Origin of the sequence: Paraburkholderia sp. (assembly GCF_024281035.1) — a bacterium.
In the GTDB taxonomy this organism is placed as follows: domain Bacteria; phylum Pseudomonadota; class Gammaproteobacteria; order Burkholderiales; family Burkholderiaceae; genus Paraburkholderia.
On record NZ_JAMXLH010000050.1, the window covers coordinates 171077 to 225593 of the forward strand.

The following is a 54517-nucleotide window of genomic DNA, read 5'->3' on the forward strand; positions in this document are numbered from 1 at the left end:
ATTCGTGTCCTGGATATACGGATTGCTGAAGCGTTCGAGGACGATGTCGCGGTACTTCGCAAGATCGAGCGGACTCGGCGTGAGACACGGGATCACGTCCTCGCTCACGTATGCGCGTGCGAAGGCGCGGATGTCGGCGTCTTGCGTGCCCTGGTGGATGTAGTCGAGGCCAATCAGCGTGCCCGCCCACGCGACGCAGCTATGCGTGGCGTTGAGGATGCGGATCTTCGCTTCCTCGTAGGGCATCACCGATTCGACCAGTTCCGCGCCCGCGCGCTCCCATGCCGGGCGGCCCGCGCAGAAGTGATCCTCGATCACCCACTGGATGAACGCTTCGCCCATGACCGGGCAGGCGTCGTCGACGCCCGTCGCGGCTTTCACGCGCTCGCGCACGTCGGGCGTGGGGCGCGGCGTGATGCGGTCGACCATCGAGTCGGGGCAGGCCGTGTTCGCATCGAACCACGCGCGCAGGTCCGCCGCGCCGCGCCGTTCGAGAAATTCGCGCATGCCCGCCTGAAAACGCTTGCCGTTGCTGCGCAGGTTGTCGCACGACTGCAGCGTGACGGGGCCGCCGTTGCGCGCCATGCGCGCTTCGAGAAGCGCGGCGAGCGCGCCGTAGATCGTCGTGCGCGCGCCGTTCAGATCGGCGGCGAGATCGGGGTTCGCGGTGTCGAGGCGGTCGTGCTCGTCGAGGTAGTAGCCGCCTTCGGTGACCGTGAACGCGACGATCTTGCAGGCCGGATCGGCGCCTGTCTCGATCAGGCCCGCGAGATCGGCCGACCACGGCAGCACGCGCGTGATCGACCGGATCGTCTCGTAGTGGCGCTCGCCCTGCGGCGTGACCGTTTCGAGCGTGTAGACGCCGTGCTGGGCCGAGAGGGCGTTGAGCACCGCGTTCATGTCCGCGCGGATGTTGCCGACGACGAGCGACCAGGCCGGTTCGCCTGGCTCGCGCGAGAGGTTGACGCTGTGCAGATACCACGCCTGATGCGCGCGGTGAAACGAACCGGCACCGATGTGCAGGATCACGTTGGCGCCGCTGCGTTCGCTGTCCATGTTTGTCTCCTGAGAGGCGGGAGTGCGCGCCTTGCGTGCGCGTCTGTGATTGGGCCTGCTGCTCCTGATGGAGCAATTGCTCATGCAATGAACGAATGATCGTATTCAGCCAGGCGAAAGTCAAGACGGCTGCGGCAGGTTTCCGTGGCGCGGTGCGGCGAGGCAGCGAAGGTGTGGCGTGCGAGCGGGCGTGTCGCAGAGCATCGCGCGGTTGTTGTGACGCACAAGGGCGAGGCATTGCCCGGATGGCGCTGGCGGGCCGCCGATCGAATCCGGGGAAGTGGAGGGCGGGAGAAGCACCGGGCGTGATGTACGAATTGCACGAATGCACGAATGCACGAATCGCACGTGGCCCGGCAATACCGCGTTTGCAGCGGCGCGCTACGGCGCGTTCAGCCGGCGACGCTCGTCACGGCCGCAACGGCTTGCGCCGTCGCATCCGCCGCGCAGCAATCCACGACGATCCGCTCCGGCATCGCGCGCAGCCACGTGAGCTGGCGCTTGCAGAGCTGGCGCGTCGCGAACACGCCTTTGTCGCGCATGGTGTCGTAATCCGTTGCGCCGTCGAGGTATTCCCACGCCTGGCGGTAGCCCACGCAGCGCATCGAGGCGAGCCCCGGGTGCAGGTCGCCGCGCGCGCGCAGCGCCTTCACCTCGTCGATGAAGCCCGCGGCCAGCATGGCGTCGAAGCGCTGCGCGATGCGCGCGTGCAGCACGCTGCGGTCGGACGGTTCGAGCGCGACCGGCACGAAGCGGTAATGCGCTGCCGCGTCGGTGCGCGTGGCCGGGGCGGCGAGCAGCGCCGACATCGGCTGCCCGGTCAGCATGAATACTTCGAGCGCGCGCTGGATCCGCTGCGAATCGTTGGGCGCCAGGCGTGCGGCTGTTGCGGGATCGACCGCCGCGAGGCGCGCGTGGAGGGCGGGCCAGCCCTCGCGGGCGGCGTCGGCGTCGAGAGCGGCGCGGACTTCCTGGTCGGCGGGGGGCAGATCGTTCAGGCCCTGCGTGAGCGCGCGGTAGTAGAGCATCGTGCCGCCCACGAGCAGCGGCACGCGATTGCGCGCGACGATCTCGCCCGTCACGCGCAGCGCGTCGGCGCGGAAGTTGGCGGCGGAGTACGCATCGGCGGGATCGACGATGTCGATCAGATGATGGACCACGGCGGCGCGTTCGGCGGCGGACGGCTTGGCGGTGCCGATGTCCATGCTGCGATAGACGAGCGCCGAATCGACGCTGACGATCTCGACCTCGCGTCCGCGCGCCGCCGACTGCGCGGCGTACGCGAGCGCCGCCGCCGTCTTGCCCGACGCGGTCGGGCCGAGCAGGCAGGCGACGGGCAGGACGCGGTCGCCGGATGGGGCCTGAGGCACGTGCGGCATCATTGACCGCGCATGAAGAGGCGGTCGAGGTCGGCGAGCGTCAACTGGTACCACGTCGGGCGGCCATGATTGCACTGGTCGGCGCGCTCGGTGGCTTCCATCTGGCGCAGGAGCGCGTTCATCTCGTCGAGCGTCAGACGCCGGTTCGCACGCACCGCGTGATGGCACGCGAGCGTGCCGAGCATTTCGTGCTGCCGCTCGGTCAGCACGCGCGAGCCGCCAAACGCGTGCAGGTCCGCAAGCACGGCGCGCGCGAGTGCGGGCAGGTCGGCGTCCTTGAGCAGGGCGGGCACGGCGCGGATTGCGATCGACGTGGGCGAGAGCACGGCCAGATCGAAACCGAGCGCTTCGAGCGTGGCCTTTTCCTCTTCGACGGTGCCCGTTTCGACCGGGTCGGCGCTCATCGACAGCGGAATCAGGAGCGGCTGCACGGCGAGCGAGCGTTGCGCGAGCGCGGCTTTGAACTGCTCGTAGAGGATGCGTTCGTGTGCGGCATGCATGTCGACGATCACGAGGCCGCGCGCGTTTTGCGCGAGCACGTAGATGCCGTGGATCTGGCCGAGCGCGAAGCCGAGCGGTTGATCGTCGTGTGCGTCGAAGGTGTGCGGCTCGTGCGGTGCGGCGTCGGACGCGGAATCGTTGCTCTGGAGCACAGTCGAGCCCTGCGGCGTGCCCGCGCCGGTGTCCTTGCGCCCGAACAGCGCGTCGTAGAGCGCGAGCGGCTGTGCGACCGGCAGTGCGCCTTGCGTCATGCGCGACTGGCGCAGCCAGGTGTTCCCGCTGCCGCTTGCGCTGCTGGTTCCGCCTGATCCGGTGCCGAAGCCGGACGAGCGCGCGTTACCGCCTGCGCCGCTGCCGAAGCCCGTGCTCGACGCGGTTCCGCCGAAGCTGCTCGCCACCCGCGCGGTGCCGAATCCACCCGATGCACCCGATCCGCCAAATCCACCCGATCCGCCGAAACTGCCCGCCACGTTGCCCAGGCCCGGCGAATCCGCTGCCGTGCCACCCGCGCCGGGCGCGGGCCGTGGCTCGACGAGCGCGGCATGGCCGCCCAGCGTCGTGTCGGGCGACGCTCCCGCGTGCCGGGCGAGCGCGCGCTGCACGGCATGAAAGACGAACTGGTGAATCGAGCGCGAATCGCGGAACCGCACTTCGATCTTCGAGGGATGCACGTTGACGTCGACGGCCTCGGGCGGCAGGTCGAGGAACAGCACATACGACGGATAACGATCGCCGTGCAGCACGTCCTCATAGGCGGCGCGCACCGCGTGCGTGAGCAGCTTGTCGCGCACGAAGCGGCCGTTGACGAAGAAATACTGCTGGTCGGCGCGGTTGCGGCTCGCGGTCGGCAGCCCGGCGCAGCCGTAGACGGCGAGCGGCCCGGCGCGCTCGTCGAGCGGCAGATGCGCGGTGGCGAACGCCTCGCCGAGGATCTTCGAGACGCGCGTGGCCGGATCGCTCGCGTTCCAGTGCTCGACGGCGCGGCCGTTGTGCAGCACGGAAATCGCCACATCGGGCCGCGCGAGCGCCGAGCGGCGGATCATTTCGAGGCAATGGCCGAGTTCGGTCTGCTCGCTCTTCAGGAACTTGCGGCGCGCGGGCGTGTTGAAGTACAGCTCGCGCACCTCGATGGTCGTGCCGCGCCCGCCTGCTGCGGGGGCGAGCGTGCCCGTGTCCGCGTCGATCTTGACGGCGTGCGGCGCGTCGGCGGCGCGGCTCGTGATCGACATTTCCGCCACCGATGCGATCGAAGCCAGCGCCTCGCCGCGGAACCCGAGCGTCGCGACGCTTTCGAGTTCGGCGAGCGAGCGGATCTTGCTCGTGGCGTGGCGCATCAGCGCGAGCGGCAGTTCGCGCTCGGGGATGCCGCAGCCGTCGTCGGTGATGGAAATGCGCTTCACGCCGCCCTCGTCGAGCAGGATGCGCAACGTCGACGCGCCCGCGTCGAGTGCGTTCTCAAGCAGTTCCTTGACGACCGACGCAGGCCGCTCGACCACTTCGCCCGCGGCGATCTGGCTGATCAACTGGTCGGGGAGCGCCTGGATCGCGCGCGCGGGCTGTGCGCCCCGCGCCGTGCCTGCATGCGCGGTGGCTGGTGCGCTGGCTGCTGCGCTGGCGTCGTGCGACGGTGCGGGCGCGGCGCTGTCGTCGCGGGCCGGATTGGCGGCGTCGGAGGGATCGGAATACGAAGACATGCGCGCAATTATAGCGAGTCGGCGCTCGCCGCCCTGCGGCCCGCGCGGCGGTTTTCTCGCGAATTCTTCGTGATCGCCGGGCACTTTCGGTATGATTGCGCGGTCAATTTTACTTCCGGCACCGCCCGCACAAAGAGGGACACCTTTGGATACGCTGCTGCACTTCGTCACCCTTGTCCTGCACATCGACAAGTTCCTCGACACCTTCATCAGAGACTACGGCACGTGGGTCTACGCGGTGCTGTTCGTGATCGTGTTCAGCGAAACGGGCCTTGTCATTCTGCCGTTCCTGCCGGGCGATTCGCTGCTCTTCATCGGCGGCGCGTTTGCGGCGACCGGCAAGCTCGATCTGAGCGTCCTGATCGCGCTGCTCGTCACCGCCTCTGTCGTGGGCAACACCGTCAACTATCTGATCGGCCGCGCCATCGGGCCCAAAGTGTTCAACACGCATCTACCCGTAATCGAGCGCTTCCTCGACCGCGCCGCGCTGCAGAAAACGCACGACTTCTACGCGCGCCATGGCGGCAAGACCATCGTGCTTGCGCGCTTCATCCCGGTCGTGCGCACCTTTGCGCCGTTCGTTGCGGGCGTCTCGCAGATGGGCATGCGGCGCTTCCAGTTCTTCAATTTCGCGGGCGCGCTGCTGTGGGTGCTGCTGCTCGTGCTGCTCGGCTACTTCTTCGGCAACCTGCCGTTCATTCAGCAATACCTGAATGTGATCGTGCTGGTCGGCATTGCCGCCGCGGTCGTGCCGGTGGTCGTGGGCGGCGTGTGGAAGAAGCTGCGCAAGAACCCGCACGGCGACAACGTTCGCCGCACCAACGGCAATCGCTGATACGTCGCCAAGGTCGGCAAGGTCGGGACGGCGCAGGCCCAGCGCCAACAAAAACGGCATCGTCAGCCAGGCTGACGATGCCGTTTTGCTTTGATCCGTACATCAGGTGACCTGCGGCGACTTGAGGCTGCTCTCTTTCAGCGCAGTTTCAGCGCATTTTTCAGTTCACGCGGCGAATGATCGAGGGCGTCTCTGGCGTGGGATACCCGGCGTCGCGGAACGTCTCGACGATGGCGCGGTTCGTGTCGAAATAAACCTGCCAGTAACTGTCGTTGCTCGTGTAAGGCCGCACGCACAGCAGCGGCCCTTCGGGCGTGAACGACAGCACCTCGATGTCCGGTGCGGGGTCCTTCACCACATTCGGGATCCTTTCGATTGCGGCGCGCAGGCGCTTCATCGCGTCGACCGGATCGACGCCGTTGGCGATCTTCGCGGTGAGCTCGACGCGCCGCACGGAGGTGGCGCTGAAGTTCGAGATCGTGTCCGAAAAGATCTTGTTGTTGCCGACGATGTTCACGACGTTGTCGGGCGAGACGATCGTCGTGCCGAAGATGCCGAGTTCCTTCACCGTGCCCGTCACGCCGCCCGCGGTGACGAAATCGCCCACCTTGAACGGCCGCAGCACCTGCATGAACACGCCCGCCGCGAAGTGCGCGAGCAGGCCGCCCCAGGCCGTGCCGATCGCGAGGCCAAGGCCGGCGAGCAGCGCTGCGAACGAGGTCGTCTGCACTCCGAACACCTGGAGAATGGCGAGAATCAACAACAGGTTCAACAGTGCGGCGAGGATGGAGCTGAGGTAATGCGCGAGCGTGGCGTCGACGCGCTCGTTGCGCGCGAGCACCTTGCGCAGGAGGCCCGCGACGATATTGATGGCCCAGCGTCCGACGATCCACAGCACTATCGCTGCAAGGACCTTGGTCCCGAAGTCGATGCCCCGGGTCGTGATGAACGTGCGGATGGTGTCGAGATCCAAGATGCCCTCGCTTGAGTCGGTGGTTGAGTCGGTTTGATTCGATGGATTCTGCCGATACGACCGGGGGGCGAAGCTGGCGGGTGCGGGATGGCTGTCCTCGCAGCCGTCGCAGTCCTTCCTCGTGTTTCTGTCATTTCTGGCGGGTGGCGAGCGTTGCGGCATGGCCGGGCGGACGCCACCCCAGGGCGCACTGCCGTCGGCGCCGTACGAAAAAAGCCGGACACGCGATGCGCCGCGCGTGGCCTTTCGACGGTATCGTTTCGCCTGCAACACTCACATGACAACGAGGCCCGATCATGATACTGCCGAACACCGATTTGCATCTGATCACTGTGCAACTGGAGGATCTGAGGCCGACGCAGATCACCGTCGGTTACCGCGAAGTGGAAGTCAAGCGTGCGCACTGGACGTCGCTGGACAAGAAGGGCCGTGCGTCGGCCATCGATTCGCACTGGTTTCCGGCCGTGCTCGGGCCGAAAGAGCGCTACTACGTCGTCGACCATCACCACCTCGGCCTCGCGTGGCTCAAGGAGGGCGTGCAGACCGCGCGCGTCACCGTGCTCAAGGATCTGTCGTGGCTCGAACCGCTCCTCTTCTGGCGCATGATGGAACACAACCAGTGGGTGCATCCGTTCGACTCGACGGGCAACCGCCGCGATTTCGACGATCTGCCGAAGCAGTTGTCGGGACTCGCCGACGATCCTTACCGGAGCCTCGCGGGCGAACTGCGGACGGCAGGCGGATTCGCGAAGGATACGACGCCGTTCAGCGAGTTCCTGTGGGCCGACTATCTGCGCGTGAAGGTGCCCGAGGCGCACGTGCGCAAGGACTTCGACAAGGCGCTCGCCGATGCGCTCGCGCATGCCCACGATCCCGATGCGCGTTATCTGCCGGGCTGGTCGGGCGTCGTGCCCCCGGCTGCGGCGCCGGTGAAGGGATCGACGAAGTCATCGGGCAAGCGAAAGAATGCGTGATGCTTCGCGCGTGCCGCGCATGCTACGGCTGCGCGGCGCCGCGGTGTGCAGTGCATCGCATTGCATTGCATTGCAGCGCGTCGCCGCTTCACAGCGCCGATGGGCGATCACATCGCGTCGGGCGTCTGTCCTGCGGGCGGCGCACCGCTCGAGAGATAGTGGCTGAGCCAACGGCCTGCCGGCCCGGGGGCATCGTCGACGCGATGAATCAGCGAGATGTCGTAGCTCACCGAGCGCTGGTCGGCGAGTTCGATGCGCACGAGGCGTCCGGCTTCGATGTCGTCACGCACGAGATGCACCGGCATCGATCCCCAGCCCAGCCCGGCCAGCAGCAGCCGATGCTTCGCGCCTAGATCGCCGAGCTTCCATGCGCGATTGCTGTACACGCCGAAGCTCTGTCCTTCGGTGAGGCGGCTGCGGTCCGTGATCACGAGTTGCGTGTGCTCGCGCGCGTCGGAAATGCGCACCGGCTGGTCCGCCCGGGCTAACGGGTGGCAGGGCGCCGCCACGAACACGAGTTCGACCGTGGCGATCGACTTCGCCTCGATCACGTACGGCCAGTTGTTGTTTTGTCCGCTGATCCCGAACGCACAGTCGCCGTCGAGCACGAGCTTGAGCACGCCGCCAAGCGCTTCCATCGTGAGGTTCAGCGCGACCGTGGGAAACGCGTCCACGAAGGCCTGGAGCGCTTCGACGAGCCGTTGTGACGGAAACATCACGTCGACCGCCACCGAGACTTCGCCCTCCAGCCCGCGTTGCAGCCCGGCCGCCCGCGCGTTGAGCTGATGCATCAGCAGATCGAGGCGGCGCGCGTCGGCAAGAATCGCGCGGCCTGCGCTGGTCAGCTCGGGCTTGCGCTTGCCGCGCTCGAAGAGCGGCACGCCGAGCAGCGCCTCCAGATTCGCGATCGTATAGCTCACCACCGACTGCGCACGATCGAGCCGCCGCGCCGCCGCCGAGAAGCTGCCGGTTTCGGCGACGGCGATCAGCGCCCGAAGTTGTTCGATGCCTGGCGAGCGATCCATCGGGAATCTATCCAAAAAGTGGATGGTAATGATCCATTTTATCTAATTGTTTGAATAGATATCCCCTGGTACAGTGCGCATTCGCCGCACCCGGAGCCTTTTGCATGATGAATCAACCCCTTTCGCCTGGTTTGCCCGCTCGCCGCTACAGTGGCGTCGCGATTCTGTTGCACTGGCTGATTGCTGCGCTGATCGTCTGGGGTTTTGCGCTCGGCTGGGTGATGACCGACATCCCCGGCATCACGCCCACCAAGCTGCGCTACTTCTCCTGGCACAAGTGGATCGGCGTGACCGTGCTTGCGCTCGTGCTCGTGCGCATCCTGTGGCGTGCGACGCACACCGCGCCCGCACTGCCCACGTCCACGCCCGCGTGGGAGCGCCTCGCCGCGCATGCGGGGCACGGGGCGCTCTATGTGCTGATGCTCGCGATTCCCGTGACCGGGTATCTGTACAGCTCGGCGGCGGGCATTCCGGTCGTGTATTTCGGCGTCTGGCCGCTGCCCACGCTGATCGGCCCCGACAACGAGCTGAAGGAGGTGCTTCGCACGGTCCATGTCCTGCTCGATTACGCACTGCTCGCCGTTGTGGTGCTGCACGTGCTGGCGGTCGTCAAGCACCAGCACCTCGACCGCCAGAACATCCTCGCCCGCATGCTGCCGTTCGGCCGCGTGCGCGACTAACCCAACATCCCTGCAAAGCCCTTCACCAGCGAATCGACTGCCATGACCAAACGTCTCGTCCTTACCGCTTCCGTAGCCGCGCTTGCGGCGGCTTTCAGCATGAGCTTCATCGTGAACGCCAGCGCTGCGGAGCAAGCTTCCAAGACCACCGTTTCCGCGGTTTTCAAACAGATGAACGTGCCTGTGGAAGGCCGCTTCAACCGCTTCAACGCCGACGTGCGCTTCGATCCGGCCAACGTCGCCGCGGCGAGCGCGAAGATGGACATCGAGGTTGCGAGCTTCGACCTCGGTGCGCCCGAGTACAACAAGGAAGTCGCCGGTGAGTCGTGGTTCGACGCCGCGCGCTTCCCGCGCGCGACCTTCGTCTCCACGCGGATCTCGCCGTCCACGAATGGCGCGTATTCGGTGGCGGGCAAGCTCACGATCAAAGGCAAGACCACCGACGTCGTCGTGCCCGTCAAGTACAGCAAGAACGGCGCGAACCAGGTGTTCGACGGCACGCTGCCGATCAAGCGCCTCACGTACGGCATCGGCGCGGGCGAGTGGAAGGACACGTCCATCGTCGCCGACGACGTGCAGATCAAGTTTCATATCGTGACCGCTGCGCACTGATGCGCACTGGCGCTTCGTTACATCCCGCTTATCCGGCTTATCTCCGCTTATATCCGTTAATCCCCAACAGGAATCACGTCATGAAGACCACGCTTTTTGCAGCCGCCGCACTCGCCGCAGCCATCGCAACGCCCGCGTTCGCGGCGCCGACCACCTACAACCTGGACCCGTCGCATACCTACCCGAGCTTCGAGGCTGATCACTTCGGCGGCGTCTCGGTGTGGCGCGGCAAGTTCACGAAGTCCTCGGGCACGGTTGTGCTCGACCGTGCGGCGAAGACCGGCACGGTGGACGTGACGATCGACGCGACGTCGATCGACACGGGCGATGCAAAGCTTGACACGCATGTGCGCGGGGCCGAGTTCCTCAACACGGACAAGTATCCGACCGCAACGTACAAGGGCACCTCGATCCGCTTCGTAGGCGACAAGCCGGTGGAAGTGATCGGCTCGTTCACGCTGCACGGCGTGACGAAGCCGCTGAATCTGAAGATCGATTCGTTCAAGTGCTTCATCAACCCGATGCTCAAGCGCGAAGTGTGCGGCGCAGACGCAAAGGCCGAGTTCAACCGTGCCGACTACGGCGTGAACTGGGGTGACTCGTACGGCTTCAAGATGGCGACGACGCTGCAGATCCAGGTGGAAGGCGTCAAGGCCGATTAAGCCGATTAAGCCGATTAAGCCGACTACGCCGATTAAGCCGGCTGAGATCCGGCGACCGGGCGTTGCGCTGTCGTGAGACGGCGCTTCGTCTTGTTGTGAAGCGAGCCCGCGCAGATGCTATGCGCGGGCTTTTTTGCATTCAGCGGCGAAGCGGGGCAGGCGGGCGTAGTCGACGGGGCGGGATGTGAAGCGGGATGTGAAGCGCGATGTAAAGCGGGACGTACAGCGGGATGTGAGTCGGGAAAACCCCGAAATATTTGCGGGAATACGGGGGAATATCAAAAGGTGGGCGTAACATACATGTATGAAGTTTACATGTTTAAGGCCTTCCGGCTCCGGCGAGTGACAAACATTCCCCGTTGGCGGACGATCGTCAACCCAACTTAGACCAAAAAAAGACCATGTCACTCATTGCACACTTGAAAGACGAACACCAGGAAATTTTCGCACTGCTTGAAAAGTGCCAGACGCTGGGTATGACCGATGAGGGGAGAAAGAATCTGAGGCAGGCGCGCAACCTGGTTGTGTCGCATCTGGCTCGCGAAGACAGCAAGTTGTACCCGCAAATGCAGGCTCACGCGGAAACGAAGGACCTGGCGGTATCGTACGCATCGGAGATGAAGGACATTTCGAAAGAAACACTGTCGTTTTTCGATGCGCTTGAAAAGGGCGAATCCGGGATGGACTTCGCTCGCAAGATGGGCAGCACGATCGCGCATCTTCGCCAACGCATGACGCGCGAAGAGGTGCGCCTGTACACGGCTTTCGAGCGGCATTGCGCCGCCTGAGAGGCGAGGAAGATTCGAGGAAAAAGCACGGACGGGAATCAGGTGTTTATTGCGACGGAAATTAGCCAGTAATTATTCGTCATCCTGATTTAGGCGGAGCGTAAATGTCGTGTGGTGTGTGATTACGTGATGATGTTCTGCGCGCAGGTTCGCGACATCCCCACTCCGACGAATGACGCACCAGAACAGCACGTCACATGGCCGGCGACGCGGCCCCTCCTACCGCGTCGCCGGCCGCTCCTCAGAAGCGGTGGACGATACCCACGCCGACGGCAGTCTGGCTCGGTGACGACGACGGCGAGCTATTGAAGCCATCGCCGATCGTTGCCGTCGCGGTGACGATCTTGCCGTCGGACAGCGTTTTGCCGTTCGCGCGCTGGTACGCCTCGACCGCGTAGACGCCGGTACGCTTCGACAGCGAGTAGTACTGCGCCATCGTCACCTGTTGATACTGCGCAGCGCTCGAGACGCCGTTCGCACGTGTGGCGTGCGTATAGCTGTAGCCGCCTGCCAGGTCCAGCGACTTGATCGGACGGTAATGCAGTACCGTGCCCACCGTGTTGAAGATCGCCGTATCGCGGAACTTCGAGCCTGTGCCCGGGACGTACTGCACGTTCGAGTACTGCGCCGACACATCGAATGCGTCCGAGAAGCGATAACCGCCCGTCACAGCGATGCGCTGCTGCCCCTGCGCGGTCTTGTACCCATTGTTCAGTGCCGAGACGCCCAACTGCTCGGTGCCCCCGTTCCCGTTCTGGGTCGCGGAGTCTTTGCCCCACTCGCCGCCGCCGAGCGTTGAGTTGTTAATGCGTTGAAAGGCCGCGGCGAGCCCGACTGGCCCGTTCTTGTATTGGAGGCCCACGCTCCAGGTCGAGCCCGCGTTGAAGCGGCCCGGCACGCCGCCGAGCGCGTACGACGCGCCGAGCTTGAGGCCGGACACCGTGGGCGAAATATATACGAGCGAGTTGTTGGTGCGATAGGTGGTGTCGAGCCCATCGATGTCACCCGGATGCGCGCCGAAGTGGCCGGTCCGGTTGTTGATGGGGCTCCACGGCGACAGAAGCGTGTAATAGGCCGTGTACTGGCGGCCAGCCGTCAGCGTACCGTAGGTCGTGTTGGACAGACCCACCCACGCCTGCCGTGTGAACATCCCGCCGCCCTTCGCCCATTGAGAGGCGCCGTTTGTGCTGTCTGCCCCGGCCTCGAGCGTGAAAATCGCCTTGGTGCCGCCGCCGAGATCTTCGCTGCCTTTCAGGCCAAAGCGGCTACCCGACCACATGCCCGAGCGCATTTTCACCACCGAACGCCCGCCGGAAGTCGAGCCCCGAGAGGTCGAGCTGCTCTGCCAGAGAAGGCCGTTGTCGACGACCCCGTACAGCGTGACGTTGCTCTGCGCTTGCGCGCAAAGAACCGTGCCGCCGAGGACGCACGATGCAATTATGGTTTTCTTCATGTCAAGTAGTCCTTTTTAATTAACAAGGGTTTTTGCTGCGGTTAAGCCGGATTCCCCGTATCAGGCGAGCATGGTCAGCCAGCGCGCCGCGCGGACGAGCAGCACGTCCGCCGAAGCAAAAGTCTCGACGCCCGCGACCAGCGGAGCGCCGCAGGCCGCGAACACCGGCTTGCCCCATTGCAGGCCGAGCGCGATTTCGGACAGCGTGCCGAGCCCGCCGCCCACTGCCACGAGGCAAAGCGACGAGCGTGCGATGAGTGAGTTGCGTGTGATGCCGAGCCCGGTGGGCAGGGCGACGCTGAGGTAGCGATTCGCGCGTTGCGCGTCGTCCTCCGGCAGCAGCCCGATTGCGACGCCGCCCGCCCGATGCGCGCCGCGCGCGGCCGCTTCCATCACGCCGCCCTTGCCGCCGCCGACGATCGCAATCCCGGCCCGCGCGAGGGCATGGGCGATGGTTTCGGCGACGCGCGTTTGTTCTTCGGTTGCCACGCGCGGGCCAATTACGCCGACCGGCATCACGTGCCGGTTCGCACTGCGTTGACGCGCCGCGAGATCCGCAAGTGCGCCCTCTACGAGCGTTGCGCGTTCAGTCGTGCCGAGGTCTGACAATCCATTCCCCCATCGCTAGAACACAGGTGCAGAGCGCCGTCAGTACGATCGACAGGATGGCGGCCTGCGAGAAATCGGTTTGTCCGTCGGAAAACTTCAGGTACATGAGGAGCGGCAGGATATTGATCTGCGTACCGGCCAGTGCGACGGCGGTGCCGTAGGTGCCGAGTGCAATCGCCGCGACGAGGCTCCAGGCCGCCGCCACCGACGGCCACAGCTCGCGCCAGGCCACGTCGAACCAGGCGCGCCACGGCCGTGCGCCGAGCGTCACGGCCGCGTCGAGCGGCAGCCGGTCGAAGTTCGCGAAAGCCGGATAGAGCATCAGCGCGACACGCGGGATCAGGTAGTACGCGTACGCGATCACCAGCCCGAAGAGGGTGTAGATCGCGCCGCCGACGCGCGCCGGATCGGCACCGAGTTTCGCGAGCAGCATGGTCACGAAGCCGGCGCGACCGAACGCCAGGATGAAGCCGTAGGCGATCACGAGCCCCGAGAACGCGAGCGGCACGCCGAGCGCCGCGAGCGAGAGCCGCCGCTGCGCCGGCGACTGACCGGCGAGCGCGATTGCCAGGGCGATGCCGACCGCCGTCGATAGCGTGCTTGCGGCCGCCGCGAGTGCGATCGAGCGGACGATTGCGTCGGTCACCAGCGGATCGCCGAGCACCGCACCGAACGCCTCGCCGCCGTCGTCGAACGCGGCGACGACCAGCGCCGCGAGCGGCAGCGCAAACGCGACCGCGAACAGCGCGGCGGCGGGCGCCGCACCGAAGCGGCGCAACGGGCCAGCATCGCGGATATCGAGCATGGTGGACATTGAGCGTCGCGTCATCGGCGGCCGTGGCGGTCGTTGTGGTCGTCGCGGACTGTCATGCCGCTCAGTGGCCGAGCGTCGCCTGCGACCAGAGCTGGTCGACCTGCGCCTTTTTCGCCGCCGCCTTCGCAACATCGAGCAGACGCACCTGCGGCGCGTTCGGCATCTTCGCGGCGACCTCCGGCGTGAGCGTGACGCTGGGCACGGACGGCCTCACGTAGCCCTGTGCGAACAGTGCCTGCCCGGCGTCGCTCATCACATAGTTCAGCCAGAGCTGTCCGGCAGCCGGATTCGGCGCGTTCTTCACGAGGCTCATCGCGTACGGCGCGGACACGCTGCCGTCCTGCGGAATCACGACCTCGACCGCGTCGCCCATGCCGTCTTTGTACTTGGCCTTCAGGCCGTCGTTCTCGTAGCCGATCAGGACGGGAATCTCCCCCTTGACGAACTTCGCGTAGGGCGATGTGCCCTCGATGCGCAACACGTTGCCGGCCGTCTTCAGCTTGCCGAAGAATTCCGCACCCGGCTTCGGATCGTCGACGCTGCCGCCCATCGCGTAGGCCGCCGCGAACACGGCCACCTGGCCCTGTCCGGCCGAGCGCGGATCGAGGTAGACGACGCCATTGCGGTAATCGGGCTTGAGCAGATCGGACCAGCGTTGCGGCACCTCCTTCACGAGCTTCCGGTTGACGAGGAACGCGATATTCAGCGAATGCACGGTGAACCAGCGGCCCTCCGGATCGCGAAACACCGGCGGCAACTTGTCGAAGTTCACCGGCTTGAACGGCGCGACCACGTCCCTGGCCTTCGCATCGAGCGCGGAAGCGGCGAAGTAATAGGCCGTGTCGGCCTGCGGACGGCGGCGTGACTTGTCGAGCGCGACGACCGTCGCGGCGGAGCCGATGTCGTTATAGGTGATCTCGACCAGCGGATAACGCTTGCGGAAATCGGCGAACAGCGATTTCCAGTTGGCCCACTCGGGGCCCGTATCGAACGAAACGACCAGGCCTTCGTCGGCGGCCTTCTTGTAGAGCGCTTCCTCGCCGGGATAGAGCGGCGCTGACTGCGCAGCATGGGCGGGGCACGCGAGCAGCGCGCCGAGTGCAAGCGTGACGGTCTGTATGCGTTTGATCAGGGTGAGTTTCACTAGCATCGTAGTAGTCCTGAATGTGTGGCAGATGTTTACCGAAGCGAGCGAGCGTAGGAATTTAGTCGAGTCGGGTGGAACCGGAGTGGGCCGGGCGCGCGTTCATTCGCGCGGCGCGGCCGGCAGCACGCGTAGATGGCGCGGCTCGATCGCGATGCTGTGCGTCGCCACGACAGGGCCTTCGCCGAGCAGCGGCGTGGCCGTGCCGCTTGGGCCATTCGCGCCATTCGTGCCGGCCACAAGGAAGTCGTAGCGATGCGTCGAGCCGAAGTAGCGAACGATGCCGTGCGTGCCGTGGATCCGGTTTGCGCAGCCGTGCTGCGGATCGGCTTGCACGTGCTCGGGGCGCAGCAGTAAATCGACGGCGTCGCCCGGGCGATGCGCGCCCGTCGCGGCGCAAAGGGTCGTGAAGCCGACGTCGATGCGATCGGTGGCGACCACACGTCCGCTCAGAACTGTCGAATGGCCGATGAAGCGCGCGACGCGCACCGAAGCCGGAGCCTCGTACAGTTCGCGTGGCGTGCCGACCTGCAGCACGCGTCCTCCGTCGACGATTGCGACACGGTCGGCCATGCTCAACGCCTCGTCCTGATCGTGCGTGACGAACAGTGTGGTTGCGCCGCAATCGCGCTGCAGCGTGCAAATTTCGTCGCGCAGTTGATGGCGGATGCCCGCGTCGAGCGCCGCGAGCGGCTCGTCGAGCAGCAGGACGCGCGGCTCGATCACCAGCGCGCGGGCCAGTGCGACGCGCTGCTGCTGGCCGCCCGACAGGTGCGCCGGGCGCCGGTCCGCATGGCTCGCCAGGCCCACGCGGTCGAGCATCGCGAGCGCCTGGCGGCGTCGCTTGACGCTGTCCATGCCGCGCATCTTCAGGCCGTAGGCGACGTTGTCGGCCACGCTCAGGTGCGGAAACAGCGCGTATTGCTGAAAAACCACGCCGACGCCGCGCTGCCAGACCGGCTGGTCGGCCACGTCCTGCCCGCCGATCACGATGCGGCCGGTATGGCCGGTCAGCAATCCTGCCGTGAGGCGCAGCAGCGTGGATTTGCCCGAACCGCTCTGGCCGATCACGGCCAGCAGTTCGCCGGGGGCGGCCTTGAGGGAAATGTCAGTGACGCCGTGCGATGTACCCGGATACGTGTAGCTGACGGTGTCGAATTCGAGACTCATGATGTCATCACTTCAGTCGTTGGACGGTGGTGATCGAGACGAGCGTCGCGGCGACGGCGAGCACGAGCAGCACGACGCTCGCCGCACAGGCGAAGCCCGAGGCGCCGTAGAACGCCTGCAGCAGCACGACGGGATAGTTGCGGTAGCGGAAGCTCGCGATCAGGTTCGAGATCTGGAACTCGCCGATCGACAGCGCGGCGACCATCACGAGGCCCGCGAACAGGCTGTGGCGCAAATTCGGCAGCGTGATGGTGAAGAACTGGCGCAGCGGCGTTGCGCCGAGCGTGGCCGCGCAGGCTTCGAGCCTCGCGAGATCGAGATGGCGCAGGTCGGCGAGCAGTGTCTGGAGCAGGTACGGCAGCGTCAGCACCGCATGGGCGGCGATCATCAGCCACAGCGTGCCGAGCCACGGCAGTGCGTCGCCGCCGAACACGGCGATATAGCCGAAACCGAGCGTGAGCGCCGGCACGGCGATTGGCAGCAGCATGACGAGCCGCGCGGCGAGCCCGCGCCCGTCACGGGCACGGTGATGAAGCGCGTAGGCGAGCGGCACGCCTAACACGGCATTGAGCGCGCAGCAGGCCAGCGCGACGGTGAGGCTGACGCCGAACGCACGGCGAAAGCTCGTGTCGGTGGCGAGATCGGTGTACCAGTGCCCGGTGAAACCGGTTGGCAGCAACGTGTTGATCCAGCTCTGGCCGGTCGAGCCGATCAGGAGCAGTGCGATCGGCAACAGGAGGTAGAGCGCGAACAGGACGACGACGGCACGCACCAGCGCGCGGCCCGACGCTGGCGCGCGATAGCGGCGGCGAATGGGAAGATCGATGGCGCCGGCCGTGGAATGCATTGAAAATTCCCTGAACGAGCGGGTAAGACGGCGCGGAACCCGGATGACCCAGTCAACGGGTTTCGCGATGACGGGCGCCAGTGTGCTGTTGCGACATGGCGTCGTCATGAAAAAAACATACAAAGGGCGCATCGACCTTTGCGAATCAGGAATACTACGTAATGAAGCATGTGTATCCGAATCTGGCGGAACTGAGTGCGTTTATCAGTTCCGCTAAATATTTGAATTTCTCGTATGCGGCGCGCGAACTGGGACTCACGCCGAGCGCGGTCAGCCGCCAGATCGCCAGTCTGGAGGCGCGGTTCGGTGCGAAGCTGTTCGTGCGCGAGGGGCGCAACCTGTCGTTGACGCGCGCCGGGGAGGTCTATCAAGCGAGTGTGGCGGGGCCGTTCCGCGAGATCGGTAATGCCTCGCTCGCGCTTCTAAGCGTGCGCGACGACAACGACCTGCTCACCATCGCGAGCGTGCCGACCTTCACGAGCAAGTGGCTGGTGCCGCGGATGCCGTCGTTCCTTGCGGCGGTGCCGAACGTCACGCTGAGTTTCCGGCGCCATCTCGCGCACGGCGATCCTTTCCCGGCTGGACTCGATGCGGCGATCCGCTACGGCGATGGCCTCTGGGAAGGCGTGCGCAGCGATTATCTGGCCGGGCGCACCTTCGTGCCGGTCTGTTCACCCGGATTCGCGGCGCACCATACGCTGCGCACGCCGGACGACCTCGCGGCCGCACCGAGGCTCGTGCATGAACAGGCCGCAGCCGTCTGGTTCGAATGGTCGCAGACCTATGGCGTCACGCCCATGAACGCGTTCCTCGGGCCGCGATTCGAGCAGTATGCAGTGTTGATCCAGGCTGCGCAGGCCGGACTCGGCGTGGCGCTCATGCCGGAATTCCTCATAACCGCGCCGCTCGAGGCGGGTACGCTTGTCCAGCCTGTTGATGCGCCAGTCGATGTGGATAGCCACGCGCACTTTCTCTGCTACACGCCCGAGCGCTTCGATACGAGTACGGCGCTACGCCAGCTGCGTGCGTGGTTGCTTGAGGAGTGCGCGGCGCACGGTGGGGATGCGGTGGCAGCGAGCGCGCCGGCTGAAGGGGCGGTTTGTTAGGCTGGCGGTTGGGCTCCTGGTTACTCTCAGATCGCCCGGCTGTTCGACCGGAATCAATTAACGGTTAAGCGGATTCGGGCGGAGGCAGGCGGAATACAACCGGTACGGCGATATCGCTCGACTTGTGCCGATACTGCTGGCGCTAGAGGACGAGTATTCACGGCAATTTCAATGCTCCCGGGAATCGATGCGAAAGTTTCGAGCCGCCCTATCAAAACGTCGAATATGCAAATCGCATTATTTTTTGTGTTTTAAAAAAATAGCAATAAACACCAATGCGATATAACAGGTTGGGTGTCTGTCGACCCGCTTTTCCGGGCACATATGCGCAGGCAGCGTGTCGCCACAGCATCGCGTAGAGACAGGTTTTTCGACGGCAATCAATATTTTCAAAAATCGCAAAGAAGAAGATGTGTAAAACGTTTGCGATATAAGCACTATTAAAACGTCGCGTTTTCATCGGTTATCTGAATCAAATATTTTTTAATTCACTGGATTGATTCGCGGATAACGTCTTAAGATGCTGGGGTTTCGCCGGGGGTATAAAGAAAATCGCAGGTATCGGAACTGTGTCTTCAGTGGTTTCTATCCGAATCTGAATAGACGTCACACGCACATTGGACCTGTGTGCGCGGAGTTGCCGGGGCAGCTCAATCGAGCCATAACAATCAAGAGGTGAGAATGAGAAGGGAGAGAGCGACGGGGAGTGCATGGGCGGCGGTCGTTGTTGCCATGCTCTTCACAAACGGGGTAGCCAACGCGCAGGAATCCGCCAACGACGAACTGAATGCGTGTGTCAAGCACGAGCAGTTGGTGACAACGGCGAAGGGCGTCGGCATCGGGGCGATCACCGGACTGACGGCGATGCTCGCGACGCACAAGAACAGCGACGCAGGCAAGGCTGCGTTGATCGGGGCTGTCGCGGGTGGCGTCGCGGGCGGCATCGCGGGTTTTGCCACCGCCTACTACACAGCGGTCGATACCTGTTTCAAGAAGAATCCTTCGTGGATGCCGGAATCGGACATCCAGCGCACCAAAGATTACGACAACGTGCGCAAGCAGATCCACTATCGGACCGCCCAGGGCATCGTCACGCGTGTTGAATCCGTAAACGTTGCGGGCCCGGTCAAGGCCGACAGCCAGGCCGAGGTGGACACCGCATTCATCGTCATGACGCCGAACGGCGCGGAAACACCCGTCACGCTCGAGCGCAAGCTTTTCGTCGTTGATGGCAGCAAGGAGACGGAAGTCCCGTTCCCGGGCCGCACCACCGAGCAGCGCACATTCGAGCCGGGCGAGCAGAAGGACGTCGTGCGCATTCCGATCCCGCACGACGCCAAGGCCGGTAGTGTGTACCGCGTGCAATTCAGCGTGGCGGCCGGCGACAAGCCGCCGGTGGTCGCTTCGCAGCAATTCACCGTGACCGAGTAAGCGGCGTGGGCCTCGCGGGCCCACGGCTCTTGCGGACCTGACAACCGGAAAATGCGCGTCGCCCTCTCGGAGGCGCGCGCCCGCCGCCACACCCACTGCCAATCGATGAAGACTCTCCTGGTTCGCCTGTTGCTTCTGGGCGGTTCGCTGCTGCTGTCCGCGTGCGCGGCCAACAGCCTGCCGGGCTTCCAGAACGCCTATAAGGCCTACAACGTCCCGCAACCGCTCGTCGAACGTATCAAGGCCAAGTTCCACGAGCACGGCCTCGCGGGCGCTACCGTTGTGCGTGACAGCACCGGCCGGATTCAGCTCGCTGGCGAATATCGCAACGAGGATGAGGTCGATACGGCCTTCCTCATCGCGCAGTCGGTCGTGGGGCTGAAATCGACGTCGCCGATCTATCCGGAGCGGATCGACCACAAGCGCTGGGAAGCTGCCGCCGGACAGGCGCTGGCGAACTACACGCGGGCGCAGCAGCATGCTTCGGCGGCGCCCGCGCGGCGCGCGCTCGTTGTCGGCATCAATCACTTCGCCGATCCTTACCACCTGCGCGACATCCTGGGCGCCGACGACGCCGTCGTCGTGCAGGGCTACCTGCGCCAGGCTGGCTATCAGGTTACCGCCCTGCTCAACGAGCGAGCGACCCAGGCCAACATCACGAACGCGATCGCGAAGCTCGACCGCGAAATCGGCCCGCGAGACGACGTCTTCATCTACATATCGAGCCATGGCAACGCGCCCATCCCCACGCCGGGTGGCGGCGATCTGCGCAAGATGTCGATCATGGCCTACGACTCCGGCGACCAGAGCACGGTGCGTTCGAACGACCGCACCGAGGTCCTGCTTCATTTCCAGGCGCACGCGGTGCCCGACACGCTCGTGCAGAACCTCGCGCGCAAGCCCAGCCATACCATGCGCGTCGTGATCGACACGTGCTACAGCGGCGACATGCTCGACGACATCGCCGACGACAGCACGGCCTACATCCTGCGCACCAACGGCGGCAAGAGCGAGCGAGAGGGTATCTCGCTCGCCGCGTGGTCGGGCGAGTCGTACGCCGCGAAGGGAATCCACTTCGCGGCGGACCCCGCCGAGTCCGCCAACAGCGGCCCGCAAGGCGCCGCGCCGCGCACCGCGATCGATCGGAGCCGCAGCGGCTACAACATCATCACGGCGACGAGCCCGAACGAGGAGTCGCTCGGGCCGACGACGGGTCGCTTCGCGAGTCCGCTCGCGCCGGACCAGACACTCAAGGGTTCCTACTTCACGCAATCGCTGTTCGCCTACCTCGATCACTATCGGGGACAACTCGGCCCGGCATTCCGCGACGCGCAGGACTTCACGTCGCGCACGGCGCTTGATGTTTCGCACGGCAAAGCGCATCAGACGCCGCGTGAGTATTCGACCATTCCCGATCAGCAAAACGATCTTTACCAGTAAGCAGCCAGTTCCGGCTAACAGACGTCTGTACGTGAGTACAGCAGGAGAATCGACATGCGGTATCCCCTCGTCGCGCTTTCGCTGGCCGTGTTCGCCACCCATGCCGTCGCGGAAGACGGATATACGGCGAAGTCGCTGTTCTTCGCCCAGGACAACGCGGTTGTCGCTGTGGGCACCGGCGCGCAGCCCACGGCAGTCGCCGCGGCATCGGCGCCCGCGCCCGTCCGGGAGAGCGCGAACGCCGGCAAGATCGTGAAGGTCGCGCAACGGCACAAAGTCGCGCAGATCGGTGCGAGCTACTTCATCCGGCTCAAGGATAACGACGGCGCCACGCACGATGTGCTTGCGCGCCGCGTCTTCAAAAGCGGCGAGCACTTCCAGCTCGGCGTGAAGGTGAACCGGCCGTCGTATGTCTATATCCTCAACGAGGCACCGGACGGCACCGTCACGCAGATCTATCCGCAGCCGAAGCAGGACAATTTCGTCGACGCGATGGGCGTCGTGTTCTTCCCCGCCAAGGGCGCGTTCGTGTTCGACAGCAATCCGGGCATGGAAAAGCTGATGGTGTATCTCACGCCGGAGCGCGAGCACGGCGACGTCACGCGCCGGCTGCGCCACGTCGCCCCCGATCTCGTCTCCACGCCTGCGGCGCAGACGACGGCGGACGCAGGCTCGTGCGCGACCGCAACCGCGACCGCGACCGCAACCGCAACCGCTCCCGAGACGGCCGCGGCCGACGCGGGAGCGAGCGCCCCCGCGCTGACTGTCGCCGACGCCGGTACCGGCTATGCCGCGAAGGGCATCGCTTTTGCCCCCGACGCGAAAGCGGGTTGTGCCGCGACGGTGGCTGCAAACGACACGCCGGGCTACGCAGCCAAGGGCATCGTCTTCAGCGACGACGCCACGCCCGCCGCGGGCGGCCAGGTTGCGTCCTACGTCGTCAAGCAGGCCGCGAAGCCCGGCGCCGCAAACCTCTATCTGAAGATCAACCTCGCCCACGAGTGACGCCCGCCGTCATGCCAATCTAAACGGACACGCTTTGACCATGGAACACAATCATTTGATCATCGGCCTCGGCGGCTCGGGCGGAAAGATCATCCGAAATCTGCGCAAGACCATCGAACGAAACCGCGACGCGCAAGGCAATAGCCCGTCGGATGCCCGTTTCGAATACCTGTACGTCGACACGTCCACCGACGAACTCGACAAGCACGACGAATGGAAAGTGCTGGGCAAGGATATCGATCTTGCGCGCAGCCAGTTCATGGTCAACACCGCTGGCAACGTGCGTCCCGTACTCGACGATCCCGATTCGTTTCCGGGGCTGCGCGACTGGATCGAGCCGCGCAGCATCTTCGGCTTCGTGAAGCCCGGTATCGCGGGCGCCGCGCAGCGCCGCAAGCTCGGCCGGCTCGTGTTCGCGCAGAACGCGCCGCAATTCGTGAAGGCCGTCGAGGACCGCATGCGCGTGCTCGAAAGCGGCCCCGGCCGCACGGGCACGACGATCCACGTCGTCTGCGGTCTCGCGGGCGGCACCGGAAGCGGCTCGGTCGTCGACGCGGTCGCGCTGATCCGCAACAAGTATCCGAATCCGGACCTGCATCGAATCCTCATCTACGCGCTGCTGCCGGAAAAGGACTCGAAGCGCGTGCGCGACGTCGCGGGCTTCTCGAACTATTACGCGAACGGCTATGCGGCGCTCGCCGAGCTCAATGCGATGGCGGTCGGCCAGTATCATCCGGCGAACGTCCTCGACGGGTCGCCGATGGAGCACGACGTCTACTTCAACGGCTGTTATCTCGTGAGCAATCTCAACGAGCACAACATGCAGTTCGATGTCGATACGGAAATTCCGCGTATCGTCGCCGAGTTCCTGTACCAGAAGACGCTCAACAAGCAGTGGGAAGGGCTCGGACGCGCCGAGAAGGGCGAGAACGACATCAAGAACTTCGAGAGCGAAACCGACATCGGCAAGGCACGCGCGAAGCTGTTCCTGTCGTTCGGCGTCGAGCGCATCGTCGTGCCCGAGGAGGAAATCAAGGAGTATCTCGCCTACGGTTTCGCCGAGCAGGCCACGCGCCAGCTCATGTTCAACAACTTCCGCCAAGGCGAAGGTTACGCCGACGAGCCCGTGCAGAAGGACTGGGGCTCCGAGGTGCGCAAGCCCGACGTCGCGCGCCAGCTGCTGCTGAGCGACGCGCATCTGATGCTCGAGACCGGCATTCTCGAGGACGACGCGAAGAACGCGTTGTGGAAGCCCGCGCGCGAGTACTGGAAGCAGATCGTGAGCCGCCTCGCACCCGAGATCCAGGCCGACCAGACGGTCGACCAGACCAATTGGGTGCATGCGCTCAACACGCGTCTTGCGAAGGTGTTCGACGAGACGTATCGCACCATGGGCGGCGTGCGCAAGTTCTATGAGATCAAAGGCAACGCGCGCCCCGAGATGGCGCGGCACGTCTGCTCGGTGATCGAGAAGGAACTGTTCAGCCAGTGGAAGGTGGGCACCCATTCGCTGATGCAGCTGCGCCAGTTTGTGGACGCGCAGCTCGCCGTGCTCGACGAGCGTCTTGCCGTGTTCAACGAGGAGATTGCCAAAGGGCCGGCCGCCGAGCAGGCGATCCTGCAGCGCATCGCCGAACTCACGACACAGTTCAATAAGGTCGGTTTCTTCGGCCAGCACCTCACCGACAAGCGCAGCTCACTGTTCGCGGACATCGCGAACCAGCATCAGGATCTTTTCGTCCTTCGCACGCTGCACGAGGGACGGCGCTTCGCGAGCAGCCTGCTGCCGTTCATCAAGGATGGCCTGGCGACGCTGCGCGGCCTGATCGACGCGCTGCATCAGAACCTGGCTGTGGCAACCGAGCGTGTCCATCAGGAGCAGTCCGCTCGCCTCGCGGGCGCGGACGCGGTCTACCAGCAGCGCATCTTCGATCGCAACGCGATCGCGAATGTGATGAAGGCGCTCGTGGTCGACGAGCAGGCACAGGTTGCGCGTACCCAGCGCGTGCGCCAGTCGATCATCGATCTCGCGGGCACCGAGGCGGACACGTTCGACAAGCTCTCGCGCAGCCTTTCGCTCGGCGGGATCATCGCTACGATCTCGCAGGCATCGGCGAGCATCGTCGAGTCGGCACATGCGGAGATCTCGAAGAATCTGCCGCCGGTGCTGCACGTGAATATCGTCGAGCGCCTGCAAAAGCAGTACGACGCAAATCCGGGCGGACTGAAGAAATTCGTCTCCGACCTCTACGAGAGCTCGGGCACCATGCTTCAGTACAACAAGACCGAAGTCGATCGCATGGTCGCGGGCAACGACGGCGGTTCGCGCGGCACGATGCGCACGGTCGGCGTGTTCTTGCCCGAATGCGAGAGCCAGAAGGATTTTCACGCCTCGCTCGCTGCATTGTTCGAAGCGCAGAAGGACCCGGCTTCCGATACGGTCGTCGCGGCCGGCAAGCTCTCGAACGAGATCGTCATCATGAAGATTGCGTCGCTGATGCCGGTGCGTTTCATCGAGCCGCTCGCGCTGCTCAAGCGCCATTACGACGGCCTGCTTGCCGACTTCAACGAATCGTGGCTGCTGCATGGCGCGGGCAACGGCAAGAACCTGCCGGCGCTCTATGCGCGCACGGCCGCGGAGATCGCAACGCAGGCGAAGCGCAAGCCGTTCCGTCTGATCGGGCGTTTGCTCGAGATGATCAAGCTGCGTGAAAACCGCACGACGGGCGAGCCGGAATGGGTTTTTGTCTACACGAGCGACGGGCTGCCGACTTCGAAGGTGCTCGCGGGCCGTGCCTGGCAGGATGTCCTCGAAGGCGATCAAGTGGCGGGTGTTCAGGAGCTGATCGAGAAAGAGATCGCGCGCAGCCTGGACGCAGGCTACAAGCATCGCGAGCAGAAGGAGGCGTTGCTGGAACGCTTCAACCAACTCGCGCGCGAGCAGTTTGAAAAGAGCGGCGAGGACACCGAGGATCCCGCATATCAGGCGCTGGTGCGAATGAAGCCGCAAGTGCGCGAGATTATCGGTCTTGCGAACGCGACGGCCGAATACGCCTGAATCTGGCGAACCCGACAATAAACGGAATACAAGGACCAACATGGCGAATTACAAGTGCCCCACGCTTGGCGATTGCGAGCGGGCCAACACCGGGGAAATTTTCGAGCGTTCGCCGGGCGAGGATTTGCACTGCCCGGATTGCGGCACGTTGCTGGAGCCGCAGATCGTGCGCGCGCCGACCGGCGGAGCGCGCAAGCCCGTCGTGATCGCGGCGGTGGCGGGCATCGTGGCGCTCGCGATCGTGGGCGGCGGCGCCGGGATCTACTACAAGAAGACGCATGCCGCGCCTGCTGCAGTCGCGGATAGTGCCGCGCAGGCGCAAGCATCGTCGGACAAAGCACCGGCTGCCACCGATACCGCCGCTACGTCGGCCAGCGATGTGCAGCCGACGGCTGACAACCGGGAAGGCGGCATCGCGCCGAGCGCCGGCGAGATCGACGCCCAGCGCAAGGCGGGTGACGCGAAGCTCGCGCACGGCGATGCGGTGGGCGCGGAAGCCGCGAGCAACGATGCGGCGACCAAGGAAATGATCAAGGTTGCGATCGCGGACATGGCGCAAGGCAAGCTCGATCACGCCGACAAGGAACTCGACGACGCGGCGGCGCGCGATCCGAAGCAGCCGCTCGTCTACTACAACCGCGCGGTGCTGCGCCTGAAGCAGGGCCGTACCGACGATGCGCTCAAACAGTTCGAGGCGAGCTTCCTCAACGGTTTTTCGTACTTCGACGCGATGGCGAAGGATCCGGATCTGGCCGGCATCCGCAGTGATCCGCGCTTCGCCGCGCTCGTGCAGAAGTACCGTCCGGCGACCATGTGATGCGCGCGGCCCGGGGTGCTGCGCCGATTGCGCTGGCGGTGCTCGCGCTCGTTGCAGGGTGCTCGAAGAACGACGACGCGTCGGTCATCGGGCACTGGCGCGCGGAACGCACGCAGGTGTATAGCCTGCATTTGCCGATCGGCCCGGATATCGTGATCAGCAAGGATGCGATCAAGAGCCCCGATGCACAGGCGAGCATTCCGTTGAAGCGCATCGAGCGCAAGGGCAACGAAGCCGTGCTCGATACGGCATACGGGCTCGGCATTTCGCTTTATTTCGACGGCCCCGATCGCGTCTACGTGAAGGTGCCCTTCATGGGCAAGGTGTATTACCGGCGTGTGCCTGATGGGGCAATGCAGGCTGGCGGTGCCGCGGACAGGTTGCAGGACGCGGCGGCACGGCCGCCTGGCGCCGCGCCGATTTCCGTTCCAGTCGTCGCTGCGGCAGCGCACCCCTCGCAAGGCACGCCGCAATCCCGGCCACGCGAGGTTGCGCCAGCCAGCGCGCCAGCCAGCACCGCCGCCGAGCTCATGAAGAAGGGCGAGGCGGCATTGCACGCCGGTGCGCAGACGCAGGCCGAAAGCCTTCTGACGCGGGCGCAGGCATGGCCGGCGGCACATCCGGCAGTGGACTACGACCTCGCGGTACTCGCGGCGCGGCGCTCGGATGCCGACCGCGCGATTGAGTATCTCAATCAGGCGTTCAAACTCGGCTACCGGCAATTCGGTGCGCTCGACGCGACGCCCGAATTCAGCGCCTTACGGCAGGACGTGCGCTACCAGGCGCTCGTCGCTCGTTACCGTTGAGCAAGACGGGCCGACGCCACCTTCACCGATCCACTTCATCTACGGAGAATGCATGAACGACACTTCGCGCAACATGATGATGTACGACGCACAAAAGAAGAGTGTGGGCGTCGCATTCGCGCTCTGGTTTTTTCTTGGCACCCTGGGAGCGCACCGGTTTTATACGGGCAGAACCGTTACGGCCATCGCCCAGATCGTTTTGATGCTGATGGGCGCGGCGACGCTGTGGCTGGGCGTCGGTGCTTTCATACTTATCGGCGTGGGTATCTGGGTGCTCGTCGATGCGTTCATGCTGCCCGGTGTCATCCGGCGCTACAACGTGGCACTGGCGAGCCGGTTCGGCTGATGCCGCGGCACGGTTCTGGATCACCGCGATGAAACAATGCGCCCCTTTGGGGCGCATTCAGACTGCTGACAAAGCCCTGGCTTGGCCCAGGGCTTTGTTGTTTAGTCGGGGTCATGCTCAAGAAGCCGACACCCGCCCAGCAAGAACTCGAGATGGTCACGCTCGAGATGCTTGTGCCGAAGGAGCATCTGCTGCGCAAGATCGATGCGGTGGTGGATTTCGAGTTCATCCGCGAGAAGGTTGCGCATCTGTATGCCCCATATCTTGACGTCTCGGAGCGCGAGCAGCGTGAGGCCGTGGCCGACATTGATCCTGGTGAGTGATTTGCAATGCGTCGCGCCAGTGACCTGTCCTTGCTTTTTCATATTCCTTACCATAAGGTAAGGAATATTGGAGGTGTCGTTATGACGGCAGCAACTATCACTTCGAAGGGCCAGGTCACAATCCCCGTGGATGTGCGAAACCACCTTGGCCTGGAGTCCGGCGACCGGATCGAATTCAGCTTCAGCGAGGCGACGGGACGGTATGAGATTTATCCCGTCACGCGCTCGCTCGCATCGCTCAAGGGCATCGTGAAGAAGCCTGCGAAACCGGTGTCGATCGAGGACATGAACCAGGCTATCGCCGAGCAAGGGGCGTCCGCGCGATGATCGGACTGGATACGAACGTTTTGGTCCGCTTCTTCGCCCAGGACGATGCTGTGCAATCGAAGAAGGCGACCGCGCTTATGGAGTCCCTTTCGGCGGAGCGTCCGGGGTACGTTTCGCAGATCGCACTGGTTGAGACCATATGGGTGCTGGGGCGTTGCTACGACGTCGGGCGCGAACAGATGAAAGACATTATCGACTCGATGATCGGCACGAAGGAACTGGTCGTTGAAGGTGCTGACACGGTGAGAAAGGCACTTCGTGTTTTCACGGCATCAACGAAGGCGGATTTCGCGGACTGCCTGATAGAGCGTTCGGGGTATGCAGCCGAGTGCGAGTACACGGTGACTTTCGACGTGAATGCGTCGAAGGCCGCAGGAATGCAGTTGATTAAATAAGCGGGAAAATTGCAGAGGCTTCTGTGGCCACAGGCGGCGGTCCAGGAGCAATGGAAGAAAATAAAACGGAAAGCGGGAGGCAGGAAGGGTATTTGCGAAGCAAGTGTGCTTTTGCGGAGCAAATGAAAAGGGCTCAGCTTGCGCTGAGCCCTCGAATCTTTTGGTAGGCCGTACGGGATTCGAACCTGTGACCAACGGATTAAAAGTCCGCTGCTCTACCAGCTGAGCTAACGACCCAAAAGAGGCGTAATTATAGCGGCGGCAGACGACGGATGTCAACGGTCGCGCGCGACGTGCAGTAGAACGACAAAGGCCCGGGACACATCGTGTCCCGGGCCCTTCCTATAGCGAGAGGCGTGTTGTGCGGCGGCGAGCGCCGCGCAACCTGCATCCAGCAGCGCTTATTTGAGCTGTGACAGCCTGCTCTGCGCCGTCTGGGCCACATCCGAGCCGCTGTATTGCGACACGATCTGCTCGAGCGTACGCCGGGCGGCAGCCTTTTGCCCCTGCTCGATCTGATTGTTCGCAATCGCAAGCAGGGCCTCGGGTGCGCGCGGGTGCTGCGGGTAGTTCTTGACCACGTTCTGCCACGTCGTCGTCGAACCCTTGTAGTCCTTCAGCGCGTAGAGCGCATTGCCGAGCCAGTATTGCGCGGTCGGCTGATAAGGACTCTGCGGGTACTTCGCGATAAAGCTGCGGAACGACGCAGCCGCGGTCTTGAAGTCGCCACTGCGGAACTGCTGCGAAGCGGCGTTGAACGCGTCCGTCTCTCCCGGCTGGACCGTGCCCTGCACGCCATCCACGGTCTGCTGCTGCGGCTCGAACTTCTTGAGACGCGCATCCAGATCCGTGTAGTAGTCCTTCTGTTGCTTCTGCACAGTGGACAGCTGATTCGCCAGGTCCTCGTTCTGTCCGCGCAGCGTCGCGACCTGCTGGGTCAGCTGGTCGAGGCGGTTGGACTGATCGAGAATCGTGCGTTGCGCGGCGGACAGCTGGCTTCCCAGGTTGTCCGTCTTCGCCCGCAGGTCGAGAATCGCCTGGCGCGCCTGATCGTCATCGAACAGGCCCGCGTGGGCCGGCATCGCCATGAAGGCCGAACCGGCTACGCAGGCTGCTGCGGCTACCCGCAGCGGTGAGAAACGGTGCGACATACGCCCCTTCATCCAATACGTCGATTACTGTTGGTACACGAGGTCAGCACGGCGGTTCTGCGCCCACGATGCTTCGTCGTGGCCCAGCGCGACCGGCTTTTCCTTACCGAGGCTGACAGCTTCCATCTGCGAATCCTGCACGCCCATCAGCGACATTGCACGACGCACTGCTTCAGCACGGCGCTGGCCGAGTGCCAGGTTGTACTCGCTCGTGCCGCGCTCGTCGGTGTTGCCCTGGATCAGGACGTGACGTTGCGGATGCGCCTTCAGATACTGGGCGTGGAGTTGCAGCAGCGATTGATACTGATCCTTCACGGCGTAGCTGTCGAAGTCGAAGAACACGCTGCGCTTGGCGAGCGGGCTGTTCGGGTTGTTCAGGTCATCGACATTCACTTGCGCGACGGCGTTCGGGTTCGGTTGCGTGCTGATTGCGCCGCCCGTTTCGCCAGTCTTGACGCCCGACTTACACGCTGCCAGCGCGCCAATCATCAACACGGCCAAGGTCAAGCGGACTTTATTCGACATCATTTTTGCTCTCCAGAAGTGTCATTGCATGAAGGGACCCCAGGACGGCTCGCGTACTATGCCGCCCTGAACGGACAGGATTTGCCGCGTACGACCGTCGGTCGATACAGCAGCCAGCACGCCACGGCCGTTCACCTGTGTGGCGTAAAGAATGTACTGACCGTTCGCCGCGAAGCTGGGCGATTCGTCATGTGTCGTGTCGGTGAGCGCTGTTGCAACGCCAGACTGCAGATCTTGAATGTACAGCTTAAATCCGCCGCCTGTTCGCGAAATGTACGCGAGTTGCTTGCCGTCTTCGCTGATCCGCGGGCTCGTATTGTAGTTACCGGTAAACGTCACGCGCTGCGCGGCGCCGGCGTTTTCGCCCTGGGCCGACATCTTGTAGATCTGCGGTTGGCCGCCGCGATCGCTCGTGAAGTAAATCCAGTGGCCGTCGGGAGAGTAGGTGGGTTCCGTGTCGATCGTCGAGCCTTCCGAGAGGCGGCGCAGGCCGGTGCCGTCAGCGTTGACGGCGAAGATCTGCGTGTTGCCCGTGCGCGACAGCGCGACTGCGAGCGTGCGGCCGTCCGGTGACCAGGCGGGCGCCGAATTGTTGCCCTTCTGGTTGGAGACGATGACGCGGCGCCCGGTCGGCAGATCATGCACGTAGACGATCGGTTTTTTCTTTTCGAAAGAAACGTAGGCAACCTTGGTCCCGTCCGGCGACCACGCCGGCGAGATGATCGGTTCGGGGCTCGACAGCGCGATGTGCGCGTCCTGGCCATCGGAGTCCGAAACCTGCAGTTGATAGCGGTTGCCCGTCTTGATGACGTACGACAGACGCGTGGCGAACACACCCCGGTCGCCAAGCAGCTTCTGATAGATGTAGTCCGCAACCTTATGCGCGCTCATGCGCAAGCCGCTCGGCGGGCTCACGAGCACGAGGCCGCCGAGGCTTGCGCCCTTGACGGTGTCGTAGAGCTTGAAGCGCACTTCGTATTGGCCGTTCGCCAGCCGGTTCACGCTACCCGAGACGAACGCGTTCGCGCCCTTTGCCTTCCAGCTGCCGAGGTCGACCGAATCGGTTTCCGCAACGGGCGTGCCGCCAGCGTCGATATTGGTGAACTTGCCGCTGCGCGCCAGATCCGCACGGACGATCGCGCTGACCTGTTCGGGGGAGTTCGCCTCGTTGGCGAAATTCGCCGTTGCGATCGGAAACTGGGTAGAGCCGATCCCGGTCACGAGGACGTTGAGTTGTGCGTGCGCCGCACTGCCAGCCGCGATCAAACAAGACGCGACGAGGGTTCGCAAGCCAAGCTTCGTCATCAAACTCATGCTGTGATGATTCCTGAAAGAGCCATTTTGTAACATAGTGCAACAGCAAAGAGACCTGAAAACACTTGAATCGTTCCTCTGATCACTGCTGCACGCCTGAGTCCCTCTTCCCCTGAGTCCGCCCTCAACCTGCCGGGCGCAAAGTAATTGTAAATTCCGGCGGTGTCTTGCCGTTCGTGTCGAGCGGCATCGGATCCGACTGCTGGACCGCGCGCAAGGCGGCGGCATCCCACTGCGCATTGCCGCTGCCGCGCGTGATGTGCGCGGAGAGCAGCGTGCCGGTCGGCGCGCAACGCACCGACACGACCGTTTCGAGGCCCTCGGTCGCGCCAGCCCAGATGATCTTCGGCCGCACGAGGCGCGCCACCTTGTCCGCATAGCCTGGCGAAGCCGCCGTGCCGCCCGAGCCGGTGCCGGTGCCGCTCCTGGCGAGGCCGTTGCCGCCGGCGCTCTCGCCGCCGCCCGCGCTGCCCTGCATCTGTGCGATGCGCGCGCGCCGCTCGGCGTCGAGCTTCTTTGCCTGCGCCTCAGCCTGCGCCTTGGCTTTCGCCGCTTTTTCGGCCTCAGCCTTCTTCTGCGCTTCTTTTTGAGCTTCCTGCTGCGCCTGCTTTTGCTCGGCTTCCTGCTGTTGCTGCTTTTCCAGCTGCTGCTTCTTCTGCGCTTCCAGTTGCTGCTGCTTGAGCTTTTCGGCCGCGGCCTGCTGCTGTTCCTTGAGCTTGGCCGCCTTCTGTTGTGCGGCGAGCTGCGCCGCCTGCTGCGCCGCGAGCTGTTGCCGACGCTTTGCATCGGCTTCCTGTTGCTGCTGCAGACGCTGTTGCTCAGCGAGCTGCGCGAGGCGCGCGGCCTCTTGCTGCTTGCGTTTTTGTTGCTGAAGCGCGATGTCGGCTTCTTCTGTCTGCTGCGGCGGAGCAGGCGCGACCGGCGCCGGAGGCGGCAGCGGACGCGGCGCCGGCGTCTCCGGCACCTCGGTCCACAACTCGGCTTCCGCACCCGCTGGCGTGCTGTTCTGCCAGTGGATGCCGTGATACAGGAAGAATCCGAGCAGCACGTGCATCAGCACGGCGAGCAGAAAAGCCCGTCCCGTCCCGCGTTCGTGAGGCGGTCGAAGCGGATGGGTGGAATGCTTGCGGGTCATTGCGATTTGACGAGCAGTCCGACACGTTTGACGCCCTGCGCTTTCAGGGCGGACATCACGTTCATGACGGCCTCGTACTTGACGGCCTTGTCTGCGGCGATCACGACCGGCTGGTCGGGATGGCTTTGCTCACGCTCGGCGACGAACGCGTTGAGGTCGGCTTGCGTCATGCCCTGTTGCTGGGTCGCGCCGGAATCATCCTTATAGCGTACGTCCAGATTGCCGTCGGCGCGAATGTTGACCACGACCGGCGGCGTCTGCTGCTGCTGGGCGGCGCCGCCGACAGTCGGCAGGTTGACGATCGACGGCGCAACGAGCGGCGCCGTGACCATGAAGATCACGAGCAGCACCAGCATGACGTCGATGTACGGCACGACATTGATGTCGGCCATCGCGCGGCGCGAACGGCTGCCGCGCATGCTCGAACGAACTGAGCCTCCCATCTCCGACTCCTTGAGATTAGTGGGCCTGACGCTGCAGGATATTCGAGAACTCTTCGATGAAGGTTTCGAACCGGATCGCGAGGCGGTCGATGTCGTGCGCGTAGCTGTTGTAGGCGACGACGGCCGGAATCGCGGCGAACAGGCCGATTGCGGTGGCCGTGAGCGCTTCGGCGATGCCGGGCGCGACGTTCGCGAGCGTGGCCTGCTGCACGTTCGCGAGACCGCGGAACGCGTTCATGATCCCCCAGACCGTACCGAAAAGACCGATATACGGGCTGACCGAGCCCACCGACGCGAGGAACGACAGGTTCGCTTCGAGTGCGTCCATCTCACGCTGGAAAGCGGCGCGCATCGCGCGGCGCGCGCCGTCGAGCACGGCGCCCGGATCGTTCAGGCGCTTTTCCTTGGCTTTGAGGAATTCGCGCATGCCCGATTCAAAGATACGCTCCAGTGCGCCGATCGTGTGACGGTTGTTCGCGGCGCTCTGATAGAGCGCCTGCAGGTCGCCGCCGGACCAGAAATCGCGTTCGAAGCGTTCGGTTTGCGCGCGGGCGCGGCGAATGGCAAACCACTTGCGGAAGATGAAGGTCCAGGAAATCAGGGAGAGCAGCAGGAGCAATCCCATCACCGCTTGCGCCAGCAAGCTCGCATTTAGAACGAGAGAAATGATCGAAAGATCTTGTGTCGGGTTCATAGAAGTTCGTTGTAGCGTCCCCGAAGGGGCGAGCGGCTGCAAGCCGTGACGAGGCTTCCTTGAGTCAGGCGGAATTCCCCGGCGCCGGCGCGGCTGAACACTGCAGGGTTCTGAATTGAACGGCGAGAGTTCACTGGCGTTGTATCAACGGAAATTACTGTGCGGCCGTTGACACGGCCGGTGCGTCTTTGTCGGATCCGCGGCGCAAGGCGTCGTGCACATGGTCCGGCATGGCGGCGGGGCGCAGGGTGGCGCCATCGACGCAGGCGACGCGAATGCTGCCGGTTACGAGCAGCGTGTCGCCCCGCCACGCTTCCTGCATGAAGTCGACCGACGCGCGGCCGAGCTTTTCGATCCTGCTCACGATTGTCACGATGTCGTCGAGGCGGGCGGGCGCGCGATAGTCGAGCGCCGTGCGCCGCACGACAAAGAGCGCGCCGGTTTCATCGGCCAGGCGGCACTGATCGACGCCGCATGCGCGTAGCCATTCCGTCCGCGCGCGTTCGAAGAACTTCAGATAGTTCGCGTAGAAGACGATGCCGCCGGCATCGGTATCTTCGTAATACACGCGGACAGGCCACGTAAAACCTTGCCTTGACCCGGGCGGGACCGCGTCCGCCTGGCTGGTAGATCTTTCCATGCCGCGCATTCTACCGGAATGCGCTGTCATACTGACTTTCGTTCACCTGACGCGTTCGGCTAAATCTGTAAGCTCCGGTTACACACCGGTTACAGACCATTACCCGCGATGGATGTTCAGGCCCGCGAAAGACTGCGCGACTGGCATCAGCTCGATCGTGTTGATGTTCACGTGAGCGGGGCGCGTGGCGATCCAGTAGATCGAGTCGGCGATGTCTTCGGCCGTGAGCGGCTGGACGTCCTTGTAGACATTGGCCGCTTTGGCGTCGTCGCCGCGAAAGCGCACGTTCGAGAACTCGGTGCCGCCGCACAGGCCCGGCTCGATGTCGGTCACGCGCAGCGCCGTGCCGGCGAGATCGGCGCGCAGGTTCAGGCTGAACTGGCGTACGAAGGCCTTGGTCGCGCCATAGACGTTGCCGCCCGGATACGGCCAGCGCCCGGCCACCGAGCCGAGATTGAAGATGTGACCCCGGTTGCGGGCGACCATGCCGGGCAGGAATGCGTGGGTGACCTGCACCAGTCCGGTGCAATTGGTCTCGATCATGGTTTCCCATTCGTCGAGATCGGCCTTGTGCGCCGGCTCGACGCCGAGCGCGAGGCCAGCGTTGTTGACGAGCACGTCCACCGCGGCGAATTCGGGCGGCAGGGCGGCGGGGGCCGCCTCGACAGCGGCGCGGTCGCGCACGTCGAGTTCGATGGGCAGCAGGTTGTCGCCGAGTTCGCCGGCGAGGGCGTCGAGGCGGTCCTTGCGCCGGGCGGTTGCGACGACGCGGTGTCCGCCCTTGACGAAGGCCCGGGCGATGGCGGCGCCGAAGCCTGCGGAGGCGCCGGTGACGAAGACAATCATGGTTGCTCCCTGATTGGTAGAAGTCAAAGAAAGGGTCAAGCCTACTTCCATTGCCGCGCAGCGGCAAGGAAGGCGCCGAGGACAGAGCCACAGGCCCGTCCAGCCGCGTCTGCACGGCTGGATGGGCCTGCGCGCGGGCGGTTGCCTATTTCAGGTCGTTCCAATAAACTAACGCGCTTAATCCCTGCGTGACTGGCGATAGGGTTCCTGAATGGCGGAGCGGGCGGCGTAAGCCTTAATGGCCTCTTTTGCGGCAATTCTGGCAAGCGCGGCGCGGGCAGCAACGGGAACTCAAGGTGGAACGACCCACCGTGAAGCGCAGGGTGCCGTTTTGCCGTTCGCCTGGGCAGCCGAGTTCCGCGCGCATGCATTAGCGCCGGAGGGGCTGTCCTGCCACGCGTGTGCGGTGTTCCCCGCCACGTCAAGGCTGGCATCCCTGCCAGCGCCGCTGCCAGCAGCGCCGCGTGCCCGCTACGCGTTTCGCGCGAGACCCGGTCAACCTGAACACACTTAACGGAATCCGTATGTTTGACAGAGCCGAAAGCACCATCGCGAAAGTCGATCCCGAACTCTGGAAAGCGATCGAACTCGAAAATCGCCGTCAGGAAGAGCACATCGAGCTGATCGCATCGGAAAACTACACGAGCCCGGCCGTGATGGCCGCGCAGGGCTCGCAGCTCACCAACAAGTACGCCGAAGGCTACCCGGGCAAGCGCTACTACGGCGGCTGCGAATACGTCGACATCGTCGAGCAGCTCGCGATCGACCGCGTGAAGGAACTGTTCGGCGCCGAGGCTGCGAACGTCCAGCCGAACTCGGGCTCGCAGGCGAACCAGGGCGTGTTCTTCGCCATGCTCAAGCCGGGCGACACGATCATGGGCATGAGCCTCGCGCACGGCGGCCACCTCACGCACGGTTCGCCGGTCAACATGTCGGGCAAGTGGTTCAACGTCGTGAGCTACGGCCTGAACGAAGCCGAAGACATCGATTACGACGCGGCCGAGAAACTCGCGCAAGAGCACAAGCCGAAGATGATCGTCGCGGGCGCTTCCGCATTCGCACTGCGCATCGACTTCGAACGCTTTGCAAAGATCGCGAAGAGCGTGGGCGCGTACTTCATGGTCGACATGGCGCACTACGCGGGCCTCGTGGCCGCGGGCGTCTACCCGAACCCGGTGCCGCACGCCGACTTCGTCACCACGACCACGCACAAGAGCCTGCGCGGCCCGCGCGGCGGCGTGATCCTGATGAAGGCCGAATTCGAGAAGCAGATCAACTCGGCAATCTTCCCGGGCATCCAGGGCGGTCCGCTCATGCACGTGATCGCCGGTAAGGCGGTCGCATTCAAGGAAGCGCTCTCGCCGGAATTCAAGACCTACCAGCAGCAAGTGGTCGATAACGCGCGCGTGCTGGCTCAAACGCTGGTCAATCGCGGTCTGCGTATCGTCTCGGGCCGCACGGAAAGCCACGTGATGCTGGTCGACCTGCGCGCGAAGAAGATCACCGGCAAGGCGGCGGAAGCCGCGCTGGGCGCCGCGCATATCACGGTCAACAAGAACGCGATTCCGAACGATCCGGAAAAGCCGTTCGTCACGAGCGGCGTCCGTCTCGGTTCGCCCGCCATGACGACGCGCGGCTTCGGCGTGAAGGAAGCCGAGCAGGTGGGCAACCTGATCGCCGACGTACTCGATAATCCGGAAGACGCCGCAACGATCGAGCGCGTGCGCACCCAGGTGGCCGAGCTGACGAAGCGCTTCCCCGTCTATCGCTGATCTGGCGGCTGACCGATTATGCGCTGCCCCTTTTGCCGGCACGAAGACACGCAGGTAGTGGACTCCCGCGTGTCCGAAGACGGCGCCGCGATCCGGCGCCGCCGTCGCTGTCCCGCCTGCGACAAGCGTTTTACGACGTATGAGCGGGTCGAGCTGGCGATGCCGGCCGTCGTAAAGAAGGATGGCAGCCGCACGGAATTCGACCGCCGCAAGATTGCGGCCAGCATGCAACTGGCGCTGCGTAAGCGTCCGGTTGCGGCTGACGCCATTGACGCGGCGGTCGCGCGTATCGAATACCAACTGCTCGGCAGCGGTGAGCGCGAGGTGCGCAGCGAGCGCCTCGGCGAACTCGTGATGACCGAGCTGCGTGAACTCGACAAGGTTGCGTTCGTACGTTTCGCCTCCGTCTACCGGCGTTTCGAGGACGTCTCCGAATTCGAAGACGTAATCGAGGAATTCCGCCGTTCCAGCAGCGCAGGCACGCCGCCGCGCAAACGCTGAGCCAGTCTGCATCTTTCCGTTCCCCCTTCGCTGCCGCTGTCCGTGACGCTTGCATTGTCGCGGGCAGGCGCGCTGCGCACCACCTGGCCGTTCGGCTAATTGTTCCCGCTGTCCGTCGCCGGTAGATTTGCTGCACTCCCTTTACGATAAGGATTGCAGATGAAATGCGAAGGCTTCTCGCTCGTCGAGAGCATGGTCGTCGTGGTCCTGCTGGCCATCTGCGCCACGGCCGCGACGCCGGTGTTCGTCGCGTGGCGCATGCGTGACGAGGTGAACGCACGCGCCGGCGCCCTGCTTGGAACGCTCGCCTATGCGCGTAACGAGGCGATTCGCCGGAAGGGGCGCGTCACCGTTTGCCGCATCGACACGTCCCGCAACTGTCTCGCTCCCGGCAAGACTTGTCCGTCGGGCGCAGTGGACTGGTCGTGCGGGTGGGCCGTCATGGCCGAAGTCTCGGGTGCACCCAAGCTTTTGCGCGTGCAGCCCGCGCTCGACGAGATCGGCGTGGCTTCGCCGTTGACCGCCATCGTTTTTACGCCGCCGGCCGGCCAGGCGATCGGCGTGATGCGCACTTTCGAACTCGCCCCGCGTGCACAGACAGCCGCCACCCGCGGGGCAGCGTGGCGACGCTGTATCCGCATTGCTGCCGGCGGCCGGGCGCGTATCAGTGACGGTGCGTGCGGGGTGGCGTCGTGAGGTCGCCCGGATTCGGCTGTGCTCGGGGCTACGCTCGCGGCACGACACTGCTCGAAGTGGCGCTCGCCATGGGCGTCATGGCAATGTGTGCGCTCGGTCTGATGAGCACGCAGCTTGCGCTCGCTCGCCATGCGCAATCCGCGGCGGTGCGCGAGCGTGCCGCGTTTGCCGCCGATGCGATCGTGGAGTCCTCGACGTTTACGGGTGGTTTAGCTGTCGACGCCTGGAAAGCGCGCGCCCGGACGATCGTGCCGGACGGCCTCGCTGCAATCCCGAACCAGAGCGCCGAGGCGTCGATTGCAGTGGTGACATGGGCATTTACCGGCAACGCATTCGCATCGGGTGCCGTCATGCCGCCATCGAACTGCAGTGGTGCGAGTATCGATTCCGGGCGCGATTGCGTTGCGCTCACATTTGCAAGATGAAGGCCTGGCACATTCGACTGATCGGCAGCACCGGCCACACGCTGCTGGAACTGACCATCGCAGTGGCACTCGGCCTGGTCATCGTGGCGGGCGCGGTGGCCGCGTATCGCGCGCAGCATCAGGCGTTTGTTCTCGCAACCGACACCGCCCGCATTCACGAAGCCGGTATGAATGCGCTGACGCTTGTCGGCGAACAGATCCAGCTCGCTGGATTCGCCTCGGCAGATGCGCCGCGAAGTCTCGCCGGGCCTGCGGTGTTCGGCTGCGCAGCGGGCCGTCCGACTGGTGCGCAAGATGGTCTCACCTGCGCGTCGCTGGCAAATGGATCCGATGGCATCGCCGTACGTTATGCAGGCGACACGGTATCGACCTGGCCGTCGTCGGGCGGTCAGGTAACCGACTGCCTCGGACAGGCGGTCGGCGCGGCGGGCGTCACGGTGGTCAACCGCTATCACGCGAAGGCAAGCAGTTCCACCGGCGAGCCGGAACTGTACTGCGAAGGCTCGGGCAAGGCCGGGGCGGCACAGCCGCTCGTGGAGGGCGTCGAAGCTTTGCACTTGCGTTACTGGCTGCATGACGCCATGCGGCCCGTGAGTGCATCGGCGCTTGCGCGTGAGCAGTGGTCGTCGGTGATCGCCGTGGATCTGTGCGTCCAGGTGCGTGGTGCGCCATTTCCTCGCAAGGCGAGCTATGTCGACTGTGACGGTGCCTCGAAGATCGCAACCGATGGTCGCGCCCGCCAGACTTTCTGGCGGCATATCGCGCTGCGAAACCAGCAAGGCTCTCAGTCATGAGCACAAGCCGTTATCGCGGTTATCGCCATGGCCGATACGCGGCGCCGCGCGGTGTGGCGCTGCCGGTCGTGCTGGTGATCGCGTCGATGATGCTCGTCACATCGGCTGCGTGGTTCGAGGCGTCGCTGCTCGAAGCACGCAACGCGAGTCTCATGGCCGATCACCTTCAGGCCTTCCGTGCCGCAGACGGTGCGCTGTCGCTGTGCACGCGCGTACTCATGAACGGTTCGATGTTCGCGCCGTCGGCGCCGGTGCAGCCTGGCGAGCCGGCCGGCTGGCGGCGGCAAGGCACCTTCGAAGCACAGGCGGTCATGCCAGTTGTCACGTGGCCTGGTTCGGCCCGGCCGCCGCAGTGTCTCGTCGAAGCCTGGCGGATCGACAGTCGTCCGGCGGCGCGCGCGTTCGTCGTCACGGCACGCGGCTTTGGCGCGGGCGACGACACGCAGAGCTGGCTGCAGGCTCAGATCGTATTCGAGGGGACGCGTGTCGAGCGTCACTGGCGGCGCATCGTCGCGCGTCCGTTCTGACAATCACGAGCGCGAAAGGGAAAGCGATGAGGATCAGGCACAAGGCGTTCACGTTACTGGAACTCGCGATGGCGCTCGCTGCGATGGCGATCATCGCGTCGTTTGCCTTGCCGGCCTGGCATAGCCAGATCGCGCGAGCCCACCGCATCGACGCCATGACGGCACTCTATCGAGCGGCGCAGTTCGTGGACCAGCAGACACCCGCGAGAAGCGCACTACCGGCCGGCATGGAGCGAGTGCCGCAGACGGGTGTAGCCGTCTATAAGCTCAAGCTACGGCCTGGCGACGAATCGAATGGCGGGTATGTGATCGCGGCTTCGCCGGTGGAGTCCGGTCCAATGCGCGACGACGCTTGCGGAACCTTCACGCTCGACGCTACGGGCACACGGGGCAATGAGACGATCGGCGCGGCTGCGCCTGGAACCGGGGAATGCTGGCGCGGCCGCTGATTCGCAAGGAGGAGGGCGCTTCAGTCGCCCGCTTCAGTAACCCGCGTCGTCCGTCGTTTCGGACGATGCGCTACCGGCGGGCTGGTCGCCTTGCTGCCGTGCCCGCTGAAACAGGCGCCAGGCTTCCCACGCGGTGAATGCGAGGCCGCCCCACTTGATTACGGGGCGCAGCGCCGAGAAGACGCCGCTGCGCAGCGGCTTGGCGAGGATGAGTGAGACGAGCGAACTGAGCAGGGGATATTGCTTGAGCAGGTTGCCAAGTCCCGCGCCCAGGCCGCGGCCGTGCGAGCGGCCAGCGCCCGGAACGAGAAAACGCAGCCAGCTAAAACGCGCGACGCCGTCGCGCAGCTCGCCAATGGCTCCGGCGATCTCGGCGCGCTCGACGCTCGCACGCACGATCAGCAACTCCTTGCGCAGCGCACGCAGTTGCGGCGTCGACAGATCGCGAGAACGCGGGCGGGCGGGGCGAAAGGCGGTATCCGGTCTGGGTCGGCTCATAGTGTCGATTGGGCGGTTGACTGGGCGGCCAAAGGTTCCTCCGTCAGTGCTTGCGAAGGATTTCGCGATCCTTCTCGAACTCGTCGAGGGTTGCCTGGAACACCATCGGTGCATCGCGCAGGCTGCTGCGCGCTTTCATGGCGCAGAACAGCGCGGCGAGCGCATAGATGATTGTGATGCCGGCGAGCGCCTGCAGGCGCCAGGTATCCCAGAACGCAATCGCGATCAGCGCGGTAAGCGCCATCAGCGCCATCGCGGCGAGCATCATCGCGGCCACGCCGAGAAACAGCACGGCCATCAGGCGGTCCTTCTCTTCGGACAGCTCGATGCCGATCAGCTCCAGCCTGGTCTGCAGCATCGCGAACGCGGAGCCGAACAGGCGGCGCAGCGGTCCTTGATCATGTCGTGGCGATTCGGTGTCTGTCGTCATGGCGAGAGCGGATGGTGCATGCTGATGCACGAGAAGATGCGGGCCGTCACGGCGCGCCGGTTACTGAAGCAGCGGGCGCAACGAAACCACGCGGCGCGCCCGCGCCGTTGTGCAGAAACAGGCCGGGCGCCCGCGTGACGGTTACCTGCGAGTTACTTGCCGATTACTTGCGATTGATCAGGAGGCCGATCAACACACCCACGCCTGCGGCGATGCCGATCGAGGTCCACGGGTGTTCGTGAACATAGTCGTCGGTGGCGCGAGCCGCCTTTTTACCTTTCTCGACCACGACGACCTGCACGTCGGCGGCCTTTTCTTTTGCCTGTTTCAGGCGCGAGAGTGCCGTTTCGCGCAGTTCGGACGCGCGTTCGCCGGTGGCGCTCGCAGCCTGCTTGAGCAGGTCCTCGGCGTCCGCGAGGACGTTTTTGATATCCGACATTAGCCTCTCCTTGTTGACTTCTGACATTGACTGGCTCCCTTCGTGTCTCGCCACGCGTAAATCGTAACAAAGAAACGGACACTGGCAAGCGCGGCGCGTCGCGTCGAGCGCCTGCGAGTCACGAACCGTCTGTTACCGCTACGTCGTTGCGGTGCGGTGACGGGCATGCATGGCGAATTGCTGTCCACTCCCATGGAGTTGATCTGGCACGTAAAGTTTCGTGGTCGGGCCCAAAATTACGAAAACTCATGAAGGTGTGAAGCGATATTCGTTCTTTCTGCGATACAGCTCCCGTATCCTTGTCTTCAATGCCCGCTTACCTTCGCACGCACTGCCCGGGTTGGCGGTGCGCCCGTCCACCCTTCATTCAAGGACATCGAACATGAGTCTACGTCTTGGCGACACCGCACCCGACTTCGAGCAGGATTCGAGCATCGGTCGCATCAAGTTTCATGACTGGCTTGGCGAGAGTTGGGGCGTGCTGTTCTCGCATCCCGCCGATTTCACGCCGGTCTGCACCACGGAACTCGGTCTGACGGCAAAGTTGAAGGACGAATTCGCGAAACGCAACGTCAAGCCGATCGCCCTGTCCGTCGACAGCGCTGAATCGCACAAAGAGTGGATTAAGGACATCAACGAGACGCAGGTCACGAGCGTCGGCTTTCCGATTCTCGCGGACGGCGACCGCAAGGTGTCGGAGCTTTACGACATGATCCACCCGAATGCGAACGAAACGCTCACTGTGCGTTCGCTTTTTGTGATCGATCCGAAGAAGAAGGTGCGTCTCATCATCACCTATCCGGCCAGCACGGGGCGCAACTTCGACGAAGTGCTGCGCGTGATCGACTCGCTGCAGCTCACCGATAACCATCAGGTCGCCACGCCCGGCAACTGGAAGCAGGGCGACGACGTCGTGATCGTACCGTCGCTGAAGGACGAAGCGCTCATCAAGCAGAAATTCCCGAAGGGCTATAAGGCGTTGCGCCCGTATCTGCGTCTCACGCCGCAGCCGGGCAAATAAGCTTCCCGGCCGCACACCTCGCCAATAACAAAGCGCCGCACATCGTGCGGCGCTTTCTTGCATCTGGCTATTGCAGACGTGGAAGGCACGCCGGGCAATCAGAAGAACGCCTGAATGCCCGTCTGCGCGCGGCCGAGAATGAGCGCGTGAATGTCATGCGTACCCTCGTAGGTGTTGACCACTTCGAGGTTCACGAGGTGACGCGCAACGCCGAATTCATCGGAAATGCCGTTGCCGCCCAGCATGTCGCGCGCGAGACGCGCGACGTCGAGCGACTTGCCGCACGAGTTGCGCTTCATGATCGAGGTGATCTCGACGGCGGCCGTGCCTTCGTCCTTCATGCGGCCAAGGCGCAGGCAGCCTTGCAGGCCGAGCGTGATTTCCGTCTGCATATCGGCCAGCTTTTTCTGGATCAGCTGGTTGGCGGCGAGCGGGCGGCCGAACTGCTTGCGGTCCAGCACATACTGGCGCGCCGTGTGCCAGCACGCTTCAGCCGCGCCGAGCGCGCCCCAGGCGATGCCGTAGCGCGCCGAGTTCAGGCACGTGAACGGGCCGCGCAGACCCTTCACGCCCGGCATGATGTTCCCTTCCGGGACGAACACTTCGTCGAGCACGATTTCGCCCGTGATCGACGCGCGCAGCCCGACCTTGCCGTGGATCGCCGGCGCCGACAGACCCTTCCAGCCCTTCTCGAGGATGAAGCCGCGGATATCGTCACGGCCGTCCTCTTCGAGCTTCGCCCAGACGACGAACACGTCGGCGATCGGCGAATTCGTGATCCACATCTTCGCGCCCGAGAGCGAATAGCCGCCGCTGACCTTCTTCGCGCGCGTGACCATGCTGCCCGGATCGGAGCCGTGGTTCGGCTCGGTCAGGCCGAAGCAGCCGATCCATTCGCCGCTCGCGAGCTTCGGCAGGTACTTCTCTTTTTGCGCTTCCGAGCCGAATTCGTAGATCGGCACCATCACGAGCGACGACTGTACCGACATCATCGAGCGGTAGCCTGAGTCCACGCGCTCCACTTCGCGCGCGATCAAGCCGTAGCTCACGTAGTTGAGGCCGGGGCCGCCGTACTGCTCGGGAATCGTCGGGCCGAGCAGGCCCAGTTCGCCCATTTCGCGGAAGATCGACGCGTCGGTCTTTTCATGGCGGAACGCTTCGAGCACGCGCGGTGCGAGCTTGTCCTGCGCGTATGCGGCAGCGGCGTCGCGCACCATGCGTTCGTCGTCGGTGAGCTGCTGGTTCAGCAGCAGCGGATCGTCCCAATGAAAATGGGCGTGGTCGGCCATGGTATGTCTCCTCGGATAGGGATCAGATACTTGACAGAAGTTCCGCTATGCGGAACAATGTTTTGCAATTTGATCCAGTGTACCACTAGCCTACCTATGTCTGCATCCGGATTACCGTTACATGCCTCGCAGCCCGACAGTACGATCGACGAACGCAAGTTCGTCGTCGCGCTCGCACGGGGCCTCGAACTGCTGCGCGCGTTCCGTCCAGGCGAGACGCTGCTCGGCAACCGCGATTTCGTCGAGCGCACGGGTTTGCCCAAGGCGACCGTGAACCGGCTTGCCTACACGCTGAGCGTGCTCGGCTACCTGCGCTTCGACGAGGCGCTCGGCAAATACGCGCTCGACGCGGGCGTGCTGTCGCTGGGTTTCACGATGCTCTCGGGCACCGATATCCTCGAACTCGCGCGGCCGCATCTGCGGGCGTTTGCGCGCGAGGTGGGGGCGGCCGTATCGCTCGGCTGCCGCGATGGGCTCGACATGGTTTATCTGGAGACGATCCGCAGCGAGACGGCGCTGACGCTCGGTCTCGCATCGGGTTCAAGGCTGTCGATGCTCACGAGTTCGATGGGGCGCGCCTATCTGGCGGTGCTGCCGCACGACGCGCGCGCGGCGCTGCTGGCCGACCTGGAGAAGGCGGCGGGCGACGAAGGTCCGGCACTGGTCGCGGCGGCGCAGCGCGAGATCGCGATATTCGCGCAGGAAGGGTGCTGTTATTCGTTTCGCGACTGGCACGACGACGTGAATGCCGTGGCCGTGCCGTTTCGCGAGCCGCGCGAGCGCCGCTGGCTCGTGTTGAGCTGTAGCGGGCCGGCATCGTCGATGGGACCCGACGTATTTCGCGGGCGCGTCGCGCCGCTGCTCAAGTCGCTCGCGCGGCGGCTTGGCGAGACGGTCTGAGCCGCGTACTGCACCGCGTCGGGGGAAATGAAAAAGCCGGGACATCGTCCCGGCTTTTTGACTGCCTGCGTGCTTGAAGCCGCTTATTTGCTGCTTACTTGCCGCTTATTTGCCACGTTGGCGACGAGCGTTTTCAGCAATACGCATACGCAGCGCGTTGAGCTTGATGAAGCCGCCGGCGTCGGCCTGGTTGTAGGCGCCGTGGTCGTCGTCGAAGGTCGCGATGGTCTTGTCGAACAGCGTGTCCTTCGAGTCGCGCGAGACGACCGAGACGCCGCCCTTGTACAGCTTCACGCGCACCCAGCCGTTGACGTTCTGCTGCGTGTGGTCGATCAGCACCTGGATTGCACGGCGCTCCGGGCTCCACCAGTAGCCGTTGTAAATCAGCGAGGCGTAGCGGGCGAGCAGGTCGTCCTTAAGGTGCGCGACTTCGCGGTCGAGCGTGATCGACTCGATGCCGCGGTGCGCCTTGAGCATGATCGTGCCGCCAGGCGTTTCATAGCAGCCGCGCGACTTCATGCCGACGTAACGGTTTTCGACGAGATCCAGACGGCCGATGCCGTGCTTGCTGCCGAGGCGGTTCAGTTCGGTCAGTGCTTCAGCCGGCGTGACGCGCTTGCCGTTGATGGCGACCGGATCGCCGTGTTCGTATTCGATATCGACGTATTCGGCAGCGTCCGGCGCCAGTTCGGGCGAAACCGTCCAGCGCCACATGTCTTCCTCGGCTTCCGCCTTCGGGTCTTCGAGGTGACGGCCTTCGAACGAGATGTGCAGCAGGTTGGCGTCCATCGAGTAGGGCGCGCCGCCCTGGCGGTGCTTCATGTCGATGGGAATGCCGGCGCTTTCGGCGTAGGCGAGCAGCTTCTCGCGCGACAGCAGATCCCACTCGCGCCACGGGGCGATCACCTTGATGCCCGGCTCGAGTGCGTAGTAGCCGAGTTCGAAGCGGACCTGGTCGTTGCCCTTGCCGGTTGCGCCGTGCGAGACAGCCTGTGCGCCGGTCGCGCGTGCGATCTCGATTTGGCGCTTGGCGATCAGCGGACGCGCGATCGACGTGCCGAGCAGGTACTCGCCTTCATACAGCGCGTTGGCGCGGAACATCGGGAACACGAAATCGCGGACGAACTCTTCGCGCAGGTCGTCGATGAAGATGTTCTCTTGCTTGATGCCGAGTTGCAGCGCCTTTTTGCGCGCCGGCTCAAGTTCTTCGCCCTGGCCGATGTCGGCGGTGAAGGTCACGACTTCTGCGTCGTAGTTGTCCTGCAGCCACTTCAGGATGACCGAGGTATCGAGGCCGCCCGAGTAGGCGAGCACGACTTTATTGATATCGCTCATGGTGAGTCCGTAACGGGTGAGATCTGTGCGCGCGGGCGGCCCCGACGCGCGGAAAACAATATTTTGACACCAAACTGTCAGCGCGCCGCGCTTTTCGGGCGGCGCGCCGGGTCGGGATCAGTGGTTCAGGCGGCCGAGCATCAGAAATTCCATCAGCGCCTTCTGGACGTGCAGACGGTTTTCCGCCTCGTCCCAGACCACGCTCTGCGGCCCGTCGATGACTTCCGCGCTCACTTCCTCGCCGCGATGCGCCGGCAGGCAGTGCATGAAGAGCGCATCGGGCTTGCCGCGCGCCATCATCTCGGCGTCGACGCACCAGTCGGCGAACGCCTTCTTGCGGGCTTCGTTCTCGGCCTCGAAGCCCATGCTGGTCCAGACGTCGGTGGTGACGAGGTCGGCGCCGTCGCAGGCTTCGTTCGGATCGTCGAATACCGAGAAGAACGGCGTGCTTTCCGCCGCGACGAGTGCCGGATCGAGCTGATAGCCCGGCGGCGTCGAGATGCGCAGCTTGAAGTCGAGGATCTGCGCCGCTTCGATCCACGTATAGAGCATGTTGTTCGCGTCGCCGACCCAGGCGACGGTCTTGCCGCGGATCGGCCCGCGGTGCTCGTAGTACGTGAAGATGTCGGCCAGCACCTGGCAGGGGTGATATTCGTTCGTCAGGCCGTTGATGACCGGCACACGCGAATTCTGCGCGAAGCGCGTCAGGATGTCCTGGCCGAACGTCCGGATCATGATGATGTCGACCATGCGCGAGATCACCTGCGCCGCGTCTTCGATCGGCTCGCCGCGCCCGAGCTGCGTGTCGCGCGTGCTCATGAAGACGGCGTGACCGCCGAGCTGGAAGATGCCGGCTTCGAACGAAAGCCGCGTGCGCGTCGAGTTCTTCTCGAAGATCATCGCAAGCGTACGGTCGTGCAGCGGATGGTAGGTCTCGTAGCTCTTGAATTTGCGCTTCAGAATGCGGGCACGCTCGAGCACATATTCATACTCGTCAAGAGAGAAATCCTTGAACTGCAGGTAATGGCGAATGGTCCGGGAGGTCATGAAACGAAAACGGCGCCGGATCCGGCCTCGGAACTGCACGATCGAGCCGGCGACGCCGCTGCGGTTGTGGTGGTAAGTCAATGCAGCATAAAGGATTTTGTCCGGTTTGACGAGCGACTTACAGCGCGGCGAGCGCTTTGCCGCGGGTTTTGTCACCCATCTTCGACGGGTTTTTCACGCTGCCGCGGCGCAAACGCAAAGCGCGTGAGAACGGCCTGCCGTTTGCTTTCGCGCACCTTGTGTGCAGTGCGGAATACCCCTGGGTAGGCTATAATCGCGGGGTTTTCCCTCAGGCACGACAGCGAGCCCGGCGGGTATCCAGGCATATAACAGCGCAGGCATATCGGCGGTTATATCGCCAGGCATATCGGGCGGCTCGCGGCAGCGGCTTAAACGCTGGTGGCTGTGCGCGGCAAATTCGACGATCTCGATGCGGCGCGGAGCGAGTACCAGTGTGCGGACGGCCGCGCCCTGTCCATCGGACTGTATTCGCGCGCGAGGTCGCAAGGCTTTGGCCGGCGGCCCGTAACCCGGCGGCAACGCGCGGGCGGCGCGAGCGCGCCGATGTTTCGTGCTGCAGCACAGCGTGCAGTCACACAGGTACCGTAAATGGCCGACGAAGCCTCAACCGAATACTTCATTCAAGGCATCACTTCGAAGGGGAAGAAATTTCGCCCCAGCGACTGGTCGGAGCGCCTGGCCGGCGTGATGTCCAGCTTCGGACCCAAGGCTGCGATGAACGCGCGGGGACCGAATGCCTACCTGGGGTACTCGCTGTATGTCCGGCCGACGATGATCGGCGATCTCAAGTGTGTGGTGCTCGATTCGCGCTTGAAGGACATCGAGCCGATGGCATTCAACTTCGTCCTTAATTTCGCGAAAGACAACGATCTCGTCGTGACCGAAGCGTGCGAACTCCCGCTCGATCATGCGGCACAGAAGGGTGCAAGCCGCTGAGCGCCGCCGTGAGCACATAAGGCGCTCGCGCAACCGCTCAAAAAATAACCCGCCGAGGCGGGTTTTTTTGCGCCTGCGCGCCGGGTGTTGTCCGCGGGTGCCGTCTGACACCTGGTTGAAGCGCCGTTCCGCCACGAACAAAAAAACCCGCCGAAGCGGGTTTTCATGAAGCGCAGCGGAAACAGGAGGCAGCCCGCCGAAGCGGGCTAGCCGGGATTTACTGCGCGCTGACCTGCATCGCCTTGAGGGCGGCAGACAGGCGGCTCTTCTGGCGAGCAGCCTTGTTCTTGTGAACGATTTTCTTGTCGGCGATGATGTCGAGCGTCTTTGCCGATGCCTTGAAGATTTCAGCGGCTGCAGCCTTGTCGCCAGCGTCGATAGCCTTGCGAACAGCCTTGATGGCGGTGCGGAACTTCGAGCGCAGCGCCGAGTTATGCGAGTTTGCCTTCGCGGCCTGACGGGCGCGCTTGCGTGCTTGTGCGGAGTTAGCCATTACGGTTCCTTGTCCTGTTCCTGTTTCCAGTGCCGGCCCGCTGACAATCAGTCAGGCTGGGTGGCGCTGCTTGCCTTGATCCGAACTTCCGGCAAAGTGTTTGTCCGAAAGCGCAAAACGTGTTTGGCCGGGTGCGCCTGGTGTTTTTTTCCGGTTTGGGTACCTTGGGTACCGTTCTGCCGTTCGATTATCCACTGGCGCAGCGACTGCCTTGGTGCTGAGGGCGTCAGCGCGATTGGTTGTGACTGGATTCACACGAACCGCGCGAAAAAGACGCCAAAGCAAAAGACGAATTTTAATGTTCCGAAGGCAGGTGAGCTTCGAAACTGCGAATTATAGCAACGAAATCAGGGGCGTGGCAACCGCTGTGCGCGTTGGCGGCAAGCCGCGGACACTGGCGGGCTGACGCGGCCCGTGGAAATCGCCGAAGTGGCCGATGCGCTCGCTCACGCAAGAGAATAGGGGTGCGATTGAATGGCGCCCGGCGCCGCAAGTTGATCGAACGCAGCGTGAAGCTCGCTGTCAGAATCGCGGACCCGAACGGCGGCACGTCGCTGATGCGGCCGAAGCGGCCTATGCAGCCGATGCGGTCAACGCAGCCGATGCGCTTCGACGGCGCACCGCGTGCCACCCGTATAATAAGCGCCCCATGAATCTATTCCGAGCCCTGTTGACGGTCAGCGGCTTCACGCTGCTGTCGCGCGTGACCGGCCTGGCGCGCGAAACGCTGATTGCACGTGCTTTTGGCGCGAGCCAGTTCACCGACGCCTTCTACGTCGCGTTCCGCATTCCCAATCTGCTGCGCCGGATTTCGGCGGAAGGCGCGTTTTCGCAAGCCTTCGTGCCGATCCTCGCCGAGTTCAAGAACCAGAAGGGCCATGACGCGACCCGCGATCTCGTCGACGCCATGTCGACGGTGCTCGCCTGGGCGCTCGCCATTCTGTCGGTGTTAGGCATTTTCGGCGCGTCGTTTGTCGTGACGGTCGTCGCGGGGGGGCTCAAGACCGACGGTCATGCGTTCACGCTTGCGGTTGCGATGACGCGCATCATGTTTCCGTACATCGTGTTCATTTCGCTGACGTCGCTCGCGGCCGGCGTGCTCAACACATACAAGCAGTTCTCGCTGCCCGCGTTCGCGCCGGTCCTGCTCAACGTCGCGTTCATCTTCGCGGCCGTGGTCGTCGCGCCGCACCTGAAGCAGCCGGTGTATGCGCTCGCGTGGGCCGTGATCGCCGGCGGCGTGCTGCAGTTCTTCGTGCAGTTGCCGGGTCTCAAGCGCATCGACATGACGCCGCGCATCGGCTGGAATCCGGTCAAGGCGCTCGCGCACCGCGGCGTGAAGCGCGTGCTCGCGAAGATGGTGCCCGCGATGTTCGCCGTCTCGGTCGCGCAGATCAGCCTCATCATCAACACCAACATCGCCTCGCGCCTTGGCCCGGGCGCGGTTTCGTGGATCAACTTCGCCGACCGGCTCATGGAGTTCCCGACCGCGCTGCTCGGCGTCGCGCTCGGCACGATCCTGCTGCCGAGTCTCTCCAAGGCGCACGTCGACGCAGATACGCACGAATATTCCGCACTGCTCGACTGGGGCTTGCGCGTGACCTTCCTGCTCGCCGCGCCTTCGGCGATTGCGCTCTTTTTCTTCGCCGAGCCGCTCACCGCGACGCTCTTCCACTACGGCAAGTTCGACGCGCGTTCGGTCGTCATGGTGGGCCGTGCGCTCTCCGCGTACGGCGTGGGGCTGATCGGCCTCATCCTCATCAAGATCCTCGCGCCCGGTTTCTATGCGCGCCAGGACATCAAGACGCCCGTGAAGATCGGCGTGGGCGTGCTCGTCGCCACGCAGATCAGCAACTACATCTTCGTGCCGATCCTGTCCCACGCGGGCCTGACGCTGTCGGTCGGGCTCGGCGCGTGCATCAACGCGCTGTTACTCTTCATCGGCCTGCGCCGGCGCGGGATCTACACGCCGTCGTCGGGCTGGGCGAAGTTCTTCGTGCAGTTGCTCGGGGCATGCCTCGTGCTGGCGGGTGCGATGCACTGGAGCGCGAACGCCTACGACTGGATCGGCCTGCGCCACGCGCCGCTCGCGCGCATCGCGCTGCTCGGCGCCTGCCTTGTGCTGTTCGCCGCGCTATATTTCGGTATGCTTTGGCTCATGGGCTTCAAGTACGCGTACTTCAAGAGGCGGGCGAAGTGACCACGATCAGCACGCGGGTTCTCGATTATTTCAGCGCGCTCGTCGCCGATGACGACAGTCTGCCGCTCACCGAAGCGGCGCTTTCGATCGCGCAGGACGCGTATCCCGATCTCGACATGCAGGGCACGCTCGCCGAAATCGACGAACTCGCCATGCGCGTGCGCCGCCGCCTGCCCGAAGGCGCGGGCGTTCGCGAGCGGATCTCGATCCTGAACCAGTGCTTCTTCCGCGAGTTCGGCTTCGCCGCCAACCTCAACGACTATTACGATCCCGACAACAGCCATCTGAACGCCGTGCTCACGCGCCGGCGCGGCATTCCCATTTCGCTCGCTGTGCTGTATCTGGAGATCGCCCAGCAACTGGATCTGCCGGTGCAGGGCGTGGCGTTTCCGGGGCATTTCCTGCTGCGCGCGTCGCTGCCCGAAGGCGACGCGATGCTCGACCCCACGACGGGCCACACGCTCTCCGAGTCCGACATGGTCGAATTGCTGGAGCCGTTCGTGGCGAAGGCAGGCGATTCGGTCGCGCGGGCGCTGCGCATGCTGCTCGAACCGGCGACGCGCCGCGAGATCGTCGCGCGCATGCTGCGCAACCTGAAATCGATCTATCTGCAGACGGAACGCTGGCAGCGCCTGCTCGCGATCCAGCAGCGGCTCGTGATCCTGCTGCCGTACGACATCGAGGAAGTACGCGACCGCGGCTTCGCGTATTCGCGGCTCGACTACCTGCGCCCGGCGCTCGAAGATCTCGAGCGCTATCTCGACGAACGTCCCGACGCCGACGACGCGATGGTCGTCGAATCGCAGTTGCAGGACTTACGTCAGCGCGTGCTCGACAACGAACAGGATTGAGCGCGATCCCGCGATGACCGCGCTCAGATAAAAAACCGCGACATTGTCATGTCGCGGTTTTTTTTTCGTTCGCAGGCGCCGCAGCGGCGTCGCGCGCAATCACTTCGGCTGCATGCGGATCGCGCCGTCGAGCCGGATCACTTCGCCGTTGAGCATCGGATTCTCGAAGATCTGCTTGACGAGCATCGCGTACTCGGCCGGTTTGCCGAGGCGCGACGGGAACGGCACCATCGCGCCGAGCGCGTCCTGCACTTCCTTGGGCATGCCGAGCAGCATCGGCGTTTCGAAGATGCCGGGCGCGATCGTCATCACGCGGATGCCGCTGCGCGAGAGATCGCGCGCGACCGGCAGCGTCATGCCGACGATGCCGCCCTTCGAAGCCGCATAGGCCGCCTGGCCGATCTGGCCGTCGTAGGCCGCGACCGACGCCGTGTTGACGATCACGCCGCGCTCACCGCCTTCCGCGGGCGCGGTCTGCGCAATCGCGGCTGCCGCGAGACGGATCATGTTGAACGTGCCGATCAGATTGACCGAAATGGTCTTCGCGAATACGTCGAGCGGGTGCGGGCCGTCCTTGCCGACCGTCTTCACGGCGGGGGCGATGCCCGCGCAGTTGACGAGGCCGCGCAGCGTGCCGAGCGCCGTCGCCGCCGCCACGGCGCGGGCGCCGTCTTCTTCGCCCGCCACGTTGCACTTCACGAACACGCCGCCCAGTTCTTTCGCGAGCGCAACGCCCGCGTCTTCATTGAGGTCGGCGATGACGGGCTTGCCGCCTTCGGCCGCAATCAGGCGTGCCGTCGCTGCACCGAGGCCCGACGCACCGCCGGTGATGAGGAATACGTTGTCGCGGATCTGCATGTCTCTTCTCCATTTGTTATGGGTGTGATGCAGGCGGCACGCATGAAAAACGGGCCGCCCGGCGTCGCACTTGTGGCGCGACGCCAGCCGGCCCGCAGGCAAACCAGCAAGATCCGAGCAAGACCGGCTAAAGCATGACTGGGGGAGCCGGCCACGCCGGTCTTCCCCGGCTGGCCGGCGTCGAGTGGCTTACTTGAGCACGTCGAATACGCGGGCGCGAATTTCGTCGACGCCGCCAAGGCCCGAGATGGCCCGGTACTGCGGCGCCTTCAGCCCGTTTTCCTCGCCGCGCTTCGCCCAATCGCTGTAGTAGGCGATGAGCGGCTTGGTCTGCGCGACGTACACGTCGAGACGCTTGCGCACGGTCTCTTCCTTGTCGTCGTCGCGCTGGACGAGCGCCTCGCCGGTCACGTCGTCCTTCATTTCCTCTTTCGGCGGATTGAACTTGACGTGGTACGTGCGGCCCGACGCCGGGTGCATGCGGCGGCCGCTCATGCGCGTGATGATCTCGTCGAACGGAACGTCGATCTCAAGCACGTAGTCGATCGCAACGCCGGCCTGTTTCATCGCTTCGGCTTGCGGCAGCGTGCGCGGGAAACCGTCGAACAGGTAGCCGTTTGCGCAATCGGGTTGCTGAAGGCGTTCCTTCACGAGGTTGATGATCAGCTCGTCAGTCACGAGTTCGCCCGCATCCATGAAGCGCTTCGCTTCGATGCCGAGCGGCGTGCCGGCTTTCACGGCCGCGCGCAGCATGTCGCCGGTCGAGATTTGCGGGATGCCGAACTTCTCCTTGATGAAGTTTGCCTGGGTTCCCTTGCCCGCGCCCGGGGCGCCCAACAGGATCAAACGCATATCAACAATCTCCAAAGCTGTGTGAATTCTTGCGGCGCGGCGTGCACCATGTGGGCAGCATCGGCGGCGGTCGTGTGTCTTCCTCCCGTTCGCGCGGATGCCGCTTTCGACTGTGCCAGCGGGTTGCAGGCACGTCCTGCGCGGCAACATCCGCGGTTTTTGGCGCGGACGGCGCAGCAGGGCGAGATCGGTGAACTATGGGGAAAACCCCGACGCACAAAGGCTTTGACGGCGCGCACGAACGATTGATTATGCCACGGGATATTGGCCCTACGGCCGGAATTAAGGTCGGTATAGCGCCTGCACGCGTGCGAGATCGGCTGGCGTATCGACACCCGGCGCCGGTGCTTCGGCCGTTACGAGCACGGCAATGCGCTCGCCATGCCACATCGCGCGCAGTTGCTCGAGCGCTTCGACTTGCTCGATGGGCGAGTGTTCGAGCGCCGGATAGCTGCGCAGGAATTTCGCGCGATACGCGTACAGGCCGATGTGGCGATAGACGGTCGCGTTCGGTGCGGGCATGGCGGCCAGATCGAGACGCGCGGGCGACCAGTGCGGCTGCCACGCGTCGCGGGCCCAGGGAATGGGCGCACGCGAGAAATAGAGCGCCACGCCGCGGGCATCGAGCACGACCTTCACCACATTCGGGCTGAAGATGTCCTCCGGAGCCGTGATCGGATGCGCAGCCGTCGCAATCGCGCATTCGGGGTGCGCGGCGAGATGCGACGCAACGTCGCATACGAGCGCCGGATCGATCAGCGGCTCGTCGCCCTGCACGTTGACGACGATCGTGTCGTCGCTCCAGCCGTACTGCGTCGCGACTTCGGCGAGGCGGTCGGTGCCCGACGGATGGTCCGCGCGCGTGAGTACGGCTTCGAAGCCGTGGTCGCGTGCGGCGTCGAGCACGCTCTGGGCGTCGGAGGCGATCAGCACCTGCTGCGCGCCGGAGGCCTTCGCGCGCTCGGCCACGCGCACCACCATCGGCTTGCCGCCGATGTCGGCGAGCGGCTTGTTCGGCAGCCGCGTCGACGCGAGACGCGCCGGGACGACGGCGATGAAAGGTTGCACGGGTACGGTCATGGCCAGCTCGGGGAGGGCGGAAAATGAAAACGCGCCGCAGGCGGCGCGCATGGGCAAGGCTTCAGATCGGGCGGGCGTGCTTGGC

The 54517-nt window shown here is 64.3% G+C and carries 57 protein-coding genes, 1 tRNA gene, 1 pseudogene and 1 riboswitch (1 of these 60 only partly in view); of the genes and pseudogenes, 29 read left to right on the forward strand and 30 right to left on the reverse strand.

The features are described from left to right. The 3 genes from dalD to mutL all read right to left on the reverse strand — a co-directional run. Positions 1-1056 carry the 5' portion of a D-arabinitol 4-dehydrogenase gene (dalD, locus tag Q0L30_RS17030; protein WP_296658702.1) on the reverse strand. 354 nt of this gene lie to the left of the window's left edge, so only the first 1056 of its 1410 coding nucleotides appear in the window; the start codon lies at positions 1054-1056; the stop codon falls past the left edge of the window. Between the two features lie 392 nt (positions 1057-1448). Beyond that, complete coding sequence (gene miaA / locus Q0L30_RS17035) at positions 1449-2426, reverse strand: tRNA (adenosine(37)-N6)-dimethylallyltransferase MiaA (protein ID WP_296658705.1); 978 nt, start codon at positions 2424-2426, stop codon at positions 1449-1451. An 8-nt stretch (positions 2427-2434) separates the two neighbouring features. After that, positions 2435-4630, reverse strand: coding sequence for a DNA mismatch repair endonuclease MutL (gene mutL / locus Q0L30_RS17040; RefSeq protein WP_296658706.1), 2196 nt, complete (start codon positions 4628-4630; stop codon positions 2435-2437). Between the two features lie 145 nt (positions 4631-4775). Between mutL and Q0L30_RS17045 the strand changes: the two genes are divergently transcribed. Beyond that, positions 4776-5465, forward strand: a complete 690-nt coding sequence (locus tag Q0L30_RS17045; protein ID WP_296658709.1) for a DedA family protein — start codon at positions 4776-4778, stop codon at positions 5463-5465. A gap of 160 nt (positions 5466-5625) precedes the next feature. Here the strand turns inward: Q0L30_RS17045 and Q0L30_RS17050 are convergent, their stop codons facing one another. Beyond that, positions 5626-6438: a mechanosensitive ion channel family protein gene (locus tag Q0L30_RS17050; protein ID WP_296658711.1), complete on the reverse strand. Its 813-nt coding sequence runs from the start codon at positions 6436-6438 to the stop codon at positions 5626-5628. A gap of 296 nt (positions 6439-6734) precedes the next feature. Between Q0L30_RS17050 and Q0L30_RS17055 the strand changes: the two genes are divergently transcribed. Further along, positions 6735-7412: a ParB-like protein gene (locus Q0L30_RS17055; protein WP_296658715.1), complete on the forward strand. Its 678-nt coding sequence runs from the start codon at positions 6735-6737 to the stop codon at positions 7410-7412. 107 nt (positions 7413-7519) lie between these two features. On the opposite strand, the gene Q0L30_RS17060 is transcribed toward Q0L30_RS17055, so the two are convergent. Continuing rightward, complete coding sequence (locus tag Q0L30_RS17060) at positions 7520-8437, reverse strand: LysR family transcriptional regulator (RefSeq protein WP_296658718.1); 918 nt, start codon at positions 8435-8437, stop codon at positions 7520-7522. A gap of 107 nt (positions 8438-8544) precedes the next feature. On the opposite strand from Q0L30_RS17060, the gene Q0L30_RS17065 reads away from it, so the two are divergent. From Q0L30_RS17065 to Q0L30_RS17080, 4 genes are all read left to right on the forward strand, one after another. Beyond that, positions 8545-9117, forward strand: a complete 573-nt coding sequence (locus tag Q0L30_RS17065) for a cytochrome b (protein WP_296659001.1) — start codon at positions 8545-8547, stop codon at positions 9115-9117. Positions 9118-9159: 42 nt separating this feature from the next. Beyond that, positions 9160-9729 (forward strand): YceI family protein, encoded by a 570-nt coding sequence (locus Q0L30_RS17070; RefSeq protein WP_296658720.1) that lies wholly within the window; start codon positions 9160-9162, stop codon positions 9727-9729. An 80-nt stretch (positions 9730-9809) separates the two neighbouring features. Next, positions 9810-10391, forward strand: a complete 582-nt coding sequence (locus Q0L30_RS17075) for a YceI family protein (RefSeq protein ID WP_296658725.1) — start codon at positions 9810-9812, stop codon at positions 10389-10391. 359 nt (positions 10392-10750) lie between these two features. Then, complete coding sequence (locus Q0L30_RS17080) at positions 10751-11179, forward strand: hemerythrin domain-containing protein (RefSeq protein WP_296658728.1); 429 nt, start codon at positions 10751-10753, stop codon at positions 11177-11179. 241 nt (positions 11180-11420) lie between these two features. Here the strand turns inward: Q0L30_RS17080 and Q0L30_RS17085 are convergent, their stop codons facing one another. From Q0L30_RS17085 to Q0L30_RS17110, 6 genes are all read right to left on the reverse strand, one after another. After that, complete coding sequence (locus Q0L30_RS17085; protein WP_296658730.1) at positions 11421-12632, reverse strand: porin; 1212 nt, start codon at positions 12630-12632, stop codon at positions 11421-11423. A gap of 60 nt (positions 12633-12692) precedes the next feature. Then, entirely contained in the window at positions 12693-13148 is a 456-nt protein-coding gene (locus tag Q0L30_RS17090) for a TIGR00725 family protein (protein WP_296659003.1), read from the reverse strand. A gap of 70 nt (positions 13149-13218) precedes the next feature. Beyond that, entirely contained in the window at positions 13219-14046 is an 828-nt protein-coding gene (locus Q0L30_RS17095; RefSeq protein ID WP_296659006.1) for an ABC transporter permease, read from the reverse strand. A 70-nt stretch (positions 14047-14116) separates the two neighbouring features. Continuing rightward, positions 14117-15205, reverse strand: a complete 1089-nt coding sequence (locus tag Q0L30_RS17100) for an extracellular solute-binding protein (protein WP_296658733.1) — start codon at positions 15203-15205, stop codon at positions 14117-14119. A 96-nt stretch (positions 15206-15301) separates the two neighbouring features. Next, positions 15302-16369: an ABC transporter ATP-binding protein gene (locus Q0L30_RS17105; protein ID WP_296658736.1), complete on the reverse strand. Its 1068-nt coding sequence runs from the start codon at positions 16367-16369 to the stop codon at positions 15302-15304. Positions 16370-16376: 7 nt separating this feature from the next. Continuing rightward, entirely contained in the window at positions 16377-17216 is an 840-nt protein-coding gene (locus tag Q0L30_RS17110) for an ABC transporter permease (protein WP_296658739.1), read from the reverse strand. 161 nt (positions 17217-17377) lie between these two features. Here Q0L30_RS17110 and Q0L30_RS17115 point away from each other — a divergent pair, with 161 nt between their 5' ends. The 11 genes and pseudogenes from Q0L30_RS17115 (at position 17378) to Q0L30_RS17165 (ending at position 28270) form a co-directional block, all read left to right on the forward strand. Next, entirely contained in the window at positions 17378-18322 is a 945-nt protein-coding gene (locus tag Q0L30_RS17115; RefSeq protein WP_296658741.1) for a LysR substrate-binding domain-containing protein, read from the forward strand. Between the two features lie 732 nt (positions 18323-19054). Next, positions 19055-19753 carry a hypothetical protein gene (locus tag Q0L30_RS17120; protein ID WP_296658744.1) on the forward strand — a complete coding sequence of 233 codons (699 nt, stop codon included), beginning with the start codon at positions 19055-19057 and terminating at the stop codon, positions 19751-19753. A 105-nt stretch (positions 19754-19858) separates the two neighbouring features. Next, a complete protein-coding gene (locus tag Q0L30_RS17125) occupies positions 19859-21193 on the forward strand; it encodes a caspase family protein (protein ID WP_296658746.1) in 1335 nt (444 codons plus the stop codon). Between the two features lie 54 nt (positions 21194-21247). After that, a complete protein-coding gene (locus Q0L30_RS17130; protein WP_296658748.1) occupies positions 21248-22198 on the forward strand; it encodes a DUF4384 domain-containing protein in 951 nt (316 codons plus the stop codon). A 40-nt stretch (positions 22199-22238) separates the two neighbouring features. Beyond that, positions 22239-25256, forward strand: a complete 3018-nt coding sequence (locus Q0L30_RS17135) for a tubulin-like doman-containing protein (protein ID WP_296658750.1) — start codon at positions 22239-22241, stop codon at positions 25254-25256. Between the two features lie 40 nt (positions 25257-25296). After that, positions 25297-26073, forward strand: coding sequence for a tetratricopeptide repeat protein (locus Q0L30_RS17140; RefSeq protein ID WP_296658753.1), 777 nt, complete (start codon positions 25297-25299; stop codon positions 26071-26073). Further along, positions 26073-26879: a hypothetical protein gene (locus Q0L30_RS17145; protein WP_296658756.1), complete on the forward strand. Its 807-nt coding sequence runs from the start codon at positions 26073-26075 to the stop codon at positions 26877-26879. Before Q0L30_RS17140 ends, Q0L30_RS17145 begins: the two co-directional genes overlap by 1 nt. Before the next feature lie 52 nt (positions 26880-26931). Then, entirely contained in the window at positions 26932-27225 is a 294-nt protein-coding gene (locus tag Q0L30_RS17150) for a TM2 domain-containing protein (RefSeq protein WP_296658758.1), read from the forward strand. 113 nt (positions 27226-27338) lie between these two features. After that, a pseudogene (locus Q0L30_RS17155) lies at positions 27339-27479 on the forward strand (IS5/IS1182 family transposase); the annotation flags it as partial. A 150-nt stretch (positions 27480-27629) separates the two neighbouring features. Continuing rightward, positions 27630-27875, forward strand: a complete 246-nt coding sequence (locus Q0L30_RS17160; protein ID WP_296658761.1) for an AbrB/MazE/SpoVT family DNA-binding domain-containing protein — start codon at positions 27630-27632, stop codon at positions 27873-27875. Beyond that, positions 27872-28270, forward strand: a complete 399-nt coding sequence (locus tag Q0L30_RS17165; protein ID WP_296658763.1) for a PIN domain-containing protein — start codon at positions 27872-27874, stop codon at positions 28268-28270. The genes Q0L30_RS17160 and Q0L30_RS17165 overlap by 4 nt, the downstream gene beginning before the upstream one ends. Positions 28271-28431: 161 nt before the next feature. Here the strand turns inward: Q0L30_RS17165 and Q0L30_RS17170 are convergent. The 9 genes from Q0L30_RS17170 to ydfG all read right to left on the reverse strand — a co-directional run bounded on the left by Q0L30_RS17170 (position 28432) and on the right by ydfG (position 35018). Continuing rightward, positions 28432-28507, reverse strand: a tRNA-Lys gene (locus tag Q0L30_RS17170). 164 nt (positions 28508-28671) lie between these two features. Continuing rightward, a complete protein-coding gene (ybgF, locus tag Q0L30_RS17175; protein ID WP_296658766.1) occupies positions 28672-29421 on the reverse strand; it encodes a tol-pal system protein YbgF in 750 nt (249 codons plus the stop codon). Between the two features lie 24 nt (positions 29422-29445). After that, positions 29446-29949 carry a peptidoglycan-associated lipoprotein Pal gene (pal, locus tag Q0L30_RS17180; RefSeq protein ID WP_296658769.1) on the reverse strand — a complete coding sequence of 168 codons (504 nt, stop codon included), beginning with the start codon at positions 29947-29949 and terminating at the stop codon, positions 29446-29448. 18 nt (positions 29950-29967) lie between these two features. Continuing rightward, entirely contained in the window at positions 29968-31260 is a 1293-nt protein-coding gene (tolB, locus tag Q0L30_RS17185; protein WP_296658772.1) for a Tol-Pal system beta propeller repeat protein TolB, read from the reverse strand. A 124-nt stretch (positions 31261-31384) separates the two neighbouring features. After that, on the reverse strand, positions 31385-32395 hold the full coding sequence (tolA, locus tag Q0L30_RS17190) for a cell envelope integrity protein TolA (protein ID WP_296658774.1): 1011 nt from the start codon (positions 32393-32395) through the stop codon (positions 31385-31387). Then, positions 32392-32838, reverse strand: a complete 447-nt coding sequence (tolR, locus tag Q0L30_RS17195; RefSeq protein WP_296658775.1) for a protein TolR — start codon at positions 32836-32838, stop codon at positions 32392-32394. The genes tolA and tolR overlap by 4 nt, the downstream gene beginning before the upstream one ends. A gap of 16 nt (positions 32839-32854) precedes the next feature. Beyond that, the gene (gene tolQ, locus Q0L30_RS17200) at positions 32855-33532 is read right to left on the reverse strand and encodes a protein TolQ (RefSeq protein WP_293036621.1); all 678 of its coding nucleotides are present in this window, start codon (positions 33530-33532) and stop codon (positions 32855-32857) included. A gap of 154 nt (positions 33533-33686) precedes the next feature. Continuing rightward, positions 33687-34181, reverse strand: a complete 495-nt coding sequence (gene ybgC / locus Q0L30_RS17205; protein ID WP_296659010.1) for a tol-pal system-associated acyl-CoA thioesterase — start codon at positions 34179-34181, stop codon at positions 33687-33689. Positions 34182-34271: 90 nt separating this feature from the next. Then, positions 34272-35018 carry a bifunctional NADP-dependent 3-hydroxy acid dehydrogenase/3-hydroxypropionate dehydrogenase YdfG gene (gene ydfG / locus Q0L30_RS17210; protein ID WP_296658780.1) on the reverse strand — a complete coding sequence of 249 codons (747 nt, stop codon included), beginning with the start codon at positions 35016-35018 and terminating at the stop codon, positions 34272-34274. A 178-nt stretch (positions 35019-35196) separates the two neighbouring features. Then, positions 35197-35373, forward strand: a riboswitch (ZMP/ZTP riboswitch). Between the two features lie 169 nt (positions 35374-35542). Between ydfG and glyA the strand changes: the two genes are divergently transcribed. From glyA to Q0L30_RS17245, 7 genes are all read left to right on the forward strand, one after another. Next, complete coding sequence (gene glyA / locus Q0L30_RS17215; RefSeq protein ID WP_296658783.1) at positions 35543-36790, forward strand: serine hydroxymethyltransferase; 1248 nt, start codon at positions 35543-35545, stop codon at positions 36788-36790. 18 nt (positions 36791-36808) lie between these two features. Beyond that, a complete protein-coding gene (gene nrdR, locus Q0L30_RS17220; protein ID WP_296658784.1) occupies positions 36809-37291 on the forward strand; it encodes a transcriptional regulator NrdR in 483 nt (160 codons plus the stop codon). Positions 37292-37450: 159 nt separating this feature from the next. After that, positions 37451-37987, forward strand: a complete 537-nt coding sequence (locus Q0L30_RS17225; RefSeq protein ID WP_296658787.1) for a GspH/FimT family pseudopilin — start codon at positions 37451-37453, stop codon at positions 37985-37987. Next, a complete protein-coding gene (locus Q0L30_RS17230) occupies positions 37984-38412 on the forward strand; it encodes a hypothetical protein (RefSeq protein ID WP_296658789.1) in 429 nt (142 codons plus the stop codon). The genes Q0L30_RS17225 and Q0L30_RS17230 overlap by 4 nt, the downstream gene beginning before the upstream one ends. Then, on the forward strand, positions 38409-39206 hold the full coding sequence (locus Q0L30_RS17235; protein WP_296658791.1) for a PilW family protein: 798 nt from the start codon (positions 38409-38411) through the stop codon (positions 39204-39206). Before Q0L30_RS17230 ends, Q0L30_RS17235 begins: the two co-directional genes overlap by 4 nt. Continuing rightward, entirely contained in the window at positions 39203-39733 is a 531-nt protein-coding gene (locus Q0L30_RS17240; RefSeq protein ID WP_296658793.1) for a hypothetical protein, read from the forward strand. Before Q0L30_RS17235 ends, Q0L30_RS17240 begins: the two co-directional genes overlap by 4 nt. A 26-nt stretch (positions 39734-39759) precedes the next feature. Continuing rightward, a complete protein-coding gene (locus tag Q0L30_RS17245; protein WP_296658795.1) occupies positions 39760-40182 on the forward strand; it encodes a type IV pilin protein in 423 nt (140 codons plus the stop codon). A 33-nt stretch (positions 40183-40215) separates the two neighbouring features. Here the strand turns inward: Q0L30_RS17245 and Q0L30_RS17250 are convergent, their stop codons facing one another. The 3 genes from Q0L30_RS17250 to Q0L30_RS17260 form a co-directional block, all read right to left on the reverse strand. Then, entirely contained in the window at positions 40216-40680 is a 465-nt protein-coding gene (locus Q0L30_RS17250; RefSeq protein ID WP_296658798.1) for a DUF3318 domain-containing protein, read from the reverse strand. Between the two features lie 43 nt (positions 40681-40723). After that, a complete protein-coding gene (locus tag Q0L30_RS17255; RefSeq protein ID WP_296658801.1) occupies positions 40724-41110 on the reverse strand; it encodes a phage holin family protein in 387 nt (128 codons plus the stop codon). Positions 41111-41273: 163 nt separating this feature from the next. Next, entirely contained in the window at positions 41274-41576 is a 303-nt protein-coding gene (locus tag Q0L30_RS17260) for a YqjD family protein (RefSeq protein WP_293036602.1), read from the reverse strand. A 355-nt stretch (positions 41577-41931) separates the two neighbouring features. Here Q0L30_RS17260 and Q0L30_RS17265 point away from each other — a divergent pair, with 355 nt between their 5' ends. After that, positions 41932-42570, forward strand: coding sequence for a peroxiredoxin (locus Q0L30_RS17265; protein ID WP_296658806.1), 639 nt, complete (start codon positions 41932-41934; stop codon positions 42568-42570). 98 nt (positions 42571-42668) lie between these two features. Here Q0L30_RS17265 and Q0L30_RS17270 read toward each other — a convergent pair whose 3' ends face one another. Then, the gene (locus Q0L30_RS17270) at positions 42669-43859 is read right to left on the reverse strand and encodes an acyl-CoA dehydrogenase (protein WP_296658808.1); all 1191 of its coding nucleotides are present in this window, start codon (positions 43857-43859) and stop codon (positions 42669-42671) included. A 96-nt stretch (positions 43860-43955) separates the two neighbouring features. On the opposite strand from Q0L30_RS17270, the gene Q0L30_RS17275 reads away from it, so the two are divergent. After that, complete coding sequence (locus tag Q0L30_RS17275) at positions 43956-44759, forward strand: IclR family transcriptional regulator (protein ID WP_296658810.1); 804 nt, start codon at positions 43956-43958, stop codon at positions 44757-44759. A 105-nt stretch (positions 44760-44864) separates the two neighbouring features. On the opposite strand, the gene Q0L30_RS17280 is transcribed toward Q0L30_RS17275, so the two are convergent. Further along, positions 44865-46094 carry an argininosuccinate synthase gene (locus tag Q0L30_RS17280; RefSeq protein WP_296658813.1) on the reverse strand — a complete coding sequence of 410 codons (1230 nt, stop codon included), beginning with the start codon at positions 46092-46094 and terminating at the stop codon, positions 44865-44867. Between the two features lie 117 nt (positions 46095-46211). Then, positions 46212-47141: an ornithine carbamoyltransferase gene (gene argF, locus Q0L30_RS17285; RefSeq protein ID WP_296658815.1), complete on the reverse strand. Its 930-nt coding sequence runs from the start codon at positions 47139-47141 to the stop codon at positions 46212-46214. A 609-nt stretch (positions 47142-47750) separates the two neighbouring features. Here argF and Q0L30_RS17290 point away from each other — a divergent pair. After that, entirely contained in the window at positions 47751-48098 is a 348-nt protein-coding gene (locus Q0L30_RS17290) for a DUF3579 domain-containing protein (protein WP_296658819.1), read from the forward strand. Positions 48099-48315: 217 nt separating this feature from the next. Here the strand turns inward: Q0L30_RS17290 and rpsT are convergent, their stop codons facing one another. After that, positions 48316-48591, reverse strand: a complete 276-nt coding sequence (gene rpsT / locus Q0L30_RS17295) for a 30S ribosomal protein S20 (protein WP_296658821.1) — start codon at positions 48589-48591, stop codon at positions 48316-48318. 649 nt (positions 48592-49240) lie between these two features. On the opposite strand from rpsT, the gene murJ reads away from it, so the two are divergent. Beyond that, complete coding sequence (murJ, locus tag Q0L30_RS17300) at positions 49241-50791, forward strand: murein biosynthesis integral membrane protein MurJ (RefSeq protein ID WP_296658824.1); 1551 nt, start codon at positions 49241-49243, stop codon at positions 50789-50791. Next, positions 50788-51642, forward strand: a complete 855-nt coding sequence (locus Q0L30_RS17305) for a SirB1 family protein (RefSeq protein WP_296658827.1) — start codon at positions 50788-50790, stop codon at positions 51640-51642. Before murJ ends, Q0L30_RS17305 begins: the two co-directional genes overlap by 4 nt. Positions 51643-51741: 99 nt before the next feature. On the opposite strand, the gene Q0L30_RS17310 is transcribed toward Q0L30_RS17305, so the two are convergent. The 3 genes from Q0L30_RS17310 to kdsB all read right to left on the reverse strand — a co-directional run bounded on the left by Q0L30_RS17310 (position 51742) and on the right by kdsB (position 54432). Next, positions 51742-52500, reverse strand: a complete 759-nt coding sequence (locus tag Q0L30_RS17310) for an SDR family NAD(P)-dependent oxidoreductase (RefSeq protein ID WP_296658829.1) — start codon at positions 52498-52500, stop codon at positions 51742-51744. 189 nt (positions 52501-52689) lie between these two features. Continuing rightward, a complete protein-coding gene (gene adk / locus Q0L30_RS17315) occupies positions 52690-53352 on the reverse strand; it encodes an adenylate kinase (protein WP_296658832.1) in 663 nt (220 codons plus the stop codon). Between the two features lie 282 nt (positions 53353-53634). After that, positions 53635-54432, reverse strand: a complete 798-nt coding sequence (gene kdsB / locus Q0L30_RS17320) for a 3-deoxy-manno-octulosonate cytidylyltransferase (protein ID WP_296658835.1) — start codon at positions 54430-54432, stop codon at positions 53635-53637. Between the last annotated feature and the right edge of the window lie 85 nt (positions 54433-54517).

What these genes read in the sequence shown, in the direction of transcription:
- mutL (WP_296658706.1), bottom strand. Translation starts at nt 4,630, where the DNA reads ATGTCTTCGTATTCCGATCCCTCCGACGCCGCCAATCCGGCCCGCGAC.
- Q0L30_RS17055 (WP_296658715.1), top strand. Translation starts at nt 6,735, where the DNA reads ATGATACTGCCGAACACCGATTTGCATCTGATCACTGTGCAACTGGAG.
- Q0L30_RS17060 (WP_296658718.1), bottom strand. Translation starts at nt 8,437, where the DNA reads ATGGATCGCTCGCCAGGCATCGAACAACTTCGGGCGCTGATCGCCGTC.
- Q0L30_RS17065 (WP_296659001.1), top strand. Translation starts at nt 8,545, where the DNA reads ATGAATCAACCCCTTTCGCCTGGTTTGCCCGCTCGCCGCTACAGTGGC.
- Q0L30_RS17070 (WP_296658720.1), top strand. Translation starts at nt 9,160, where the DNA reads ATGACCAAACGTCTCGTCCTTACCGCTTCCGTAGCCGCGCTTGCGGCG.
- Q0L30_RS17075 (WP_296658725.1), top strand. Translation starts at nt 9,810, where the DNA reads ATGAAGACCACGCTTTTTGCAGCCGCCGCACTCGCCGCAGCCATCGCA.
- Q0L30_RS17085 (WP_296658730.1), bottom strand. Translation starts at nt 12,632, where the DNA reads ATGAAGAAAACCATAATTGCATCGTGCGTCCTCGGCGGCACGGTTCTT.
- Q0L30_RS17090 (WP_296659003.1), bottom strand. Translation starts at nt 13,148, where the DNA reads ATGCCGGTCGGCGTAATTGGCCCGCGCGTGGCAACCGAAGAACAAACG.
- Q0L30_RS17095 (WP_296659006.1), bottom strand. Translation starts at nt 14,046, where the DNA reads ATGCTCGATATCCGCGATGCTGGCCCGTTGCGCCGCTTCGGTGCGGCG.
- Q0L30_RS17100 (WP_296658733.1), bottom strand. Translation starts at nt 15,205, where the DNA reads ATGCTAGTGAAACTCACCCTGATCAAACGCATACAGACCGTCACGCTT.
- Q0L30_RS17105 (WP_296658736.1), bottom strand. Translation starts at nt 16,369, where the DNA reads ATGAGTCTCGAATTCGACACCGTCAGCTACACGTATCCGGGTACATCG.
- Q0L30_RS17110 (WP_296658739.1), bottom strand. Translation starts at nt 17,216, where the DNA reads ATGCATTCCACGGCCGGCGCCATCGATCTTCCCATTCGCCGCCGCTAT.
- Q0L30_RS17115 (WP_296658741.1), top strand. Translation starts at nt 17,378, where the DNA reads ATGAAGCATGTGTATCCGAATCTGGCGGAACTGAGTGCGTTTATCAGT.
- Q0L30_RS17120 (WP_296658744.1), top strand. Translation starts at nt 19,055, where the DNA reads ATGCTCTTCACAAACGGGGTAGCCAACGCGCAGGAATCCGCCAACGAC.
- Q0L30_RS17125 (WP_296658746.1), top strand. Translation starts at nt 19,859, where the DNA reads ATGAAGACTCTCCTGGTTCGCCTGTTGCTTCTGGGCGGTTCGCTGCTG.
- Q0L30_RS17130 (WP_296658748.1), top strand. Translation starts at nt 21,248, where the DNA reads ATGCGGTATCCCCTCGTCGCGCTTTCGCTGGCCGTGTTCGCCACCCAT.
- Q0L30_RS17135 (WP_296658750.1), top strand. Translation starts at nt 22,239, where the DNA reads ATGGAACACAATCATTTGATCATCGGCCTCGGCGGCTCGGGCGGAAAG.
- Q0L30_RS17140 (WP_296658753.1), top strand. Translation starts at nt 25,297, where the DNA reads ATGGCGAATTACAAGTGCCCCACGCTTGGCGATTGCGAGCGGGCCAAC.
- Q0L30_RS17145 (WP_296658756.1), top strand. Translation starts at nt 26,073, where the DNA reads ATGCGCGCGGCCCGGGGTGCTGCGCCGATTGCGCTGGCGGTGCTCGCG.
- Q0L30_RS17150 (WP_296658758.1), top strand. Translation starts at nt 26,932, where the DNA reads ATGAACGACACTTCGCGCAACATGATGATGTACGACGCACAAAAGAAG.
- Q0L30_RS17160 (WP_296658761.1), top strand. Translation starts at nt 27,630, where the DNA reads ATGACGGCAGCAACTATCACTTCGAAGGGCCAGGTCACAATCCCCGTG.
- Q0L30_RS17165 (WP_296658763.1), top strand. Translation starts at nt 27,872, where the DNA reads ATGATCGGACTGGATACGAACGTTTTGGTCCGCTTCTTCGCCCAGGAC.
- ybgF (WP_296658766.1), bottom strand. Translation starts at nt 29,421, where the DNA reads ATGTCGCACCGTTTCTCACCGCTGCGGGTAGCCGCAGCAGCCTGCGTA.
- pal (WP_296658769.1), bottom strand. Translation starts at nt 29,949, where the DNA reads ATGATGTCGAATAAAGTCCGCTTGACCTTGGCCGTGTTGATGATTGGC.
- tolB (WP_296658772.1), bottom strand. Translation starts at nt 31,260, where the DNA reads ATGAGTTTGATGACGAAGCTTGGCTTGCGAACCCTCGTCGCGTCTTGT.
- tolA (WP_296658774.1), bottom strand. Translation starts at nt 32,395, where the DNA reads ATGACCCGCAAGCATTCCACCCATCCGCTTCGACCGCCTCACGAACGC.
- tolR (WP_296658775.1), bottom strand. Translation starts at nt 32,838, where the DNA reads ATGGGAGGCTCAGTTCGTTCGAGCATGCGCGGCAGCCGTTCGCGCCGC.
- tolQ (WP_293036621.1), bottom strand. Translation starts at nt 33,532, where the DNA reads ATGAACCCGACACAAGATCTTTCGATCATTTCTCTCGTTCTAAATGCG.
- ybgC (WP_296659010.1), bottom strand. Translation starts at nt 34,181, where the DNA reads ATGCGCGGCATGGAAAGATCTACCAGCCAGGCGGACGCGGTCCCGCCC.
- ydfG (WP_296658780.1), bottom strand. Translation starts at nt 35,018, where the DNA reads ATGATTGTCTTCGTCACCGGCGCCTCCGCAGGCTTCGGCGCCGCCATC.
- glyA (WP_296658783.1), top strand. Translation starts at nt 35,543, where the DNA reads ATGTTTGACAGAGCCGAAAGCACCATCGCGAAAGTCGATCCCGAACTC.
- nrdR (WP_296658784.1), top strand. Translation starts at nt 36,809, where the DNA reads ATGCGCTGCCCCTTTTGCCGGCACGAAGACACGCAGGTAGTGGACTCC.
- Q0L30_RS17225 (WP_296658787.1), top strand. Translation starts at nt 37,451, where the DNA reads ATGAAATGCGAAGGCTTCTCGCTCGTCGAGAGCATGGTCGTCGTGGTC.
- Q0L30_RS17235 (WP_296658791.1), top strand. Translation starts at nt 38,409, where the DNA reads ATGAAGGCCTGGCACATTCGACTGATCGGCAGCACCGGCCACACGCTG.
- Q0L30_RS17240 (WP_296658793.1), top strand. Translation starts at nt 39,203, where the DNA reads ATGAGCACAAGCCGTTATCGCGGTTATCGCCATGGCCGATACGCGGCG.
- Q0L30_RS17245 (WP_296658795.1), top strand. Translation starts at nt 39,760, where the DNA reads ATGAGGATCAGGCACAAGGCGTTCACGTTACTGGAACTCGCGATGGCG.
- Q0L30_RS17250 (WP_296658798.1), bottom strand. Translation starts at nt 40,680, where the DNA reads ATGAGCCGACCCAGACCGGATACCGCCTTTCGCCCCGCCCGCCCGCGT.
- Q0L30_RS17255 (WP_296658801.1), bottom strand. Translation starts at nt 41,110, where the DNA reads ATGACGACAGACACCGAATCGCCACGACATGATCAAGGACCGCTGCGC.
- Q0L30_RS17260 (WP_293036602.1), bottom strand. Translation starts at nt 41,576, where the DNA reads ATGTCAGAAGTCAACAAGGAGAGGCTAATGTCGGATATCAAAAACGTC.
- Q0L30_RS17265 (WP_296658806.1), top strand. Translation starts at nt 41,932, where the DNA reads ATGAGTCTACGTCTTGGCGACACCGCACCCGACTTCGAGCAGGATTCG.
- Q0L30_RS17270 (WP_296658808.1), bottom strand. Translation starts at nt 43,859, where the DNA reads ATGGCCGACCACGCCCATTTTCATTGGGACGATCCGCTGCTGCTGAAC.
- Q0L30_RS17275 (WP_296658810.1), top strand. Translation starts at nt 43,956, where the DNA reads ATGTCTGCATCCGGATTACCGTTACATGCCTCGCAGCCCGACAGTACG.
- Q0L30_RS17280 (WP_296658813.1), bottom strand. Translation starts at nt 46,094, where the DNA reads ATGAGCGATATCAATAAAGTCGTGCTCGCCTACTCGGGCGGCCTCGAT.
- argF (WP_296658815.1), bottom strand. Translation starts at nt 47,141, where the DNA reads ATGACCTCCCGGACCATTCGCCATTACCTGCAGTTCAAGGATTTCTCT.
- Q0L30_RS17290 (WP_296658819.1), top strand. Translation starts at nt 47,751, where the DNA reads ATGGCCGACGAAGCCTCAACCGAATACTTCATTCAAGGCATCACTTCG.
- rpsT (WP_296658821.1), bottom strand. Translation starts at nt 48,591, where the DNA reads ATGGCTAACTCCGCACAAGCACGCAAGCGCGCCCGTCAGGCCGCGAAG.
- murJ (WP_296658824.1), top strand. Translation starts at nt 49,241, where the DNA reads ATGAATCTATTCCGAGCCCTGTTGACGGTCAGCGGCTTCACGCTGCTG.
- Q0L30_RS17310 (WP_296658829.1), bottom strand. Translation starts at nt 52,500, where the DNA reads ATGCAGATCCGCGACAACGTATTCCTCATCACCGGCGGTGCGTCGGGC.
- adk (WP_296658832.1), bottom strand. Translation starts at nt 53,352, where the DNA reads ATGCGTTTGATCCTGTTGGGCGCCCCGGGCGCGGGCAAGGGAACCCAG.
- kdsB (WP_296658835.1), bottom strand. Translation starts at nt 54,432, where the DNA reads ATGACCGTACCCGTGCAACCTTTCATCGCCGTCGTCCCGGCGCGTCTC.